Below are 57,671 nucleotides of genomic sequence, written 5' to 3' on the forward strand. Positions count from 1 at the left end.
CCGATTTGACCTAATTTTAGTTCCGTTTTACCCCACATTACCTTTTGTGGTTTTACTTGTTTTTTTATAAATTCTGTTTTAAAGCTGTATGCCCCTCCACTTGATGGAGCACCGTCAGTTTCTACTTTAAAATAGTATGTACCCTTTGGAATATTTATTGATATTCCATCATTTTCAGTAACATTTTTAAATGTATTAACAGATATTTCATTTAAATAATTTAAATTTGTATCTAAAATGGATAAATAAGTTCCCATATACACTGAATTTAAGTTGATTGTTAGAATGCCCTCCTTTGGAACGATTACTTCATAAAAGTCCATATCATGACGATATTCAAACATACCTTCCACTTCTGTATCAAGTAGAATTTCTTGTGCTTCTTCAATAGAAGTATTCTGATCCTTATCAATCTCGGTTGTAGCAAAAGCGTGTCCACCCATCCATAATCCACCAAATATGATGCTTATTCCAAAAATAGTACTTATCAATCCCTTTTTCATACTAATTCCCCCTGTACATTATTTACTTCTTGACTACCACATATTTGCTTATAATATTTTTTAATTTTAACATAAATATCCAACAAAAAATCTATTTAAAAAATAGTTGGTAATTCCAAGTATTATAGGAGGATAGTTGGTAACCCATTCGTACTTGTTTAGTTTTATAAAGATAAACAAACAATTGCAAGTGCTAGTATTATAAAAACTACCTTCATATAGACATATTACCGTTTAAATGAAAACATAGCTGAAATATACTGTCCCCTGCTAGAAAAAAACATACCCTAAGTTTATTATTATATTAAGTTAGCAATAATCCTTTTAATATTACTATTTTAGGGGGTCAACAATCGCACATTATTAACGGAACTAAAACGGCAGGCTTTGAAAAAGCGAAATAGTTATAACTAATGCCGATAAAGATCCTGCGGACAGTAAGGTTAACATTTTTCGCCAATTTATCTCTTTTGAAGGTTTTGCAGCCTCTCGGGAAACCGCAATCCATATCACAAAAGAAACTATGGCTACAATGGCAATAACATCTTTAGACATATTTAATACCCCCTTGTATTATTCAGTTAAAATGACGCGTTTGTTGAACACAACTTAAACAACACTGTTCTACTAACCCATTGCTTAGCTCAATAAGAAAAAGTGCTTTACTCCTTCTTGAAGTAAAGCACACCGTTAGTTTATGTGCAATATTTCACTATCATTCTTTTGTATTAATAATTAAATGATTTTCAACTCTCGCTCTCTATAGACAGGAAGCTGATTATCATTCATACGGCAAAGGTTGAGTTCCATCGACATCAGTAAAGCCATATTTTCTCGCTAGTTCAGCCACCATTATTGTTTCTCCAGAAAACTTAGATACCGTGGTGTCTGATGCCAATGCGACAACCGCACGGCCTACATACGCCGTCGTTTCAGTTGTTCCATCCTCTGGTCCAAAACCCGAATCTATAACTCTTTCTGTTCTCATCCAACCTGGGCAAACAGCAACGGCTGAAACGTTGTAGTCCTTTAATTCCTTTGCCATTCCTAGTGTCATTCGATTGATAGCATTCATAGCTAAATCGTAATATAAATTACTTGAGATTGTGTCTTTGATAAAAAATGTAATATTTACAATTAACCCTTTATGGTGTTGGGCCATCAGAGGTACAGCGTATCGAGTAGTCAGCAAGTAAGCTTGAAGTCCAGCAACCATCATAGCATCCCAATGCTCCAGTGGTCGTTCCCAAAAATGCCGCCCATCAACTGATGGTAGAGAACTTTCGGATCCACCAAATACACTATTAACTAAAATATCAATGCGACCATGTTCCCTTTCAATTTGCTCAAATAAGTTCCTTACATCATTTTCACTTGTATGGTCACACTGTATTGCGATGCCTTTACCTCCTCTAGAAGTAACACCATCGGCAGTTTCTTCAATGGTTTCTGGTCGATTATCGGTTGTAGACCCCTTTACACTCCGTCCTGTCACATACACCGTCGCTCCTGAACTGCCTAGTTGAAAAGCAATGCCCCTACCCGCCCCACGGGATGCACCACTAACAACAGCAATTTTCCCTTGTAATGGTTTCATATTTTCCTAACTCCCTGCCCCTTTAGTTAAAAGTCATGTTAAAGTTTCCTTTTTAATAAATTCAACAAATTTATTAAGTAGTACATGAGTGAAATCATAAATGATAGAAGTATAACAATTATTGTACCGAATATATAGATTGCTGTTTCGGTAGCATCACCGCCATCAAACACATTTCCAAATAGAAAAAAGAAAATTACACTAACCATTAAAGTTAAGAAAAATATACTAATATACTTTGACATATTATCCCCCTCCACAATCCAACTTTACCGTAATAATCTAGACCTTTATTAAACTAAAATACCGTATTTGTTAAAGTGGGAATATGTATTTTGTGAATTTCATTTATCATTATTCAACTTATCTATTTCAAACCAGGTTCTTAACTGTTCATTAAAAAGCTGCTTCAAGCTCACTTCGTATTTTATTTCTTAATCAAACCACCAATAATATTAATCCTCACCCTAACAAAGGCACTATTATTATTGGTAAAGCTAGACTTATTAAGAATGTAATAAGCCAATCTCTTTTTTTGGTCGTCTTAAGTAGTATATTCAATACAGAACAAATACAAATACAAATACAAACTATAAATCCGAACAATATATTGATAAGTTCCATAAAATCCCCATATATTACCTTTTTCCGATTTTACCATAAATCCATTAAATAATTATTATAAAAGTTGTTCTAGTATATTTAATACTTTTTGTTTCAAGTAACTGTATTGTGTTTCATTGGTATCTAAATAAGCTTCTTCTCTGTTTGAGGGAGCGTCCATGTACTCTATTGCTCCCTTAAATTGACTGTCAGTAAAATCATAACGTTTGCCATTAATACTATTATAAAAATGCCAGCCGTCTAATAGCTTAGTTTTCAAAATTTCTCCACCCAATAAATCATGAACTACTAAAGTTGTTACACCACATTGACCTTTTGCTATATTCTCTTTACTCCATTTAGTACTCGATTCAATAGACCAGGAATTAGATAAAGCATATTTAATTTTTTCACACAGTTTTTCATCTAATTTTTTCATCAGTTTCACTCCTGTTCAATTTAAGACTCGTAGACGAATGCGATGGCTTATTGATCCCTCCATCATCCGACGAAAGCGGAAATCTGTCATTGATAACTTTATATAGTTAGATTCGCTCATATGACTTTTTCATTAATATTCAACAGATGATTGAAGCGACAGGCGGCGACTCCAGTGGGATGAGTGAGACAGATAAGACATCACATACGACGCGTAAGCGACGGTGATGGCTTATCGCTCACCCCACGGAAAGCGTCCGACGAAAGCGGAAATCTCTCATCTCTTGTTCTCACTCTTCCAGTAAATTATCTGTCATTGATAACTTTATATAGTTAAATTCGCTCATATGACTTTCTCATTAATACTAAACAGATGATTGAAGCGGAAGGCGGCGACTCCAGTGGGATGAATGAGACAGGTAAGACATCACAAACGACGCGCAAGCGACGGTGATGGCTTATCGCTCATCCCACGGAAAGCGTCCGACTAAAGCGGAAATCTCTCATCTCTCGTTCCTACTTTTTATGTATCTTGAATTAATTAGAATTATACTACACAATAAAAGGCCAGCAACTAGTGCTAGCCTTTTAAAGTATTTCGTTTGGAAAAGGGGTCTATATAAAATGTATCAAAGTATTGTAAATGGCGTGTGAATTTCTTGTAAAACTTAACTTACCATTTATTATTTTGATATTTTTTATAATAATTCACCTGACGGGCCATCAAATAGAACTTACGTTTCAAATTCTTGTCCCCTTTATAAAACAATGGGTTTCCCCACTTACCTTCACCTAATAGCAAACGAATTTCCTGTTGGATAGAAAGATTATCCACGAATTTCTTTAAAACTATTTTAGGAACTACTGTGAACAAGTAATGTTCATTTAGTAGGGTCAGCGGTTTTTCTTTATGGTAAATCACATCATCCACCATATATCGAGCCATGTTATGTCCGAGTGCAGTAACATAGTAGCTAGATCGACCTTGTCTAATATTAACTTCAAATACTTTATATTTGCCATCTCGCTCATCATATTTTAAATCGAAGTTAGCAAAACCGACATATCCAATCGCCTCAAGGAAGTGTTGAAGCTTTTTCATTAACTCTTCATCATAGCGAGTAATAAGTGCAGTATAGTTTCCAATCGCCGTAACCGTGTGCTCTTGTAAAACAACTTGAGCAAGTGTACTTAGCTGTGCATTGCCCTCCGAGCTAACATAAAACACAGAATCCCACATATATGTGTCATCTCCAGGAATATAATCCTGGATGATTAAGTCTTCCTCATAGCCACTTTCATTTACCTTGCGAATCACGTCATCTAATTCCTGCTGAGTTTCAACTCTATATACTTTTTGTTGACCTACAAATTTATGCTTATAATATTCAACCCCATTACTAGGCTTGATGATTAATGGGAAAAGGACATCTTCTGTAAATGGTTGTTTTTTAGCGCAAGAGTAAAAATACGTTTTAGGTGTATCTATACCATGCTCTTCACAGAGCTTATAAAAATTAGACTTTACTAAAAGGTTGTTCATTAAATCCTCGGGCATATAATTAAACACAAACATTTCTTTTAAAACATCTGCATTTTCAATGATCAAACGCACATAAAAATCATTTGTGCCTATTAATAATAATTTCTTATCGGCTGTTTTATATTTCTTTGCAACTTCAGTTAAAACGGACACGAATTCCGACTTGTCCCATAAGTTTGGGTGTATTTCTATATGACCTATAACACTACTCAATTTAGTGAAGGACATTTCTTCCTTCCCAACTAAAATTGGCTTGATACCGTATTCCTCGTGGAAGGAAATAGACATATTGTAAGCATTCATATCTGTCCCAATTATAATAGGGATAAAGGGTTGATTATTCATGATGACCTCCATTAACTATTCATGAGTGGAATGTACACAGTGAATGCTGTACCTTTTCCTACCTCACTTTCAACTTTTATCAAACCATGATGAGCTTCAACTATATGCTTGACGATTGCCAGACCTAATCCTGTACCACCAGAGTTGCGACTCCTAGCTCGATCTACACGATAAAAACGTTCAAAAATACGATCTATTTCTTCAGTTTTTATACCTATTCCTTGATCCTTAATCGTAAAGTAACCATATTTATGATCTTTACCAATAGTAATCGTGATAAAGGTATCCTCAGAAGAATAGGTAATTGCATTTGTTAATAAGTTCATCATGATTTGCATAATTCGATCGGAATCTCCTAGCACCTCTACCTTTTCATCCAAAGAGAGGGTCAATTCCATATTTTTTTCTTCTAATAAATGATTGGTCATTTCAATACTTTGAATGAGCACATCATAAAGTTTCACTTTATTTAACTTAATTTCGTATCCAACTTGCTCGACAGTTGATAAGTCCAGTAAATCATTAATAAGCATTTGTAGACGATTACTTTCCTTATAAATTATCTCTAAAAACGAAAGTAAGGTATCTTCCTTTTTATATGCACCGTATAAAAGTGTTTCAGAGAACCCTTTGATAGATGTTACAGGGGTTTTTAATTCGTGTGAAACATTAGCAACGAAGTCTTTTCTTACCTGTTCTAGCTTCACTAACTCCGTGACATCATGAATCACAACAACTATTCCTAGCCATCTTCCATGCTCCCCTATAACAGGCGCCCCATATGCTACCATATGATTAGTACTTAAATTTCGTTGCAGTGCAATTTGTTCTTTACTGAGCATTTCTGTCAAAAATAGCTTTTCTATAAAAGCTTCAACCTTTTCTGGCAAGCCAATTTTACGAAATTGTTTCCCATTTACCTGTTCAAAGCTAAGCTGGAGTTGATTGAGAAAGGAACGGTTAACAATACTAACTATCCCACTACGGTCGATCATTATTAGACCGCTCCCCATGTTTTCAATCAGTGTTTTCAGTCGTTCTTTTTCTGTTTCACGTATTATCGAAATATCCTGTAGGTTCCTTGCAAGAATATTGATTGATTTCGTTAATTTTGACATACCTGAACTGTTATCCTCGAAAGCTCTAATACGATAATTACCTCTTGCTAGCTCCATAGCTGTTTCAGTTAAATGTTCAACAGGCTGTGCATACCTCTTTAAGATATTAAAGCCGATAAGTAAAGCAATAAGAAATGCAATTATTAAAATTGTTGTCAACACTAACCATAAGGTACCCTGAAAAAAATTGACATTGTCTTCTAGCAATGAAGCATCAAGTATATCGACGACTTCTTGCCTTTGTTCTATAGAAAGCTGCGTACTACTTAGATAGTTTTCAATATCGTTTATTTTTCCATCAATGCTTGTACTCGTAGTACGTTCAATGAAAATAGGAAAGATTTGAGCAAGAGCTAGACCTATTCCAACTAGAATAAGTCCAATTAAAATAGAATAGGTACGAAATATTCTATTGTGAAAGCTCATACTTTTTTAGGCTCCTCAAATTTATATCCAAGACCTCTAATAGTTTTAATGTAAATCGGTTTTCGGCTGTTTTCTTCTATTTTATCTCTCAAATGACTAATGTGGACATCTACGATTCGAGTATCTCCAGCAAAATCATAATTCCAAACAGAGCTTAATAGCTGATCTCGGGTAAGCACTCTATTTTTGTTTTCGATTAAGTAAACAAGTAGTTCGAATTCCTTTGGAGTAAATTCCAACTGCTTATCATTCATGATCACTTCGAAGCGTTCAGGAAATACTTGCAGTCCACCAAATATATATCTTTCATCGGAATTTTTCTTTTGATGCTCTGACGTTAATACACTTCTGCGTATCATAGCCTTAACTCTAGCTGTAACCTCTCTAGGGCTAAAAGGTTTTGTCATATAGTCATCTGCACCTAGCTCTAGACCAAGCACCTTATCAAACTCTTCTCCTTTTGCTGTAAGCATTATAATCGGTGTCTGGATTTTTTTTAATCGTAGCTCCTTACACACTTCCATACCATCTAAACGCGGTAGCATCCAGTCCAACAAAATGACATCAGGCTGTTCTTCTATGGCAAGGTTTAAGCCTTCCTGCCCATCTGAAGCAGTTATAACATGAAAACCTGCTTCTTCCAAATTATATTTTAATAATGTTACGATTGAACTCTCATCATCTACAACTAATACTTTTTTCATTATTTTGGCCTCCATAGTCGATTTGAAACCCCCATTCCAAATCTGCAACTAAATAGGAAGTTATTATAGTTTTTCAGAAACGATAAGCAGGTGGTGTCACATGAAGAATACCATTCATCACTATTGCATTTTCCTCATTTTTTCCTTCTACTTCTATAATAATTTCATTTTTATGTACATTGACTTCTGTTATTACAAACGTAAAAGTTATTAAAGAATAATGATAGGTTGGTACAGGAAAATTTAACTCTTGCTTATTCACATGAGAACCCGGACCAGGAAGATACTTGGAAATGGCAGAAGTCACAATGCCAGTTAACATAATTGTTGGTACAATTGGTTTTTCAAATACTGTTTTAGAAGCAAAATCATGTTGAATATATAGAGGATTATTATCATTCGTCAATCCCAAATATAATAATAAATCCTTATCCTCCATCTTCTCGGTTATAGATAATTTTTCTCCTATAGACAAGTCTTCAATACTCTTTCCAATTTTATACGTTTTACCTAACAATTATTATTCATCCCCCTATATTTAGTCTAACTCTATCTTATCAATAACTCTTAGTTTTGCGCAATACACTGTACTGCCTACTTTAATAATCATAAGTAAAGTATGTAATTGATTTCCCTTAATGGACGTTTTGACGAGTTAAATGTTGCATATCTTATAGCCACAAAAACGAGCGAGAATTTAATCTCGCTCGTTTTTACTATGATTATTCACTTAAAATCTTCATGACAGCTTTTACAGTATCAGCAGATTTGTTTAACAAAGTCGTTTCTTCTTCTGTTAACTCCAACTCAATAATTTTTTCGATACCGCCTGCTCCAAGTACAGTTGGCACTCCAAGATATATTCCTTCCATTCCATACTCGCCCTCTAAATATGCGATAGAAGGAAGAACACGTTTTTGATCTTTTAAGATAGCCTCTGCCATTTCTACTAGGGAAGCAGCTGGTGCATAGTATGCAGAACCGTTTCCTAAAAGGTTAACAATTTCTGCGCCACCTTTACGAGTGCGATCTACAATCGCTTCTAAGCGCTCTGCATCGATTAGATTTTCCAAGGGAATACCTCCAGCATAGGAATATCTTACAAGAGGAACCATGTCATCTCCGTGGCCACCAAGTACAAAGCCGGTCACATCTTTAACAGATAGATTCAACTCCTGAGCAACAAAAGTTCGGAAACGTGCAGTATCAAGCACTCCTGATTGACCAATAACTCTTTCTTTAGGTAATCCTGATTCTTTGAAAACAGTATACGTCATTGCATCTACTGGGTTAGTTAACACTAGAACTGTTGTGTTAGGCGAATATTTAACAATCTCACCTGTAACACCTTTCATTACTTTTTGGTTTGTCTGAACTAAATCGTCACGGCTCATCCCTGGTTTACGTGCAATACCAGCTGTAATAATAACTAGATCTGAGTCTTTTGTATCCTCATAGTTGGAAGTTCCAATAATATTAGCGTCGAACCCTTGGACAGGGCCAGCTTCTGCCATATCCAACGCTTTTCCTTTAGTAGGGTTTTCAGCTTGAGGAATATCGACTAACACGATGTCTCCTAGTTCTTTTTGAGCTAGTAAAAATGCTGTAGTAGCTCCAGTGAATCCGGCACCAATAACTGAGATTTTATTACGTTTCATTGTCATGTCGTAACTCTCCTTTTGTCCAAATTAGAAAAGAGAGGATAGAATCCTCTCTCTTGTTAAACCAATTTTCATTACTACAGATTAAAGATTTTTAATCAATTCGTCAGCAAACTCCGAACATTTAACTTCTTTAGCACCATCCATTAGACGAGCAAAGTCATATGTTACAACTTTAGATTCAATTGTTTTTTCCATTGAGTCCATGATAAGTTTAGCGGCTTCGTTCCAGCCAAGGTGCTCAAGCATTAATACACCTGAAAGGATTACTGAAGATGGGTTAACTTTATCTAAACCTGCATATTTTGGAGCTGTACCATGAGTAGCTTCAAAAATAGCATGTCCAGTTACGTAGTTGATGTTAGCTCCTGGAGCGATACCAATACCACCAACTTGTGCAGCAAGTGCATCTGAGATATAATCCCCATTTAAGTTCATAGTTGCCACTACATCAAACTCTTTTGGACGAGTTAAAATTTGTTGTAAGAAGATATCAGCGATTGAATCTTTAACTAAGATTTTACCAGCTGCAAGTGCTTCAGATTGAGCTTTATCAGCTGCTTCAGTACCTTGTTCTTCTTTAATTTTGTCGTATTGGTTCCAAGTAAATACTTTGTCACCAAACTCTTGTTCAGCTACTTCATAGCCCCAGTTTTTGAAAGCTCCTTCAGTAAACTTCATGATGTTACCTTTGTGTACTAATGTTAAAGAAGTGCGACCTTCTTTAATGATGTAATTTAATGCAGCACGCACTAAACGTTTAGTACCTTCTTCAGAAATTGGTTTGATACCGATACCAGAAGTTTCTGGGAAACGGATGTTCTTAACACCAAACTCTGTTTGTAAGAAGTCGATTAGTTTCTTCGCATTGTCTGTACCTTTTGCATATTCGATACCAGCATAGATATCTTCTGTATTTTCACGGAAAATAACCATATCTGTATCTTCAGGACGTTTAACTGGAGATGGAACACCAGTGAAATAACGAACTGGGCGTAGGCAAGTATATAGATCTAGTTCTTGGCGAAGTGCCACATTTAATGAACGGATTCCTCCACCAATTGGTGTAGTTAAAGGACCTTTAATAGCGATTAGGTACTCATTGATAACATCTAAAGTTTCTTGAGGTAACCATTCACCAGTTTGGTCAAATGCTTTTTGTCCAGCAAGAACTTCTTTCCACTCAATTTTCTTTTCTCCGTTATAAGCTTTTTCTACTGCTGATTCTAATACACGTGAAGCTGCGGCCCAAATATCAGGACCAGTTCCGTCACCTTCAATAAATGGAATGATTGCTGTGTTTGGTACGTTAAGTACACCGTTTTCTACTGTAATTTTACCAGATGTCATGTATATTTCCTCCTACTATCATAATCATAGGGCCAATAACACAGGAGTGTTTAGCCCTAATCTTTTACAAACAATTAATATTATCGTTCTTCAATTGGAATATATTTTTGCATTCCTGGTCCAACATATTCTGCACGAGGACGAATTAATCGGTTGTCCGAATATTGCTCAAGAATATGAGCTACCCATCCAGAAACGCGTGAAACTGCAAAAATAGGTGTGAATAAATCATGGTCAATATTTAATGAATGGTATACAGATGCAGAATAGAAATCTACATTTGGTGGTAAGTTCTTTTGACCAGTAACGATTTCTTCAATACGTACTGACATATCATAAAGTTTAGATTCACCACGAAGTGTTGTAAGTTTTTGAGACATTTCACGTAAGTGTTTTGCACGTGGATCTCCTTTTCTATATACACGGTGACCAAAGCCCATAATTTTAACTTTGTTATCTAATTTATCTTGGATATAGCTATCAACGTTATCTAGAGTATCAATTTCAGTTAGCATTTTCATCACTTGCTCATTAGCTCCACCGTGAAGTGGCCCTTTAAGAGCTCCGATAGCTGAAACAACTCCTGAGTAGATATCAGACAAAGTTGCTACACAAACACGTGCAGTAAATGTAGAAGCATTTAACTCATGATCTGCATGAAGTACTAAAGCTTTGTTGAAAGCTTCAACTTCAATTTCTTCTGGCATTTCACCTGAAAGCATGTACAAGAAGTTAGCAGCATAGCCTAAATCTGTTTTAGGAGCTACCGGCTCTAATCCTTTACGTACACGAGAAAATGCAGTTACTAATGTAGACATTTTAGCTTGTAATTGAATAGCTTTTAGGTAGTTTGCTTCTTCGGACATATCCTCAGCAGCATCATCATATAATGCTAGCATAGATACAGCCGTTCTTAGTGCTGACATTGGGTGAACTTTATCAATTGGATAAGTCTTGAAATGATTCAAAACTTCTTGAGGAACTGCCATGTTATCAGCCAATTGTTGCTTTAATTCTGCTAGTTCAGAAGCATTTGGCAGACGTTTGTGCCAAAGTAGGTATACAACCTCTTCAAAACTTGCATTATTCGTTAAATCATCGATATCATAGCCGACGTATGTAAGTGTGTCATCTATAATAGAGCTAATCGATGACTGAGTCGCTACGATTCCTTCTAAACCACGAGTTGACGTCATTTGTTATCTCCCCTTCTACAGTAAAATTTATCCATCTACTTATCTCGTAATATGGAGATTTACCTGCATTTAATATGTACCTTCAAAATGCTTACTCTCGTATTATAATCAATTTTGGCTATTTTGTGAATGAAAACGCTTAAAATTATTAAAAAATAACTTTTCAATTAAATTATCCTAATAAAAGAATGGATGAAACTCGTTACTTTTCAAATGAACAAGAAAGATATTATATCTTACTGGATACCTATAGGAGTCATTCTGCTAATCCTTTTTATAGCGTACCCATTAACGTTATCTATTTTGTGTGGATACTTGCTTTTTCCAACATCTAATTTCTTTCATAAAAAACTTAAACTTCCAATTTTCATGAGTGTATTGTTAACAGAGATAATTATATTAAGTAGTTTTCTGTTGTTTGTATTCTTTATTTTCCAATCTTTAGTTACACTAATCCCGCTAATTCATGAACATCTTTTATACTTACCATTCGATGATTTACAAAATCATCCAATTTTTCTTATGTTTGAAGATAAGCTTCAAGAGTTGCTAGACACTATTTTAAATAATTTATTGATTAATCTAACGCATCTACCAACTTATATTTTCGAAATACTTCTCTTTAGCATCGGGCTTTTTTTTTCTTTATATGAGTCCACGAAGGACAGACTTTGGTTTCTAATCTATTTTCCAATAAAAACGAGAGATTTTTTTCATAAAACAGTGATTAAGTCTTCGGAAGTCGTTAATAGCTTTTTAGGTGTGGAAGTGAAGCTTTTACTTCTAACTTTTGTGCTACTTGCCACTGGCTTCAGTGTACTTGGCTTACATAACCCTATAAAAAATGCTTTTTTAATATCTTTAGTCGATAGCATACCATTTCTAGGGACAGGTATTATTTTAATACCTATGGCTATTTACTTCTTTTTACTGGATGCTAAACTGTTTGGCAGTATAATTTTATTGCTTTATATTTTTGTTCAGCTGACTAGACATATCGTAGATAATTTCCTTTGGTCGGCCTCCATGCAAATAAAAGCAGTTCATGTTTTTTTCTTAAGTGCAGCGGCAATATTAATTTTCGGCTTTATTGGCATCCTGTTTAGTCCCTTTATTTATTTAATCGCAAACAAATGGGGAGGTTCTATGAAGACTTCATCACGATAATTTGATTTTTTTTCATTTTCTTACGAATCCATCTATAAAAAAGAGGCTTAAATAATTTTCTTGTTGGTGAGAACAGCAGCAAAAAACCAAGGATATCTGATATAAACCCTGGAAGTACAACTAATATTGCTCCTAAAAAAATGCTGATTCCATTTATAGCTGATTCGCCTGGTGCTTGATAGTTTTTAACACTATCAGAAACCTCCCTGAATGCTTTCATACCTTGTCTTTTGGCTACAAAACCACCAATAACTCCAGTGGCAATGATCAATAGTAAGGTGTTAAATGCTCCAATGGACTTCCCAGCTAAAAGTAATATATATAACTCAATTGCAGGAACTACCACAAATAAGCCTATAATCCATTTCATACAGTCACCTTCCTCTCTATACTAATTATAAAACAAGTGCCCCACTTTATGTGAGGCACTTGCTTAGGTTTTAAATAATACTTGCTTGACCGTTATAAATAACTCCACTTTCAGCATCAAGCGTTAGTTCTTGACCATTTTCAATAAGTTTAGTCGCGTCGGCAACACCAACAACTACAGGGATTCCAAAACTTAAGCCAACCACAGCAGCATGGCTAGTTAAGCCGCCCTCTTCTGTGATTAATCCTCTACAATTTTCGATAGCAGGAACCATATCCTTATCAGAACCTATCGTTACGATAATACTTTCGCTCGTATCTTGGCCTTCTAGTTCTTTTGCATTTTGAACAACAATTGCTTTACCAAAGGCAGTTTTCTTACCAATACCTTGACCTTTAGCGACCATATCACCAATAACATGAACTTTCATTAAATTAGTAGTTCCAGCTTGTCCTACTGGAACACCAGCAGTGATAACAACTAGGTCACCATGAGTTACATAATGTTGCAGAATACTTTCTTCCACAGCAATCTCTAACACTTCATCTGTTGAGAAAGCTTTTTTACCAACAATAGGATAAACTCCCCATACTAGTGTAAGCATTCTAGAAGGTTTCACTGTTGAAGTTACAGCTATAATAGGAACCCCTGGTCTAAATTTAGAGATCATTTTAGCAGTATGCCCACTTTCTGTAGGAGCTATAACTGCCTTCACCTTTAAATTGATAGCAGTATGAGCAACTGCTTGGCCTATGGCATCCGTTAGGTTTACATCGCGAGCCTTACTCAACTTAGTAACATTCGCTCTATAATCTACTGCATTTTCTGTATGTCTTGCAATTTTGTCCATTGTTTGAACCGCCTCTAGTGGGTAAAGGCCTGCTGCAGTCTCACCAGAAAGCATGATGGCATCTGTTCCATCTAAAATCGCATTTGCTACGTCACTTGCTTCTGCACGAGTTGGTCTCGGGTTTCTTTGCATAGAGTCCAACATTTGAGTCGCTGTAATAACTGGTTTTCCTGCTTCATTACATTTTTGGATAAGAGATTTTTGAACTAAAGGAACTTCCTCAGCAGGAATTTCTACTCCAAGGTCTCCCCTTGCAACCATTAACCCATCAGATACTTCAATAATCTCATCAATATTATCTACGCCTTCTTGGTTTTCAATTTTAGGGATGATTTGAATGTGAGATCCATTGTTATTCTCTAATAATTCTCTGATTTCCAGTACATCTTTTGCTCTTCTAACAAAAGAAGCGGCGATGAAATCTACATCCTGCTCGATACCAAAAAGAATATCTTTTGCGTCTTTTTCTGTAATACCTGGTAATTGGACAGAGACACCTGGTACATTCACACCTTTATTGTTTTTCAATGTTCCAGCATTTTGAACATACGTATGAATGATTCCATTTTCCGAATCAATTCCCTGAACAACTAGCTCGATTAGCCCATCATCCAATAATATAATAGAGCCTTCCTGTACATCTTCTATTAACTTTTCGTAGGAAATAGAAAAACGCTCTGTGTTACCTAACACTTCCGTCATAGATATATCAATAGACTGACCAGTGACTAATTCGATGGCGTCACCTTCCATCTTATGAGTTCTAATTTCTGGACCTTTTGTATCCAATAATATCCCAACTATTTTGCCTAGCTTTTTAGATACTTTTTTGATGCGTTCGATTCTTCCGGCATGTTCTTCATGACTACCATGAGAAAAGTTTAAACGGGCAACGTTCATTCCTGCCTCAATTAATTTTTCTAAAGTTTCCTCTGATTCACTTGCGGGACCGATAGTACACACTATTTTAGTTTTTCTCATAATCTTATCCTTCCTATTGCTGAAATTATGTAGTCTGTTCAGATAGATAACTCTTTAGATAATTGATACATCTTTTGATCAAATACCTCTGTCTTTTCAAATGCTTCCGTCATATCATAGTCTACCACTTGATGATTTTGGATTCCAATTGCACGTCCTCCATGACCTGCCATTAAAACCTCAACGGCCTTCGCTCCAAATAAACTCGCAAGGACACGGTCTCTTCCCGTAGGAGAACCTCCACGTTGAATATGACCGAGAACAGAAACTCTCGTCTCAATATTAGCATGTTCCTTAAGTTTTAGAGCAAAATCTTGTCCACTCATGACTCCTTCTGCTACTACGATAATACTGTGTTTTTTCCCACGTGCAGTTCCGCTTTCTAAACGTTCCACTACTTCTTCTATTTTCATCTCTACTTCGGGCACAATTATAGTTTCTGCACCGCCCGCAAGCCCTGCCCATAAAGCTAAATCACCAGCATCTCTTCCCATAACTTCAATGATAAAAGTACGATCGTGAGAAGTTGCGGTATCTCGAATTTTATCTATACATTCAATGACTGTGTTAAGGGCAGTATCAAAACCTAATGTATAATCTGTGCCAGGAATATCATTATCAATTGTCCCTGGAATTCCGACACATGGGAAACCGTTCTTAGTCAAGGTCATCGAACCTCTATATGAGCCATCTCCTCCAATAATAACAAGGCCATCGATATTATTTGCCTTTAGCTGTTCAATAGCTTTTTTTTGTCCTTCCTCTGTACGAAATTCTGGACACCTAGCAGAATACAGTTTTGTTCCTCCACGTTGGATAATATCACCTACGGAGCCTAAATCAAGCTTTTCCATCTTCCCCTCGATCAATCCTTGGTATCCATGTAAAATACCAACAACTTCTACCCCTTCATAAATAGCTTTTCTTACTACCGCACGAATAGCAGCATTCATGCCCGGAGCATCTCCACCACTTGTCAATACACCTATACGCTTCACATTAATCCCTCCAACCTAGCTATATTTACTATAAGCTTAACACGAAATGCTTTCAAAAAAAATGCGTCTAGTTAGACGCATTTTCTTTATACTTACCAATTTGTTTAAATTTATTGTACCTTGCATCCACTAATTCAGTTGGAGATAGCTTCGAAAGTTCTCGAAGAGATTGAATAATAGCTTCCTTCATGTACTGAGCTTGTGTCTCTAAATCCTTGTGAGCACCACCATGTATTTCTTTTATGATTGTGTCAATGATGTTCATTTGTTTTAAATCCGGGGCAGTAATTTTCATAGCCTCTGCAGCCTGCTTGGAAAGTGAAGAATCTTTCCAAAGAATTGATGCTGCTCCCTCAGGAGATATAACTGAATACGTAGAGTTTTCAAGCATATGGATATGATTCGCAACGCCTAAAGCCAATGCTCCGCCGCTACCACCTTCACCAATAACGATGCTAATAACCGGCACTTTTAAACCAGCCATTTCTACTAAGTTTCTTGCAATGGCTTCACTTTGACCTCTTTCTTCTGCCGCCTTGCCTGGATAGGCACCTTTTGTATCAATAAGGCAAATGATAGGTCGATTAAATTTTTCCGCTTGCTTCATTAAACGTAAAGCTTTTCGATATCCTTCCGGATGGGGCATTCCAAAATTTCTTTTAATATTTTCTTTCGTATCATGGCCACGTTGGTGTCCAATAACTGTGATGGGATTCCCATTTAATAACGCAATGCCACCAATAATGGCCGCATCATCACCGTATGAGCGATCACCATGCAGCTCGATGAAATCCGTAAATATTTGCTGAATATAATCACTTGTAGTAGGTCGGCTTGGGTGACGAGCAACCTGTACTCTGTCCCAAGGCTCCATGTTCTCATAAATCTCTATTTCCAGCTTTCTAAGACGTTCTTCAAGATTTTCTATCTCAGTAGACATATCTACCTCTGCAGTCGCAGTATAATCTTTAATCTCTTCGATTTTACTTTTTAACTGAACAATTGGCTCCTCAAACGGAAGTACCTTTACCATGTGATAACCTCCTTCTGCACGTGTAGATTAACTAAATTCGCTACTGTATCTCTCATTTGCTTTCGATGGACTACTGCATCAAGCTGACCATGATCCATTAAAAATTCGGCAGTTTGGAAATCTTCCGGAAGCTTTTCTCTAACTGTTTGTTCAATTACTCTTCTTCCAGCAAAGCCTATCAAAGCTTTTGGTTCAGCCAAGTTTATATCTCCTACTGAAGCAAAGCTCGCTGAAACCCCCCCGGTAGTTGGATGAGTTAAGATAGATATATATAATAATCCATGATCACTATGTCTACGCAAAGCGACAGACGTCTTCGCCATTTGCATTAAGGATAGTACACCTTCCTGCATTCTTGCTCCACCACTTGCTGTGTAAATAATGAAAGGAACTTTTAGCTCTGTAGCTTTTTCAACAGCTCTTGTAATCTTTTCTCCTACCACTGACCCCATAGAGCCCATTCTAAAGTGAGAGTCCATCACAGCAACAACTATCGTTTGTCCTTGTAGCTTTCCGACACCGGTTAAGACAGCCTCGTTTAGTCCCGTCTTATTGGAATCTGATTTTACCTTTTCTGTGTAGCCTGGAAAATTTAAAGGGTTAACCGTTTCTAGATGGTCATCCATTGATACAAATGTGTCTTCATCTAGAAAAATTTCAATTCGTTCTTGAGCTGTCATTTTCATATGATGATCACAGGAAGGACAAACTTTTAGATTTTTCATCAAGTCCTTTGTAAACACATTCTTTCTACACTCAGGACATTTAACCATTATTCCTTCTGGAACATCATTTTTTGCCTTCTCCGATGGTATCGTGGCATATTTTCTTTTCTGATTCTTTCTAAATATATCTCGAATGCTCATTTAAACATCTCCCCTGTTTAGTAACAATAGCCAATCCTCAAAAAGAGAAATTCCTTTTTGCTCATCTCCTAGCTTTATACATTCTAGCAGTAGAGTCCATATTCCTTTCTCTTCTAAAGTCATGTAGCTACGATAAGGCTCTCCACCGTATTGTTTCAATAAAAACCATATTTTTAAGCCAAGGCGATTATTCGAAATGATTAAAATTTCTCTAATAATATCTTCCCTAAGCACTTCTTCCTTTAGTAACTTTTCGATAAATGCATCCCAAATTAATAGCTTATGAAGTTTATCCGAATGGCAGACCTGTCTGATAGCATCTTTTTCGAGCGATGCTCTAGTTGTGTGTACATCTTCCTTTGATTTGGATTCTGGCAAGATGAAAGTGGATAACAACTCAACTAATTGATGCTTTCGATAATCTGAAAGAAAGGTCCCTTCGCCTCTTCTCGTTTCTATTAAACCAAGTAGCTCTAGGCTTCTTAATGCTTCTCTTACTGAAGACCTACCAACTTGAAGCCTTTCTGCTAATTCTCGTTCAGATGGCAATTTACCACCTACAGGAATTTTTTCATCGTGGATTAACTGCCTCAACTGTTTTACAATTTCTGAAAACATTTTTCTAGAGTTATTATTTGAATCCATCCACCATCACTCTTCCATTAATTACAAAGTGGTCTGACCACTTATAAATAATAGGATACATAAATTTTTCTTAAACGTAAAGGAAAAATTGCATATGTAACAATGTACTGTCTATTTTTTATAAGAAAGTCATTTCTTCTGGAATTTTCTGAATTAGAAGCTATTCCAACTTTTTTTATAAATTTTGCTTAATTTGTGACGTATAAGTATTCAAGTTTTTAAGTTCATATCCTGCTTTGTAATTTTCCACATAAGTTTAGTAGCGTAACATTAAAAAATAATCATAAATGCTAGCTAATGATTCCCTTAAATAGAAAAGACAAAGATAATCGAGAGATTGTACTCTCATTATCTTTGTCGATAGTTTGTAATAATGCATACAGACTGTTGGTTCGTTTAGTAGAGTGTAATATTTTTAGCGATAACCTGAATTCTATTATTTCTGCTCTCTCTCTTGCCCTCCACTAAAATGATGGCTTGTTCTTTTAATATTGCATTAAACTTAGCGTATTCCTCCGGAAAAAGAGTTACTGAAATGTTTCCAGTGTCATCCTGAATTGTGACAAAGGCCATTGCCTCTCCTTTTTTAGTCCGAATTCTTCTAATTTCTTGTATCATTCCAATAGCATGTACAAAGGAGTCCTTAGAGGATTGCATTATATCCCATATATGCTGCACCTTGTCGTTTGTTTTTTTCTTGGAGACCGTAGGATGCTCTGAGAAATATTGGCCAAGTACTTCCTTCTCAAACTGAAGCTTTAGCATTACTGGTAATGGATCCGTTTTAATATATTTAGATTTGCCAAAAGGTGATGAGTCTCCTTCAAATAAATCTGTTTCCTCAGTAGGACTGACAAGCTCTGCATATTTTACTGCGGCATCAATAGTAGCCAATAATGTGGAACGCTCTACTCCGAAATCATCCAATGCTCCAGCCTTCACAAGTGGCTCTATATTTTTACGTGTAAAAAAAACGGCTGATAAATCAGTAGCTAAGTCAAAAATATCTTCCCACTTAGCAGATCTTCTTTGTCTTTGCTGTAGTAGCTTTTGGGTGAAAGGATAAGATATTCCCTTTACTGCCTGTAAGCCAAAACGAATACCATTTTGCTCCACCGTAAAGGTTGATTGACTTTTAAAAATTGATGGTGGTAATACCGAAATTTGCTTTTGCTTCATTTCTAGAACTAACTGATTGATCTTATCCTGATTGCCTATAGCAGTACTTAATAAAGCACCATAAAATTCTAAAGGGTAGTGGGCCTTTAAATAGGCCATTTGATAAGAGATTACACTATAAGCAACTGCGTGACTTTTAGGAAAGCCATAATCTGCAAAACGGACGATTAAATCATAAACAGAGGTGGCAGCCTGCTCTTGATGTCCAAGCTGTTTTGCCTTATGAACAAAGTGGCTGCGCTCCTTTTCCAATACTTCACGATTTTTTTTACTAACTGCCCTACGAAGCAAATCAGCTTCACCGAATGTAAAACCTGCCATTTGAGAGGCAATCTGCATAATTTGCTCTTGATAAACAATAATACCATATGTTTCTTTCAGTATTGGCTCTAAAACAGGGTGCTCATAAGTGACTGGCACATGCCCAAGCTTACGCTTAGCATACAGAGGAATACTTTCCATTGGGCCTGGACGGTATAAGGCATTCACTGCCACAATATCCTCAAATCTAGTTGGTTTAATTTGCTTTAGTGCACTCCTCATACCACTCGATTCCAATTGGAACACTCCTGTTGTATCTCCTTTTTGCAATAAGCGAAACGTTTGCTCATCATTGAACGGTATTTCCTTCAAAGAAAAGCTCTGTTTTTTATAATGAATGGAATTTAGGATTCGATCCATAATGGTCAAATTTCTTAAACCTAAAAAGTCCATTTTTAACAGACCCTTTTCCTCTACTTCCTTCATTGGCCATTGAGTAAGGTAGATATCCTCATGCCCTTTTTGTATAGGAACAATGTCCACAAGAGGAACTGGTGACAACACAACTCCAGCTGCATGCGTGGAAGCATTTCTAGGTAATCCTTCTAATTTCAATGCAACATCAAACCATTTTTTTCGTATATTTTCTGTTTGGATGAACTCACGTAATTTTGATGATTGATCATAAGCCTCTTTTAAGGTGATTCCTAGCTTTGAAGGGATAAACGAGGAGATTGCCTCTAATGTACTGGATTCAAAGCCAAACACTCTCGCTACTTCACGAGCAGCTGCTTTGGCGGATAACGTACCAAATGTAATAATTTGAGAAACATAGTTTTGACCATACTTTTCTGCTACATAGCGAACAACGTCCATTCTTTTCGAGTCAGCAAAGTCAATGTCAATATCAGGCATAGTAATACGTTCTGGGTTTAAAAAGCGTTCAAATAGAAGTCCATATGGAAGAGGATCTACATCCGTAATATACAATGTGTAAGCTACAAGAGAGCTGGCGGAGGAACCCCTTCCCGGTCCGGTTAGAATATTTGACTGCCTTGCAAATTTCATAAAATCTTGAACTATTAAGAAATAATCCTCATATTGCATTTGACTAATGACGTCTAACTCATAGTGTAGTCTTTCTGTGTAGTCATGGGTGTAATGAGGAATACGAGCTTTCAGTCCCTCCTCACATTGGAGAGTTAAGTAATCCTTAGCTGTAATCTCAGCCGGCAATGGATACTTCGGCATTATATGCTTCTTTTTATCAAAAACAACCATACATCGCTCTAGCATTAATTTTGTGTTCGACAGCCATTCAGGCACGTCTGTAAACCATTCCTGCCACTCCTCATGGGAAAGCAAATGAGAATCAGGCTGAGGTTTTTTCCTTTGAAAATCAGACATTTTTACGGACTGATCCATCGCATTTAAAACTTCAAAGGCAAAGGCATCATCCTTCTCAACATAGCGACATTCATGATAAGCAGTAAGCTTAATATTTTCCTCTCCACAGGTTTTTCTAATCGCTTTCTCTTCCTCTGTTTCAATGCCGCTCGGTCGTTCTACGCCAACAAACAAATAGGTTGGAGTAAATATAGATTTCAGTTCCTCAAGAGAATCCTTGGAAAATAACAAATCTGCTTTATAAACGGCTATGATTCCTTCTTTATAGGCATGAAGCCACTTTTTTGGAAGTAAATCTAGCTCTCTTGTTTCCATACCACTTGAAATTTTCAAGATATTCTCATAACCTTTGTTATTTTCCGCATATAGAACTATTGATACCGGACTGTAGTCTAACTGGACTTTTAAAGTTAGACCGATAACGGGTTGGATTTGATTTTTTATGAGCGTATGCCAAAAAGGCAACACACCATACAACTTGCTGTTTGTAATGGCTGCTACCTTTGTATTATTCTTTTTCAGCTTTTCAACGAGCTGCTCCAATTGAATTGTACTTTTCAGCATATCCGCTGATGTTACAATTTGGGGATATACTGTTTGCATTCAAACCACCTCAATTTACAGCTTTTTTTAAATCTTCTATTACCCGATCTGCTTCTTCCCATGAATAAGCGGTAGCACCCGCGGCTAAAGGATGTCCTCCTCCACCATACTTCTTCGCTACTTCATTGATAATCGGTCCCTTGGAACGTAATCGTACCCGAATTTCCTTCTCGTCCTCGATGAAAAATACCCAGCATTTCATACCTTTCACGTCTGACAAGGCACTTACCAATAAGGAAGCCTCAGATTCTGCTACTTGATATTTATTCAGCAACTCTTTTGTAAGTTTTATATGCCCTACACCATTTTCCATTTCGAAATTGGCATAGATATAACCTTTTAGCTGAAGCATGTTACTCTCTACCTCATACATTTCATTGAACAAAGTAGTTCGGTCAAACCCATAAGACAGAAGCTTACCAGCATAAAACATTGTTTGCTCGGTAGTGCTCTGGAACATAAATCGACCAGTATCGCCTACAATACCTGCGTATAACAATCGAGCAATAGAAGCATCTAACTCCCAACCCTTATATTCCTTCGCTTCTTCATAAAGCTCACAGATCATTTCACTTACAGAGCTAGCCTCTGTGTTTACCCATAATAGGTCTCCATAAGCATCCTCGTTAGGATGATGGTCTATCTTGATTAAAAAACTACCTAGTTTATAACGGCTATCATCGATTCTCTCTGTATTTGCAGTATCGGTCACAATAACTAGTGCATCCTTAAAATCCTCGTCTGAAACAGAATCTGGTTTTGCTAGAAAATCTAAAGTACTTTCATGAGTACCCGTTGCCCAAACTTTTTTGTCTGGATAATTTAATGCGATAAGTTCCTTTAAACCAATTTGAGAGCCATATGCATCCGGATCGGGTCTAACATGACGATGTATAATAATTTTGTCATAGCTTTCGATTGTGTCGATGATTTGTCTTTTCATTATTTTTCCTCCGTAGAGACGTAACTACTATTCGCCTTTTTTTAAATTTACCTATACAATAAAAGTAGCATTACTTTTATTGGAGGTACATTATGTTTATAAACGGTATATTAGTGTTAGGTATAATAGTCTCTTTTGTATGGTATTTTTATTTTAAAACAAAACAGCTTCGCGCAACACTTCCGATTCGCAAAAAATGGTATACTGCGAAAGCTTCCGTTTGTCTTGGAGCTTTTATTTTATTTTTTGGTATTAACTTTTTAGTGATTTATCAATCAGCCATCACTTATGTGGTTTCGATACTATTTATATTAATCGGCGGTTATTTTATGTACCATAATTATAAAGCAGCCAAACACTATGGTCAGTTTGTCCAAGAAGAACTTAATCTAAATCAATGATGCGGCATTATGCCGCATCATTTTTTTGTCCTTTACTAGTAAAAGCTAGTTAACAAATGCTATCTCTCTAGTAATTGATAAGTGACCATTGCCTTCCCAACTAACTGCTTGTCATTGAAAACTTCGATATCCATTTTTGCTACTTTTCTGCTCATTTCTAATAGCCTTGCTTGTATACGAAGTATACTTTCTAATTGTATTGGTTTTGTAAAATAGATTGTCATATTTTCTACAACGGATTCTCCACGTTTTCGGATTTTCAACGTTTGAGCTCCTGTCTCCGTTAAAAGAATAGTAAAGGCTCCATAAGACATCGCTCCATAATGATCGGTCATTTGAGGAGTAACGACAAATTCAAATATAAATTCTTCTGATGAAACTACTTTAATCTGTTGTTTTACTATATCGTCAATCGTTTCACCGTTTTGAGGTTGTCTAGAAGCTGCTTGTAATGCCTTTAAAACATCCTGTCTACTAATGACACCTACTAAGTAATTGCTATCCTTAACTACCGGCAGCAGGTCAATGCCCTCCCATATCATCCGATGACTGGCAGAGGCTACACTTGTTTTCATAGTTATCGAAATAGGATTCTTCGTCATTACCTTTTCAATTATCTCATTGCTATTTTTCCCTATGACATCTCTAGCCGTAACAATTCCGACAAGCTTATTAGCTCTATCTACTACCGGGAATCCGCCATGAGTTGTTATATTATTTAAGTCTCGGTATTGCTTCACCTGGTCGGTTGCATATAAATAATAGGTATCTTCTAAAGGAACATATATATCCTCTATAAGCAGAACATCTTTTTTAATCAACTGGTCGTCAATAGCACGATTTATCATAGTTGCTACTGTAAAGGTATCATAGCTAGTAGAAATCACCGGTAGCTCTAGTTCATCAGCCAACTTTTTTGTGTGGTCTAGAACATCAAAGCCCCCTGTGATTAGTACTGCAGCTCCTGCTTTTAAAGCAGTTTCATGCACCTTCAAACGATTACCAACAATCAATAAATTGCTAGGCTCTACATAACGCATCATATCCTCTAGCTGCATTGCGCCAATTACAAATTTGTTCAACGTTTTATATAATCCTGCTTTTCCACCAAGCACCTGTCCATCGACTATATTCACAACCTCAGCAAAAGTCAGACGTTCAAAATGTTCCTTTTTCTTAAGCTCTATACGAATCGTACCAACTCGTTCAATGGTACTAACTATTCTTCTATTTTCTGCTTCCTTTATCGCTCTATAAGCTGTTCCCTCGCTTACCGATAAATCCTTAGCAATTTGCCTAACCGATATTTTATCACCAACGGGAAGGTTTTCAATGTAAGCTAAAATCTGCTCATGTTTTGTTGTCATGTAGTCACATCCAAACGTTAGTTATACGCTTATTGTAACACATATTAATAATTTTCTAATCCTATGAGAGTGTAACAAATTCTCCAGCTGAAAGTACTTGTACATCTACTTTTTTAACTAAGCCTTTAAAGTACTCTGGATCCTGTTTAATAGGCGGAAACGTATTATAGTGAATTGGAACTACTATTTTTGGTTGGATTAGCTCCGTCGCATAGGCAGCGTCCTCTGGCCCCATTGTAAAATTGCTACCTATTGGTAGAAAGGCAATATCAATATCGTGTCGCTCTCCTATAAGCTTCATATCACCAAATAAACCCGTATCTCCCGCATGATAGAGAGTAGTTCCCTCAGCACTGAAAATAATTCCAGTAGGCATACCTAAGTAAATTATATTTCCATCCTCCGTGGTCGTAGAAGAGCTATGAAAAGCTTGTGTAAATTTCACTTTACCAAACTCAAATTCACGCTCTCCGCCAATACCCATCGGATGTACTTCTACTCCTTTAGATTGTATGTAATTTGCTAGCTCAAAAGGAGCGATGACAATCGCATTGCACTTTTTAGCAATTTCAACAGTATCCCCCACGTGATCATCATGACCGTGTGTTAAAAGAATAGCATCCACCTGTTGTTCTGATGCCTTCAAGTCCGTAATCTCATTACCTGTGATAAAGGGATCGATTAATATAGTGTGAGATTTTGTTTTTATTTTTACTACTGAGTGTCCGTGATAACTAATTTTCATTTTGATATCTCTCCTTCAAATAGTATTAGGTTCACTTATTGTTCATTCAACGTAGATGCGAGAATTCCTTTATTCTGCTATCCTTATCTTATAAACTAAAAAGAGGTGCTACATTTGAAAACTATTGAAAAAATACAATCTTACCTACAAACTAATAATATAGATGCGGCGTTTGTAACTACTCCTGATAACGTCTTCTATTTTACTGGATTTAGAAGCAATCCGCACGAACGTTTACTCGGCGTAATGATTTTTAAAAATGCTGACCCATTCATTATTTGCCCAAAAATGGAGATGCCAGATGCCAAAGCGGCTGGTTGGGCAGGTAAAATTATTGGTCATCAGGATACAGAAAATGCTTGGGACATTTTAGCATCGGCAGTAAAAGACAATGGACAGTCTATTCAAAGTCTTGCTATCGAAAAGTCTCATATGACTGTAGAAAGATTAGAAGCAATAACAAAAAGATTTTCATCCCTACAGATTAATCGTTTAGACGAGAAGATTAACGAGCTTCGTGTAATTAAATCTGAGGAAGAATTAATTAATATGCGTAAAGCAGCAGAGTTAGCCGACTACGCTATTGAAGTGGGTTGTAAAGAAATTGCTGAAGGCAAAACAGAATTAGAAATTCTAAATGCGATAGAGCTAGCTGTAAAAGAAAAAGGCGCAGCTCAAATGTCATTTGATACGATGGTATTAAGTGGTCCGAAAACCGCTTCTCCACATGGAACTCCAGGTGATCGTAAAATCCAAAAAGGTGACTTTATCCTATTTGACCTTGGAGTTGTATATAACGGCTACTGCTCTGATATTACACGAACTGTAGCATTCGGTGAGCCATCTCCTGACAAAAGAGAAATCTATGAAACAGTGCTGAAAGCAGAACTAGCAGCTGTCCATGCAGTGAAGCCTGGTGTAACTGCTATGGAGTTAGACAAAACTGCTCGCGATGTAATCACAGACGCTGGTTACGGGGATTACTTTACACATCGTTTAGGTCATGGCTTAGGAATATCTGTTCATGAATTCCCTTCAATTACAGGTGTAAATGAAATGGTATTAGAAGAAGGCATGGTATTTACAATTGAACCAGGAATCTACCACCCAGATATTACAGGCGTTCGAATTGAAGATGATGTAGTCGTAACTTCGGATGGAGTAGAAGTCTTAACTAAATTCCCTAAAGAATTACAAATTCTTTAAACAAAAAAGAGTTTAATCCTCTATTGGATTAGACTCTTTTTTCATATAACCATCGAATAGAAACCATTTACTTTAAAAGTATAGAGAGAGATTTTTGATTTACGCTCCTAAGCGGACGCTTTCCGCGGGGGGAGCGATAAGCCATCACCGTCGCTAACGCGCCGTACATGACGGCTTATCTGTCTCCCTCCTCCCGCAGGAGTCGCCGCTTATCGCTTCAATCACATATAGAGAGAAGCGGTCAGAAAGTATATGAAACGAATAAAAACAGTTTACTGAAATAGCATGAACGAGAGATGTTTGATTTACGCTCTTAAGCGGACGCTTTCCGCGGGGGAGCGATAAGCCATCACCGTCGCTAACGCGCCGTACATGATGGCTTATCTGTCTCCCTCCTCCCGCAGGAGTCGCCGCTTATCGCTTCAATCAATAATAATTAAATTGTTTCTATCAAAGTTAAAATACTTTACCTAGCATGTATCCTATGAATGCCACTAGTAAGCCACCGACATAGGTGGCCGTAAAATAGAAATAGTATAACCTTCTATATTTCTGTAATTTAATTAACTCCACATTTAAAGTAGAAAATGTTGTTAGTGCTCCTAATAGTCCGATGCCAATCATCAAATAATAAATTCCTTCCACATGCAGTCCACATAGTAAGCCAAGCATAAAAGAACCTATTATATTCACGAAAAGTGTACCCAGTGGAATCTTAGTGTGCTTATTTAATTTTTCCGATGTATAGTATCTTATAATTGCTCCAAGGAAACCCGCTCCCCCTACTGCTATTAAAGAAATAAGAGTCATTCGTCCACCTCTTTTTTCCACGCGAGATTAGTCAAAAGAATGCTGCCTATGATACTACTTGCCAAATAGAGCATAGCAAGAAGGATATGAGCTTGTTCTATCAACTGAATAGTTTCCATACTAAAAGCAGAAAAAGTTGTAAAAGAACCAAGGAATCCCGTCCCTAGAGCTAAACGTAATTTCAAGGAGAATCTCTCTGTACGAGACAGAATAAAGGACAGGACAAAACAACCTATCCAATTCACAAGTAAAGTGGAAAAAGGAAAAGTAGATTGAGGAGCTAAATAAATACCGATTATATACCGGCAAATTGCCCCTAATCCCCCAGCAACACCAATATATAAATAGTTCATTTCCTCCACCTCTCTGTCCTAAAAAGTTAGAAATCACCCAGACTCAAAGGAGCTGGGTGATTTGTCATTCTTATTTTAATAGTGATGTAACGTCTGTATAAGGCAGACCTTGTGCTTCTGCAACTGCTGCAAAAGTAACGTGACCATCTAATGTATTAATCCCTTTTTGAAGCGCTAGATTATCTAAGCACGCTTGCTTGTACCCTTTGTTTGCGATTTGCACCGCATAAGGTACAGTTGCATTCGTTAATGCCATAGTAGATGTTCTTGGAACAGCTCCAGGCATATTTGCAACTGCATAATGCACAACGCCATGCTTCTCATAGGTTGGGTTGTCATGAGTTGTTATTCTATCAGAAGTTTCAAAAATTCCACCTTGGTCGATGGCAATATCAATTACAACCGATCCAGGAGTCATAGATTTAATCATATCCTCTGTTACTAGTTTCGGAGCTTTAGCACCTGGTATTAATACGGCGCCTACTACTAAGTCTGCTTCTTTCACAGCCTCTCCAATATTATATGGGTTAGAGATTAGTGTTTGAACATTGCTTCCAAAAATATCTTCTAATTGACGAAGACGATCTACATTTAAATCAATAATTGTAACTTTCGCTCCCATGCCGATTGCTACTCGTGCAGCATTTGTTCCTGCAATACCTCCACCGATAATTGCAACATTGGCACGTGGAACCCCTGGAACTCCACCAAGTAAAATCCCTTTACCTCCATGAATTTGCTCTAAGAATTGCGCACCAATTTGAGTTGCCATACGTCCTGCAACCTCACTCATAGGAGAAAGAAGTGGTAAGGAATTGTTTGGTAATTGAACTGTTTCGTAAGCAATTGCTGTCACTTTCTTTTCTAACAAAACTTTTGTTAAAGCTTCTTCAGGAGCCAGATGTAAATAAGTGAACAAGATTGACTCTTCTTGAATTAAATCAAATTCGTCATGAGTTGGTTCTTTTACTTTCATCACCATTTCTTGGTTCCATGCTTCCTGAGCAGTTTGAACAATGGTTGCTCCTGCAGCTACATAATCTTCATCGGTAAAGCTAGAACCTAATCCTGCTCCTGTTTCGATGAACACTTGATGGTTATGTAGAGTTAAGCTAACAACTCCCGCTGGTGTCATTGCGACACGATTTTCGTGGTTTTTAATTTCCTTTGGAACTCCTATACGCATACCTATATCCCCTTTAACAAGATTAAATAGATTAGTGAAACAAGTATATTTTAGCATTAATAATTCCAAATTGCTCATCAATTTCTTTTTTTAATCCGTCTTTGTTCACAAATTAGACTAAATAACTATTAAAAAATAGCAGGAATAAGAGGATAAGTATAGAAATATAATAGTATAACAAACCCAGGAGGGATTTATAATGACATTAAAATACAATCAAATCTTAGTAGCTGTAGACGGATCGAAGGAAGCTGAATTTGCATTTAAAAAATCTGTTTCTATTGCTGAAAGAAATAACGCAACATTAAATCTTGTTAATATAATTGATACTAGATCTTTTGCTGCAATTGAAGCTTATGACCGTTCTATCGCTGAAAGAGCACAAAATTTTGCAGAGGATTTACTAGATGGTTATAAAAAAGAGGCACTTGCTGCAGGTGTTGAAAATGTAAATATTATCGTTGAATACGGTTCACCAAAGACAATGATTTCCAAAGATCTTGCAAACAAAGTACAAGCAGATTTAATCATTTGTGGAGCAACTGGTCTAAATGCAATGGAGCGATTCTTAATTGGTAGTGTGTCTGAATATATTGTTCGTTCTTCTACTTGTGATGTTCTTGTTGTTCGTACTGATGAAGTGCAAGCTTAATCTATTAATATAATTAAAAGAGAACTCTGGCTTATGCCTTGGTTCTCTTTTTTTATTTTGAAAAGTTATAAAAATGTGGAGGATGAATAAAGCAGGAATAAATAAGAAAGTAGAAGTTGATTTTCGCTTTCCGTGGGGTGAGCGATAAGCCATCACCTACAGTGGAAATCAACAATAGTTTTTTCTTCAATTATTATGCTTTATTCTCCATTATATCAGCAATGATTGCATGTAAGAAAATAATCATTATTAGCTTAGGTTCTCTCGTACTCTTACATCCCAGAAATCCTCATAACATCTTTAGCGATCATGATCTCTTCATTTGTCGGAATTACGATAACTTTTACAGGAGAATGTGGATAGTTGATAAAACCTTCTTTGCCGTGTAGCTTGTTTAGATCTGGGTCCATGTAGATTCCCATGAATTGAAGCCCTGAGAGTACTTTTTCACGGATGACCTCGCTATTTTCGCCAATGCCCGCTGTAAAGATGATTGCGTCTACACCATTCATTCTAGCAGCGTATGATCCGATGTATTTGTGTATTCTGTTGGCAAAGACATCTAGTGCTAATTGGGCACGATCATTACCTTTGGTCGCCTCTGTAACAATGTCTCTTAAATCACTTGAGAAGCCAGATACGCCGAGCATCCCGGATTTCTTGTTTAAAATGCCTAAAATACCCTCTGCACTCTTTCCGGTCTTCTCCATTAAGTAAGGTATTAATGCCGGGTCTATGTTTCCAGACCTTGTCCCCATTGTAACTCCAGCTAGTGGGGTAAAGCCCATTGAGGTATCGATGGATTTGCCCTTATGAATGGCTGCAATACTTGCCCCATTACCAAGGTGACATGAAATCAGACGAGTAATCTCTAACGGTCTATTTAACAGTTCCGCTGCTCGATGCGCTACATATTTATGAGAGGTTCCATGGAAGCCGTATTTTCGAATACTGTATTTTTCATAGTAATCATAGGGAATAGAATATAAATAAGAGCTTTCTGGCATAGTTTGATGGAATGCAGTGTCAAAAACTGCAACAGCAGGAATGTCCGGTAATACCTTTTGGAATTCTCTTATACCAGTAACATTAGCAGGATTATGTAAAGGTGCAAATTCTGCTAGTCTTTCGATATTCTGAATAACTTCTTCGTCTATTAAAACAGAATCACTGTACGTTTCTCCACCATGAACTACACGGTGACCAATCCCTTGGATATTCTCTAACGAATCTATCACCTTATGATCAATCAGCATTTTAATAAGCAATTTAACCGCCTGTTCATGGTTTTCTACTTGCTCTATCAGGTGTATTCGCTCATCGTCAAAGTTCATCGTAAATACAGGGTTAACTAATCCAATTCTTTCGATTAATCCTTTTGCTATCACTTTTTCTTCTGGCATTTTGTATAATTGAAATTTTAAAGAAGAACTACCTGCATTCACTGCTAAAATATTTGGCATAAGAAAACGCCCCTTCTTTATACTGATACAATAATTGTACCTTGCATAAAAGGGGCGGGCAAATTTTACCTATTATTTTGTTCTTGCCATATGTCAATTTTTTGAAAGAAAAGTTCCATTGCTTCTCGATTCGTCATACTTGGAACCTTAGCAAGCAATACCTCACGTGGAGCCTGTAAATTTTCACCCTTCTTTTGTAAAATGAGCAGGCTCTTTTCTTGGGCTTTGTTCTTAAAAATAGAGCCTGGTAGTTGAATAACTGCCTGAATCCAACCATTTTCTTTAATAAATTTATGCAGCTGTGCGGCTTGTTTTGATTCAAAAATACTTGCCGGAACTAGGAAGTAAAGGTATCCACCTGGTTTTACATGCTTCATTGCTTGTTCCATGAACAGATGATGTGCATAAGGCATCTCATCCTCAGTGTGCAAGAAATAGTCTTTGGAAGTTTCCACATCTGGATAATAACCCACAGGTAAATCGCTTACTACTATATCAACCGGATCGATCATTAATGGACGTATTGCATCCTGTCTAAATAGCTGGATGTCCTGCTCTAATAACTCTCCTACCTGTGCCGCAAGCTGGATAAGCAACTCGTCAATTTCTACTCCGAAAGCATGGGAGGAATTTGGTAGAACATTCATTAATGTATACAGTAGGTTTCCAGTACCTAGCGCAGGGTCTAAAAAGGATAGCTCCTTTTTATCCTTATTCATTTCTTTTACGAAATAGCTTAAAAGTAATCCAATGGCGTCAGGTGTCATTTGGTGATTTACTTGTGTTGATCTATTCATCCCTTTTAAAATTCCTAGTTGTATTGCTTTGCGAATCTCTTCTTTTTTAGGATTTACAAGATCAGGTTTTTTCTTTTCTTCGAGCCATAGCTCAAGCGCATAGACGATTCCTTCAAGATAAGGAGCGGATTCTTGCTCTTCTATAAAAGTGGCTTCTTGATCGATAAATGAAAAGATTTTTTCTACGTTTGTTTGCATGATGATCCCTCAAATGAAAACCCACTCGAGAAAGAGTGGGTTTACTTATTTTTTATAATTTTTAGACTAATAGTTATTGTGCTGCTTTTACAGCCTCAAGAGCTTTTTCGTAGTCCGGATGGTTCGTTCCTTCACTTACAATCTCCTTGTAAGTCACTACACCATTTTTGTCTACTACGAATACAGACCGTGCAAGTAAGCGTAATTCTTCCATTACTACTCCGAATGCTTTACCAAAGGAAAGATCTCGGTGATCAGATAATGTTTGAATTGCATCAGCTGCATTTGCTCCACACCAACGAGATTGTGCAAAAGGTAAATCTACAGAGATTGTTAAAATAACAACATCATCACCTAGACTTGCTGCACTCTCATTAAATTTGTTAGTTTGTGCAGAACAAACTCCAGTATCAAGGGAAGGTACTACACTAATTAATCGAGTTTTGCCAGCTGAATCCTCAAGAGTTACTGGGGATAAGTCATTAGCTAATACTGTAAAATTCGGAGCTTTTTCTCCAACCTCGACCTCTTTACCACCTAAAGTTACAGGATTATTTTTAAAAGTTACTTGTGTCATAATATGTAGCCTCCTTTTCAATACTTTCATCTTACTAGAATTCGTTCGTCTCTTGCAACTCATTTGCAACGGGAACTTGCTTATACGATACTTTTTCCTTTTTATCGTACGTATTCTCGTGAACAACTAGTGTGTCCGCAATATAATCATGAATCGCTTGTTTTTTTGGTGTAAACGCAGCTACTATATACGGAAGGTTAAATGGAATAATTGAGATTAATCGACCTATCCACTCTCTAAAAATAACATTCCCCCATGTTAACTTTCCTTTATTTTTGGGAATCACTCGAATACCAAAAATCATTTTACCAATTGTCTGAGCAAAGAACTTAGTCATAAGAACGAAGTAAAGATAAAAAATGATAGCCGTTACTATCGAAATTGGTGCATACCAGCTCGGATTGTTAATGTCGATTGAAAATAATCGGAAAATCGGTTTGACCAGCAACATACCAATGGATGATAATACGAGCAGATCCACGGTGTAAGCCCAAAAACGAATCCAAAAACCGGCCGCCTTTTGTACATAACTTTCCGTTTGCTGTACAACTATTCGTTGTTGGGTTGACGATGGGCTTTCTTGCACATTCTCCCCATCGTTTTGTACAAACTCACTCATCTAGAACCCTCCTTATTCATTTCCATATAAGTACATCATTTTTGGTGCTGAATTGTCCGCAATTAGTTTAGCGATTAGTTTAGATTCAATATCTACTCCTAAAAATGATTGTGCTTTCATCGCAAATAACGAAGAGAAGCTAGGTGAATATCCGTACTCGAATACTTCTGCACCCTCTAAATCATAGTCTGCCTGAACTGCGGCAACTGCATCTTCTAAGAAACCAAGCTCATCTGCTAGACCAGCTTCGACTGCCTGTCTTCCATTTAAGATTCTTCCATCTGCTACTTTTTTCACTTCTGCCTCGGTCATGTTACGACCTTGTTCTATAATATCTACAAAATCTTCATAGGAATCATTCAGCATTTCTTGAAGCATATTACGCTCTTCCTCTGTCATGTCTCTTGTAGGACTCATAATATCTTTATAAGGACCAGATTTAATCGTAACAAATTCTACTCCGTATTTTTCAGCTAGGCCACCATAGTTAATACTCTGCATAATAACCCCAATGGATCCTGTCATTGTTTCTTTATTAACAAATATTTTTTCGGCTGGTGCAGATATGTAATATCCTCCTGAGGCTGCCATACTTCCCATTGAAACGTAAAAAGGTTTTCCTGTTTCCTCTTGGATTTCTCTAATTTCCTTGTAGATTTGAGCAGATTCCACAACTCCTCCACCAGGTGAGTTAACTTGAAGAACAACTGCTTTTACTGAGTCATCATATCTCACCTGATCTAATTGCTCTAGGAAAAATTGATGATTATAACCTTCTGTACCAAACAAGCTTGTAGTACCACCAGTGTCTTGAATAGTTCCATCTACTGTTAAAATGGCAACTCGTTCATCTATGCTGCCTGGTTCTAGAACTGTTTCAAAGAATTCTGTATTTGCGGTGGAAGTAACCTCTTCCATCAATGTTGACCAATTTGTTGAAAAGATTGATGAAGCTGTATTGACAACCAAAGATATGGCTAACAAAATAGAAGCTCCGACTATAGCCAACCAACGTTTCGTATTCATATTTCTATTTTCCTCCTTTTTCTATCCCTTTTACATACGTTATAAATGTCTAAATGTTTCACTAAATGATAAAATAAAAGTACATAGACTAAAAGTACAATTTTAAATAATAGATTTCGTACATTAAAGTATTAGCATAAAAAAGGAGCATGCATATGACTTCCAGAAATAATATCTACTTATACACTAAAAATGACACAGACTCACTACGACGAAAAGAATTGTTGCAAAAAGTTATTCATCAGCATGGATTTAAAGCTGTTGATAATTTTGAAGAAGCTTCTATTATTGTTAGCATCGGTTCTGACGCTACTTTTTTACAGGCAGTTAGAAAAACCGGGTTTCGTCAGGACACTCTTTACGCAGGAATCTCTATAACTGATTCTTTAAACATGTATTGCGATTTTTTCGCAGATGACATAGAAAAGATGGCAGATGCTGTACAAAAAGATAAAATTGAAGTTCGCAAATATCCTATTTTAGAGGTCTCTGTAAATAAGAACCCAAAGTTCTTTTGTCTAAATGAATTTACTATTCGTTCCAATGTCATCAAATCTTTTGTATTAGATATTTTTATTGATCAAAAGCATTTTGAAACCTTTCGAGGAGACGGGATGGTCATTTCTACCCCAACCGGTAGTTCCGCATACAACAAATCATTAAACGGCGCTGTAGTGGATCCGCTCCTTCAATGCATTCAGGTTGCTGAAATTGCATCTATGAATAGCAATGAATATCGAACACTAGGTTCACCTTTTGTATTAAGTGGCGAAAGAACTCTAGAGCTTCGCTTGCAGCAGGATTGGAACGACTATCCATCCATGAGCACAGACAATGAGGCACTAAGCATTCAGCATGTGGACACTGTTACCCTTTCCTTGAGCGATAGAGTAGTGAAAACTGTTAAGCTAAAAGACAATAGCTATTGGGATAAGGTAAAACGTTCTTTTCTATAAATCACACTTATACTATTAGCATTTTCTTTCTTCTTAATTCTAGAATTTTTGAAAAAGTAAATAATAAAAGCGCAACCCAAATGAAAGAAAAAGAGATGAACTCTATTTTACTAAATTTTTCACCATATACAAAAATACCTATAAGTAACATCAGAGTTGGCGCAATGTACTGAATAAATCCTGACATATAAAGAGGCATTGTTTTTGTACCTTTTGCAAATAGGACAAGTGGAACTGCAGTAGCTACACCCGTAAATACTAGAAGTATGGTTGTCGTAAAATCGCTCGAGAAAAATACCGCTTGATCTGCTACAACCATGTAACTAAAGTAAGCTAATGCAACTGGAAGCACAAATAATGTCTCAATAGTCAGCCCTCTTAACGGATCAATGGTGATTCTTTTCTTAATCAGCCCGTAAAATGCAAATGTACTTGCTAATAACATGGCGATCCATGGTATTTCACCATAGGAAATAGTAAGTAAAAGCACACCTGTCGCTGCTATTAGGACGGATAACTTTTGTGCCCAAGAAAGCTTTTCCTTCAAAAAGACAATGCCAAGCAATACGGATAGTAATGGATTGATGTAATATCCGAGACTCGCTTGCACTATATAGCCCTCGTTTACTGCAAATATGTACAAAAACCAATTTCCTGTGACTAAATATGAGGCTAAAACAAGACTCCAAAAAGACTTTTTGTCCTTCCATAAATTTTTTAGGTCTTCTATTAAAACAGAAAACCTTCGACCAAGTAGGACTACTATCAATGTGAAGACGAATGACCATATAACTCGTCCAGATAATATTTCACCACTAGCAACATGGTCCAACAGCTTCCAATAGATTGGCATAAATCCCCACCAAGCATATGCCAGCACAACTACAATAATTCCTTGCTTTTCTTCTGCACTCAAAACAAACACCTTCTTTACATACTTTGGCACACGAAATAATAGCATTATTATAGTTCTTTATCTAACTAAAGTAAATACGCAGAGTAGTTGATAAGCGAAATAAACAAGGGTTACCTTGAAGGCAATCATATAATGTGAAATTACCTAGGAGAATGTTTATGTTTACTGAAAAACAATTAAAATATTTAATTGCAGGTAAAGTAATAGGCAATAGCTTTCCATATAATACAAATGATCATCTTGAAATCGAAGCCCATATTCGACGACTATTTTATCAAATAAATCGTATTCCCAACTTAACTTGTGTGGCAGAGTGGGATCATTTTGGTAGCGGATTTGCCTCATTTGTGGAATTATTTTGTTTTCGAAAGGAAGATATTATAGTTATAAAAGAAAATAAAGAGCATAAAACAGAAAGGATAGAAGGAGTTGTTATCAATATATGTCGCTTAGCCCCTGTGGCAATATTAGGAGAAGATGAAAGAGATAAGACAATCCATATCATAACAAACGAAGTCGTTGGGGGCAGTTATAGCATGTTAGAGCATCCTAATCAATTAAAAACTAGTGAAAAATTTAGTCCAATGGTAAGGAAATTGAAAGCCGTATTAAGTAAGTACGATTATACACTTTTGGAAGCAGAAAATATAAATAAACCTTTGCCTTTTCAGGCCAAAATTCCAACGATTTATCGTAAACCTAGGGACTATTTGATAATGGATGCAATTTTTTATTGGGAGGATTAACATGTGATTAGTTATGTGGAGTTATTTAGCCTTTAGCTGATAGCAATTATATAGACCTATATAGCCTTGATCCATACTAGGGGAACTGTAAACAAGCATAGAATATCCATGCTGTTTACAGTCCTAGCAGTAACTAAGTTTATAATTTTTACTTAGTCTTTAATAATTCCTTTTGTCTAAGCTCGATTCTTCTGATCTTCCCTGAAGTCGTCTTAGGTAATTCAGATATAAATTCTATTTCTCTAGGATACTTGTATGGTGCAGTAAGAGATTTTACGTGGTCTTGAAGCTCCTTCACTAGCTCCTCAGTTGGCACCACGGAAGAATCTCTTAACACGACATATGCCTTAACAATCGTACCGCGTACTTCATCTGGGCTTCCAACAACTGCGCATTCTTGTACTAATGTGTGTTTAGTTAATGCATCCTCTACTTCAAAAGGTCCGATAGTATACCCAGAGCTAATGATGATGTCATCTCCTCTTCCCTCAAACCAGAAATAGCCGTCTTCATCCTTTCTAGCTCTGTCTCCTGTTATATAGTATTCTCCTCTAAATTGCATTGAGGTTCTTTCTGGATCCTTTAAATATTCCTTAAAAAGAGCTGGAGTTTCTATATGAACAGCAATGTCGCCTACTTCTTCTGCAGCACAAGGTTCACCCTGGTCGTTTATAACCTCTACAGTATTCCCTGGAGTAGGTTTGCCCATAGAACCAGGCTTAGCATCCATCCCCTTCATAGTACCAACTAGCAAAGTATTTTCAGTTTGCCCATATCCGTCTCTTACTTCGAGGTTAAATAATTTCCCAAAGGTTTCAATAACCTCTCTATTCAATGGCTCTCCTGCAGATACTGCACTGTGAAGGCTAGAAAGATTATAATCTGCAAGCCCTTCTACCTTTGCCATAATTCTATATTCTGTAGGTGTACAGCAAAGAACGTTGACTTTATGTTGCTGAATGTTCTTCAAATATACTTTCGGTTCGAATTTACCGTTATATACATATCCTGTTGCACCACTACCAAGAGTAGCTAAGAAAGGACTCCAAATCCATTTTTGCCATCCTGGACTAGCAGTTGCCCATACAATGTCCCCATCCTCAATACCTAGCCAATTAGGAGCTGAAGTACGCAAATGTGCAAAAGCCCAGCCATGTGTATGAACAACACCTTTAGGATTACCTGTAGTTCCACTCGTATAAGATAAGAAAGCTATATCTTCTTTTAATGTATCTATTGTAGGAAAACTATCTTCTTCCTTCTCCATCTCATCTGTTAAAGAAATCCATTGCTCTTGACCTTGGCCTATAACAAATAATAGCCTACTCTCTAAATCCCTTACCTCTTCATATTGAGACAGGAAGGGTTCGTAAGATATAATCGCTTTTGCTTCACTATGTGATAAACGATATTCAATATCTTTTGCTCTTAACATTTCGGAGCTTGGTATTACGACTAAACCTGCTTTTAAAGCGGCAATATAAACTTCATATGCTTCAATTAGTCGAGGTACCATAATAAGCACTACATCGCCTTTTTTAAGGCCCTTGTTAGTAAATACATTTGCAATTTTGTTTGCTCGAAGGATTAAATTTTTATAGGTGATTTGTTTCTTTTCACCTTTATCTGATTCCCAAATAAGAGCTAACCTATTTTCATCTGAACCATACTTCTCAAACTCGCTGACTAAATTATAGTGTGATGGTGCGATTAAATCTTCTTTGTTCATGAATCATTTCCCCCTTCTTGTTCTACTATAAAGTATAGGGGATTCTTCTCAATTTTCAAATAATAATTTTATTTTTCAAAAAAAATAATGGCATGAGTTTATTCGTTGAGGGGGCTTTATCTTGGCTTACTTAAAATAGAAAAAGGAAGCCAACAGTTTTCACTGCCGACTTCCTTTTTATATTATTAGCTATTAAAACCGTTCATTTGTTGTTGAGCTTTTTGCACTAAACGCTTAGTAATTTCTCCGCCTACGGATCCGTTGGCACGCGCAGTTGCATCTGCTCCAAGATTCACACCAAATTCTTGAGCGATTTCATATTTCATTTGATCAAGAGCTTGTTTCACACCAGGAACTAAAAGTTGGTTGCTGTTGTTTGAAGACATTGTAATCACCTCCTTGTGAAATTAGAATGGTCGATTTCATTCTTTTTATGTACACAAGAAATGAGGTATATTTTGTTATTTTTACAAGAGTTCTTCAAAAACATTTTCTTTTTTCTTTGGAAACGAAATAACTTCTCTATTTTCAACCGCTTCTTTTATTAGTTCATCAAAATCCTTAAAGCTTTCGTAGAATTCCACTTTTTCTAGCTTCGGCTTTGTTTTAGGGCATGATGGAGTAAAAATAGTACAACAGTCCTCGTACGGAAGAATAGATGTGTCATAAGTCCCTATTTCCCGGGCAATATCAATAATGTCTAATTTGTCCATTGATATTAAAGGTCTAAAAATAGGTGTAGAAGTTACTGCATTGATTGCAGTTAGACTTTCAAGCGTTTGACTAGCCACTTGTCCTAAGCTTTCTCCAGTTACAATACCCAATGCACCAATTTCAAGACGAACTTGATCTGCAATTTTCATCATAATTCTGCGCGTCGTTGTCATTGAAACATTATCAGGAATTTGAGCTTGAATACTTTGCTGTATTTCTGTAAAAGGTATGACATGAAGGCGTACAGTTGCCCCGAAATGACTCAACTGATTGGCAAGATCCATAACCTTTTCTTTTGAGCGCTCACTTGTAAAAGGGGGACTATGAAAATGGATAGCGTCTAATCTTACCCCACGCTTCATTAGCATGTATCCTGCTACAGGGCTGTCAATTCCACCTGAAAGCATCAATAATGAACGACCATTAGATCCTAATGGCATTCCTCCTGCTCCTGGAATTACTTGTGCCATCATATAAACAGCATCTGCTAGAACTTCAATTCGCAAATCAATTTCTGGCTTTTTCATTTGAACTTTTAGAGAAGGATAATTTCTTAGTACATTACTTGCAACAGTTGTTTGCAATTCATACGTATCCATAGAGAATCGTTTATCGGTCCGCTTGACCGTAACTCTGAAGGTTTTATCCTCTGTATCTAAACTTTCCATAATCTCTAATGCAGTTTTTTGAATATCTTCTATGTCTTGTGTACAAGAAGCAACCGGACTAAAGGATTGAATACCAAAAATTTTAGGCAGACGTTTAATAAGCTCTTGAATTTCCTCATCATCAGAAGAAGTTAAGAACATACGGTCTCTTTCTGCATGAACCTTTATATTAGGCAAATCCACAAATGAAAATTTTATATTATTACGTAAATGATTGATAAACTGCTTTCTATTTTTTCCTTTTGTTGATAACTCTCCGTACCTAACTAATATTTTTTCCCACTTCATAACATTTAATCTCCTTTAATAACATTTATCACTTCGGTGAATATTTTTTTAAACGCATCTATTTCCTGTTCTGTTGTTAAGGTACTAATACTTAACCGAATAACTCCCTTAATATAATCATCTGAAATATGCATTGCCTGCAACACATGGCTTGTCTTCGTTTGTCTAGACGAGCAAGCACTGCTTGTCGACACAATCACATTTCTTTTTTGCAACGCATTGATTATAACCTCTCCCTTAACTTTACGCACAGAAAAAGTAACGATATGGGGAGCACGAGTATCTGGAGAAATAATCTTAATATTTTCGAAACCACGAAGAAAAGGAACAAGCTCCTCTGTTAACCTCTTCATTTCCGTTGTATTTTTTTCTAAGCTGGCACTAGCAATTCTAATTGCTTTAGCAGTGCATACTGCTAAAGGAACAGGTGTAGTGCCACTACGTATTCCAGCTTCCTGTCCGCCACCGAGGATCATTGGCTCCACTTCACGTGTTTTAGAAAGTGCAAGTAAACCTGAACCTTTTAGGCCATGAATTTTATGAGATGAAATAGTAATCGCATCTATATCATAACGCATGAAATCTATCGGTAATTTGCCAAAGCTCTGAACGGCATCGATGTGAATAACAGCCTTACTATTGCTTCTAACCATTTTACTAATAGCTTCTATTGGTTGAATAGTACCTATTTCATTATTCACATGCATGACACTAACTAGAGATGTTTCTTTCCTTAGTAGCTTTTGTAGTTCAACTAAATCAATGATTCCTGTAGAATCAACGGGAATGAATTCTACTTCAAAACCCAATGTATTTAGCTGTTTAGCTGCCTCTAAAACAGATGGATGTTCTATTTGTGAGACAAGTATATGCTTCCCTCGGAATTTGTACTTGTTAGCCAGCCCAAAAATAGCTAAATTGTTTGATTCAGTACCTCCTGATGTAAAATATATCTTCGAGCTTGACGTATGCAATATTTCTGCAACCTGCTCGCGCGCTGTTTGTAACAGCTCATTTGTGTTATGACCAAATTCATGTATGGAGGATGGATTTGCCCAATATTTTTCATTCACTGCAATAAAGGTATCCATTATTTCAGGCAGAACCTTGGTTGTTGCACTATTGTCCAAATAAATCAAAGTATTCTCTCTCCTTTTTAGGAAAAAGACCACCTTCACAAGTAGTGAGGTGGTCTACATTTCTATCTGATTTTATAAAGTAATTAATAGCTAATGCCAGATATTTGTTATGTACGCCAAGCTGCTTCTTTAATCATCATTTCGATTTTCTTTAAAGCTCCCGGTTCCACCTCTTCCACAGCAGTTGCCGCATCCTCTAACGCCTTAGCATAGCGCAACTGTCTGAATGCTTCCTCTGCTTCGAGTAAACGTGCATGGACATTTGGATGTGTCGCACGATAACGGTTACCATATTGAATAATTTTTTCGGTTAACTCTACATTCTCTAGCATTTCTTTAGCTTTTTGGTGTACTTCTTCCATGCAAGCTTCAGCCTTTTCAAGATAGCCATCTACTAACGTCATATTCAATGGAACTTCCTGTAGGCTTTGCATAGCAACATAAATATGCTCTTCTGCTTCTTCTAGACGGACGTCCATTTCTTCTGGAATTCCTGGAATATTAGCCTTTTGAATCATTCGGTCTGTATCATGTAGTAATACTTTTAAATCATCTAGCTTTTCACGAGCTTTATTTTCATCAATACGAAGATTTTTTAAGCGATTTGCAAAACGATCCTGTTCTTCATATAAACGATCGATTTCTTCAGCAATATCATTTAACTCCTCTTGAAGGCTAGAATAAGCAGATTTTTCTTCTTCAACTCTTTGAGCTAGAAGGCTAAACTTCTTATTAAGTTCCTCCAGCTCTTTTAGACAGCTTTGAGGGATTTCAGCTTCTTTTTCAGGTAAACGATAGCTTTGTTGAACGTATGTCGCTTCTTCGTTTATCGCTTTAGTAGCACTCGTTACTTCTTTTAATCGTATAGCGGTTTGATCCTTATAATTATCCACATACTTTTTAGCCAATACTTCTTTTTCCAATAAATCATAGAAAGTTTCTATTTCTTCTTTAATCTCTTCTACACGAGTCAATGGCTTACTAACCTCGAGTTCCACAATAGAGGCTTTCAATTCTTCAAGCTCCGCTTCTAATCCATCTAACTTCTTTGTCATTTCTAAATGTTGCAAGTAGTAAGAGCTTGCTTCCATTTCTTTTTGACCATTTCGTAATTCATGAATAGTAGCTGGAATCTTATGTTGAATTTCGCTCAGTAATGTTGGAATCTCATGTATTTTATGAAAGAATTTTTGTCCTTCGTCTTGAATATTAATCACTATTTCTCTAGCACTCAAATAGTTACCAGTATCAGTTAGATGATCGAATTCCTCGAAAAGTGGAAGAAAGGATTCTAACTTTGCTTCTAGAGCAGGAGCCGCTTCTCCGAAGGAATATTGATGAGCAAGTAATGTTTTTCTTGCCGCTCGGTGCTGCTCTTTCAGTTGTTCTATTTCAATTCTATTCTTTTCTTCACTACCGATCAGTTCTTCGAGTTCCTTAATGATGCCTGACATTTTTTCATCACAAGAGGATATTAAAATTTGAAGTTCTTTTTCGATTTTGGTGGCTTTCATAAATAGGAACTTATCTACATATTCTTCTGCATCAAAAAGAAGAACGTCTATCTTAGGCATATGTACATCCATAACCTCTGTCCAGGTATTGCGCCATCTTTCGAACATTTCCTCTGTCTGCCCATTCATATTCAGTTGTTTAACTTTCGTCATTTCTTCTAAAATAGGCTTGTTTTGAATTTGGTGCTTTTCATGCTCCAATCGAGCAATTTCTGTATGATGTTTTTTTCGTATGATAAATGCAATGATTGCTATTACTAAAAGTACAATGACTGCTGGGATGATATACCTCATCGTAAGCCCCCTGTTCCAAAATCAAAAAGTTCTAATCTTATCTTACTCTATATATTACCATGCTTTTTATGTTATTGTTTCATAAAAGAAGAATAAACCTAGGAAATGTTAAAAATATTTTACTTTTGTCAAAAGGAGCTAGTAATAATGATAAAAGATGGACATATACATACACCATACTGCCCACATGGATCTCTAGATAGCTTTCATCAATATATTGAGAAGGCTATACAAGCTGGAACTAGCGAAATCTCCTTTACCGAGCATGCTCCGTTGCCTTCTAATTTTAAAGACCCTACTCCAGACAAAGATAGTGGCATGGACTTAAAACTACTTGAGGCATATCTGTTTGATCTAGATCAGTTGAAAAAAGAATACAAACAAGATATTGTTATATCTACAGGTTTGGAAATTGACTATATTACAGGCTTCGAACTTGAAACTACTAGTTTTCTAAACATTTATGGCAAATATTTAGATGATTCGATTTTATCCGTACATTTCTTACTCGATCATGATGACTATGTATGTATCGATTATTCTAAAGAAGTTTTTCTAAAATTTGTTCAAAAACTAGGTAATCCTATGTCTGTCTATAAATTGTATTACAAAACGGTGATGGATTCAATAACGAGCGACTTAGGAATATTTAAGCCAAAACGAATTGGGCATATTACGCTTGCTCATAAGTTTCAGCACGCCCTTCCCAAAACGCTTGACGATCATGAGGACATTTTAGCTATACTAGTAGAAATAAAGAATAGAAATATGGAGTTAGATGTAAATAGTGCTGGCTTTGCTAAGCCCTTTTGTAAAGAGAGTTATCCGCCACTTCCATACGTGTCACTAGCAAAAAAATTAGGAATACCTTTAGTGTTCGGATCAGATGCACATCAAGCAAAAGATTTACATCAGCATTATAATCTTATAAGTAATATATTGTAGAATGGAGAATCAATATGTTTCAAACAACCAACTATTCAACTGACTTATCAGCTAATTATTCATTATTATCTAAGCAGCTAGATGCTCTATTAGAAGGCGAAAAAAATGTGATCGCTAACTTAAGTAATGCTGCAGCACTTTTAAACCAATTTTTTGACCAAATCAATTGGGTTGGATTTTATTTAGTAGAAGACGGCGGTCTTCTACTAGGACCATTCCAAGGATTACCTGCTTGTGTAAGAATACAGCTGGGTAAAGGCGTTTGTGGTACTGCGGCAGAAACACAGGAAACGATTATCGTTCCAGATGTTCACGCATTCCCTGGTCATATTGCTTGTGACGCTGCCTCTCAATCGGAGATAGTTGTACCTATAGTAAAAGATAGTAAACTAGTTGGAGTTTTAGATATTGATAGCCCTATAAAAGAACGTTTTTCTTCCGAGGATGCAGAGGGTTTAGAAAAATTTATAGAGGTGCTTATTAAGCATATATAAGATAGTACTTTGTTTTTTAATATTAGGAGAGGATGCCCCTGACTTATGTCACGGCCATCCTCTCTTTTTTATAGCTTCAAATTATCAAAGGCTTGCTTTAAATCCTCTATTATATCTTCGGAGTTTTCTAGACCGACAGACAGTCGGAGTAATCCATCAGTGATCCCCATTGCAACTCTTTCTTTTTCCGGTACAACAGAATGTGTCATTGTTGCCGGATGCTGTATTAGCGTTTCTGCATCACCAAGACTAACAGCAATCTTTATAAGGGAAAGAGCATTCATCAGCTGTTGGGCTTTTTCTTTGCCTCCTTTAACTGCAAAAGAAATAAGTCCCCCCCCACTTTTCATCTGTTTCTTTGCTACCTCATACTGAGGATTTTTCTCATCGAAAGGATAATAAATGGATTCTACTGAAGGGTGCGATGCTAAAAATGAGAACACCTCTTCTGCATTTTTTGAATGTCTATCCATTCTTACATGCAAAGTTTTTAACCCTCTAATTAATAGCCAAGCATCAAACGGAGAAATGATTCCACCAAAATCCTTTTGAACTGTTGAGCGGATTTTATCCATCTCTTCTTTATTCTTTCCAACCAGAAGTCCAGCTATTACGTCACCATGTCCATTAATGTATTTCGTTGCACTATGCAGTACAAAGTCCGCTCCTATGTCCAAAGGATTTTGTATATATGGAGAGCAGAAGGTGTTATCTACTACTACTGGAATATTATGCTTCCTAGCAATGTTCGTGATTAAAGCAATGTCTACAATTTCCATTGTTGGATTAATCGGTGTTTCGATATAAATACAACTTGTATTCGGTTTAATAGAAGCTTCAATCTCTTCTTCTGTCGTTAATTTTTCTAAACTATGTGTAATATTGTATTTTTCTTTCATAATGTTGAGTAAGCCGAATGTACAACCATAAATACCTCTAGTACATAGAATATGGTCACCTGCCTTTGTTAAATGTACTAGGATTGTGCTCACTGCGGCCATCCCCGACCCAAAGGCAAGCGCTCCCTCTCCATTTTCAATTGCAGCCATTCTTTGTTCCAGTACATTAACAGTTGGATTCCCTAAGCGAGAGTATATTCCGCCTGCTTCCTCACCTGCAAATCGTCTTGCACCCTGCTCAGCATTCTCAAATGCAAAAGTAGAAGTTTGATACAACGGAACAGCTAAACTATCGTGATGATTTTCTGTCGTATACCCTTGATGAATTAATAATGTTTCTTTTTCCATTGATGATTTTCCCAAAATAGTGCACCCCTTTTGTAAACGCTTACAACAATAGTGTACACATTTATTAAAAAAAAGAAAAGGCAGCTACTCTTAGAAGTGGTCTGCCTTATAAACACAGAGCTGGTTTTTACCATTATTTTTTGCCTCATATAACGCGGTATCAGCATGATGAAACAAATTGTGGAAGTTCATTTCGCCGTCCTCACACCATAACGAAACACCGATAGACACAGTTACACTTGGATTTGTATATATAGGAATTATTTCTAAAAGAGATTTACATATTTTTTTCCCTTCTTCAAGAGTCATTTCGGAAAAATATAGAGCAAGCTCCTCCCCACCCCAACGTGCACCAATCCCTAATTTTTCAACTTGCTTCTCAATAACGGTAGCAATTTGCCTAAGAATGCTGTCCCCTATTTGATGACCATGTGTGTCATTTATTTGTTTGAAGTTATCAATATCCATTAATACAAATGTCCCGCTTGTATCCTTCTCCATAGATTCCTCTACATACCTATCTAAATAGCTTCTAGCGTAGAGATTCGTCAAATGATCTCGATCAACCATTTCTTGAAGCTTATGACGAAGCGCTGAGTTACTAAGTGCTAAAGAGGAATGCTGTATTAATGATTGCATTAATTTGAAACTATCAAAGGAAAAATAGTAAGGCTCACTATGCAATACAATGCTAAATCCAGTAATAGTATCTTGTTCTCTCAAAGGAATTGCCACTAGAGATCGATATGCAACATTTGCATTGCTAATCCGATTGAAGTCAGCTATAAACAGAGAATCCTTCATTTTTTTAAATTGGTTGCCCACGTGCTGGATATACATTTGACCTTCTATTGTATAAAAATAATCCGAACTTGCTGCATTTATAGAATATTCTTCATCCTCTATAAATACAAAGCACACATGCTCTGGTTGAAAGGATTTCATCAGTTGATTTCTTAAAAAAATAACCATTTCACCCTGCGATAAATTCATATTTAACTTATGCGTAGTTTCATTTATTAATTGTAAGTCACCTACTAGACGGTGAGATTGGATAAATAACTTCGCATTTTCCAATGCATTTCCCGCCGTGGCAGCAAGCATCGTGATAAACTCCTTCTGTCTATAAGAAAACAAATAATCTAGAGGGGTGGAAACTTGTAAAATCCCATAGTTCCCCTGCTTTCCTTTAATCGGTACGTTTAGCTGTCTCATTTCTAGGTCTTCTACTAAATCGGAAGTTATCTCCCCTGACACATATGCTTCTACTGTAGCAGGTCTTTCCGCTGTATAATCAAACAACTTATAAGGAACAGAAGTTTTACGATCTAGATCATTCGATAGTATTAGAGTCGTGCCAAAGTCAGGAAACGCATCATGAATGGCAAATAATGTCCCTTGTAAAATTTGGTCAATTTCTAGAGTCGAGTGGAACATCTTTGTAACATTAAATAGATTTCGATATTGGTGCTCTTGTTGAGTGAGATAAACTGACTTTCGAATAACCTTGATTAGTTTACTTACAATGGCAATAAATTCATTTACATCTGGTGTTTGAGAAAATCTCTCCCATTTTTCAGTTAGGTCCATCATAAGCATTCCGAGTATAACGTTTTCTTCATCTCTTAAGAGAATAGAAACCTCTCTGTTCAGTTTTTCCTCTTTTCTTATAAAAGGAATTTCTGCAAAATCTTTTTCGTAGAAAAAACCCTCTATCTCATGCCATCTAATGGCTTCTCTTTTCTTGGAGAGTGAATGATTCCATTTCAATTGAATAAATGTATGTGCATCTTGTATATAATAGCCGGCATACTTCACATCAAAAAATTCGGCTAATAAAATTTTAAAATCCTCGAACCATTTAGCACTAGACTCATGGCTAAACGCAAATTCTGTCCATATGTCAAACACTTTACCTTTAAACTTCGTTAAGTCTATTTGATTGTCCATTTATACACCTCTCAGCTTTCTAAGAGAAAACATGATACTTTTAGCCCAAAACACTTATAATTCAATTTGACTATAAAACTACCTGATTGTCAATATATTCTATCTCCAAAAACAATTTAAATATGATGAGTTCAAACGAATATGATTGACTTTCTGTTTCCTGCAAGATACAATAATCTTTGTGTAAAATAAATGCAGCAGTTGTATGGATTAGATTGTTCATTTTGTTCCTCTATGTATATAGATGGTGTATCCCGTAACCCTCGGCTGCTAGGGCGATGATACATGAAAACGAAATGGCTGCTTTTCTGAATGCATCTGGTTCTTATTTTACAACAAAATAAAACCAATACAAAGGAGGAGTCTTTCATGGCTCGCTATACAGGTCCAGCATGGAAATTATCACGTCGTCTTGGTATCTCACTAAGTGGCACTGGTAAAGAATTAGAAAAACGCCCATACGCACCAGGACAACACGGTCCTAACCAACGTAAAAAATTAACTGAGTACGGTCTTCAATTACAAGAAAAACAAAAACTTCGTCACACTTACGGTGTAAACGAACGTCAATTCCGTACTTTGTTTGATAAAGCTGGTAAAATGCAAGGTAAACATGGTGAAAACTTCATGATTCTTCTTGAAACTCGCCTTGATAACATTGTATACCGTTTAGGTCTTGCTCGCACTCGTCGTGGAGCTCGTCAATTAGTTAACCACGGTCATGTTATGGTTGATGGTAAACGTGTTGATATTCCTTCTTACCGCTTAAAACCAGGTCAAGAAATTTCACTTCGTGAAAAATCTCAAAACTTGGACGTTGTAAACGAATCAATCGAAGTAAACAACTTCGTACCAGAATACCTTACATTTGACGCAGACAACAAAGTTGGTACTTTCGTTCGCCTTCCAGAACGCAGCGAATTATCAGCTGAAATCAACGAAGCTCTTATCGTTGAGTTCTACTCTCGTTAATCTTATTGCTCTGCAAAGAGTGATGTTAAAAGCCTTCGAAACCCTTATTTATCAAGGGTTTGGGGCTTTTTTCTTTTTCTCAACAATGCAGGATAAAGCATATAAAAGCAGGTTATTGGGGCTAGTTGGGGCTATAAATGGGGCTAATAAAAATGAAAAATGGCGGCGTATGTACAGGAATGTGTAAGTGAATTAGGGCAAAACATAAAGCATCTCTAATCGAGGTGCTTTTTTAATAAGGCTTTGTAAAAGGCTAGGGTTGATTTTTCATGAGGTAGTTCTGTTTGTGAAATGTTACACTTAAACTAACGCGGCAGTTTAGTTGAATAAGGAAGAATGAACTTCTGTTGATTTCCAGTCGAAATCTTTATTGAAATTGGAACTTCTATTTATTTCAACTGTATTAAAGTAGAGAGTTAGCGGTATTAAATAGTAGGGGGTAATATGATGACGCTAATAATTCCAAAATGTATGAAGTGTAATAAAGAAATCAAGGGCGATGAAGAAGTATTTGTCCAAATGCGATATCCAAAGCGAAAAGGATTTACTGAAATCAAAGCTTATTTGAATCTAGAAGGCAAGTTTATCTGTAAAGAGTGTTCAACGAAAATTAATATTTAATATATTGTACTTTATTGACACAATAGACTAAAGAGTTTCTTCCACTAACGGGTGCTTTATCAGAATCAGAAGCTCCCTTTAGGGGAGCTTTTTCTTTGAAACTTGCGTTCAACTATTGGGACAGATTGCTTAACTCGAGGGGGAATTAAAGGTGTTTACTACTAAGAAATTTTTAATCGGATTTTTGGCTTTTACGATACTTGTAATGTCGTACTTCTTCTTTTTCTCAAGTTCCAATTCCGAAATAAACAAAAGCATTAGTATGGCTCTTTTTAAAGTTGAAACCAAACACGATTATACAAAAGCAGGAGAATATACGGAAATGTGGATTATCGGGTACAACGCCGCTGAAGACGAAGGTAATAGGGAACGTTATAAGATATTTATTGAGGATGCAATGGTATACAACCTTATTAAAGAAGGTGAAGAGTATATGATAAGCGCTAGCTCTTTTAGAATAGATAAAGGTTATGGTTATGCTTATGAATTAAATCAAATTAGCAACCAAGTGGAATATCAGCTTGTAGGAAAAGGAAGGATTAAATAAAACGAGCGCGATTGGTTAATAAGCTTCACTTTTCTTCTTCAACTAACGGGTGCTTTACTGCAAGAAGGAGAAAATCCACATTTCTTATTGAACTAAAGAAGCAGTTTAGTTGAACAAAAAATTAGGGAAAATTAAAACATATATTAGAACGGGTGTGGGATAATTATGTCTGAATACATTATCGATTTAGATAACGATTTTGATAAAGAAGAAGCTTTTGAAATAACAGGAGACAACATTGGATTAGTAACCGTTATGGATAGTAGCGGAAATGATATAACAACGAATTGTAGAGTACAAATTACTCTAAGTAAGAATGCATTACTCGGATTAGGTACTGAGTTGATTCGTTTAGCACACGATTATGGTGATGGAAAGCACTTCCATATAGAACCGATAAATAAAGAATATGTAGTCCAGTCTAAAGGGATTATGCTTCACCCAGAGAGTTGTGAACTTATATTGGGTTGTGGAGATTTCGATTCATTTACTGAATATACAAAAGAAGAGCATTTAACAGAGGCTGTTATTGAAAAGTATCGAATGTTTATTAATTAGTGATAAGAAAGAGTCTGTTTTTTTTAGGAGGGAAACGTCAGAACCGTCCCAACGCTTCCCCCTTATCAATAGAAGTAAACCTTACTATTTTTAAGTATTTATCACATAATTTTATCCCTATTAAATATAATTATCACAGCTGTTAGAATAAAGAGGATTCGATATCCTAAAACTATATATTTACTATCCTTCTTAAATTCTTTTGAATTAAAGAAAAGTTCTAAGGACATAAATAAGAAGTATAAAGTAGCTAAAATTAAAAAACTTAGTTTATCCAAAATTAATAATACTAGTAAAATAAGACTGTACAGTAGCATTCGTAGAAATTGATTCTTCATATTTAATCCTCCTTGTATTAATATAAATGTTAAAATCCATTGAAATATCCATTTTTAGGATATTTATCTCTTGCATCTAACCACTTAAAAATAGGTGTTCCAGGATCAGTATAAAAACTTGCGAGGCCTGCTACCGAGGTTAAAGCAGTAACAATATAACCAGCAATTTTCGCAGATACACCCTTTTGAATTAATGATTTTCTTATTTTAACTGCAAAAGTAGTTCGTTTAGCCTCACTTAATTGCTTCTTCGAATAGCTTAATAAAACTTTAGCTACTCCTCCTCCAATTTGGGCAGAAACAAGAAATATTACAGCATTTATTGTTTTAGATAAAAAAGATTTAGCATTCCACCACGCGTTTTTCCAATATCTTCCATCATGATCAACATTCATCACTGGATTATTATTAGCATAGCTAAAACCATTTAGAGTTAATGGATTCATTACATCCCCACGCTCAGGATCTAACGATAAAAACACACCTGTATCTGGGTTATAGTAACGTGCCATTAAATAGTAAAGGTTTGTATCTTCATCATAACGATAGCCAGCATATCTATATGGATTAATAGTTGCCATTGTACCACTTTGGCTCTTTATGTTGCCCCATGCATCATATGTGTATTCCGCCACAATAGCTCCATTAGCATCTGTTAATGCTAGCACATCCCCACGATAGTTCGTTAAATAGTAATACGTTGAACCTTGATATGTCATTGTTAATAGATGTCCATTATCACCATACGTGTATGCTTTTGTAAGATTACCACTTGCATCCTCTTCAAACAACACTTCGTTTGTTAGACCATTATATCGATAATACGTTTCACCTTTACTATCTTTACTATATACACGACGTCCATTTTCATCATAACTGTAGGTTGCAACAGTCGTTCCCGTTAGATTCTTCACCTCTGTCAATTGATCAAAGGCATTCCAAACATACTGGAAAACACCATCATTTATCATATTTCCATTGGCACTTACAGTATAAGTTTTCTCACCAGCAGCCTTCATTTGATTCGCATCATTATAACTATAGTTGGTTGTAGTTGTACTACCGTTTTGCACATTCGTTTTAGAAGTACGATTTCCAACTGAATCGTATGTGTATGAAATGGATAAACCATTACTGTATTGTTCTTTGACTAGCTGGTTTAAAGCATCGTACGTGTACGTAACTGAACCATCTTCATTCGTTACTTTTGAAATTTGCTTATTTTTATCAAACTCATACTCATTTGTACGCCAAGTTGTTACACTATTTGTTTTCAAAGTTTCTGTTTGTAATTGATCAGCATTATACTTATTTAAAATAACTGCACTATTTCTAAAAGTCGTGCTCTCCAACATGCTATTTTTATTCCATGTGAAGCTCGCTGATGGCTGTCCATTGAGTGTGACTGCGGTTGTTTGACCATTTCCATCTGTTGTATACTCTATAGTATTTGTATCATATTGAATGCTTGCTAAATCTTCCTCATTTTTATAAGTATACATTATCGCACGATTCACAGGTGCACTAATGTCTATTCTTTGTAATAGATCGTTTTCTGCTTGTGTATACGTAACCTTTTGATTATTCAATGTATGATTAGTCACGGTCGTTGTTAAGCTGTCAATTTGTGTCGTATACTGATTTTGATCATTAATTTTCACCAATTCTGAATTAATATCTTTAGACATTGTATAACCAATTCTATCACCAGATGCTTTTATGATCTCATTTAATTCACCATCTGCATTATAATTATAAGTTGTTGTTTTTCCTAATGCATTTGTTTCTTTTGATATGTCATTTTGCGCATTATAGCCGAAAGACGTTTGTTTCCCACCAGCATTTGTTACAGATGTTAAGTTACTGTTGGCATCATACGTATAAGTCGTTTTTTTATTTTCAGCATCCTCTACTTCAACTAATTCATTTTTTAAATTGTAGCTATACCATGTTTTTTCATTTTTCCCGTCTTCATATGAAAGGATATTACCATTATAATCTGTTGTCGTTTTAGTAGTTATATCTAGTTGATCATCTCGATAAGTAGTTGTTTTTTGTTTATTCTCATAGTTAGTATTATACTTTTCTATTTTTCCATCTGGATACTTTACTTGTGTTATATCCCCATAGTCATTATACTCATAAGTCGTTGTTTCACCATTTGGTGTTGTTGATGTCTTTAGGTTACCTTTCACATAAGTCTTTGTAGATGTTTGATTACTCGTATCTGTTTGCGTTAAAAGATTACTATATGCATCGTACGTGAAGGATTCCGTTACACCCTTGGAATCAGAAATTTTTAACACATTTCCTTTTGAATCATAGTCATAATTTTTTGTGTAAGTAGACCCATCTGTATAGGATACCTTTTGAGAAAGAACATTATAGTTATCATCTAGTGTATAGGTTGTTGTATCCCCTGAAGGATCGAACATTTTCGTCACACTAAAATTGTTATTTAAACCATAGCGTGTAACGGTATCTTCTGGGCTTGTAATTGTAACAATATTGTTTGTTCGGTCTAAAGAGTAATTGGTGATAGAAGCTACTTGTCCATCTAATGATGGTTCTGTTACAGTAACTAAATCTAAATCACTATTATACTCATAAAGCATTATTTTTTGATTACTATCAATGATTTTCGTTAATTGCCCATTAGTCGTATAGTAAAATGTAGTAGGCGTTTTAGTTGTGGCATCTTTATCTACTAGAACTCGTGTTAAGTAACCATCTGTATAGGAGTATGTTATCTCTTTGTCATCATAATTTACATTCGTAATAAGTCCATCCGTATACGTAAACAGCAATTTAGCACCTAAATTAGTTGTAATAGCAGTAAGCTGATTTAATGTATTATACGTATAAGTTATTATATTGCTATTTAAATCTTTTTGCTCTGTAATATATGCTACTTGAACATCTGTATCACTAGTGCTTTCTTTAACTTTAAATGTTGTTGTATGGCCAGTATTGCTAGTCAATATATATGTTGTTGTATCAAGTTTTTCTAAACGATCATAAATTCCTGCTGGTGCAACATATTTGTTCCCATCCCATGTGAATACATGGACAGTTCCATCTGCATCCTTATAATCAATATCGGTACCATTTGCCCCAATATAAAGCTTTTCAGAACCCGTAAAGCTCCAGCCATAGCCAAAAGCAGACTTTTCGAAATCCTTACTATTATAGGTTCTTATAAAATCCAATCCGAAACCTGCATAATTGAATAGGCTGAAATCGGTATATTGGATGACATTATTATTTGTGCCTAAATTGACATAATTGGTTCCATTTGAAATATCATGTGAGGCATAGTCCCAATACTCCTCAAATCCAAGGTTTTTATCAAAATCAGTGGATTGAGGAAGTAAATTTATTATTGTTGCATTTGAAAAAACAGATTCCCCATGTTGGTTGTATGCACTAATTCGGAACCAATAATTATTATTCGTTGCATATTTCGTCCCCATTTTTGCATATAAAGGGGAAGGATCGATTGGCAGCTCTACACCAGAACCATCTTTTATAAGTTTTAAGGTACTTGAAGTTCCTGCTTGTATTTGTTCTGGTTTAGGCCACATCCCTTTATTTTGCGTCGTCCAACTAGTTGCATTTTTTACATCAAATGCCTCATAGCTTAATCCATTGAAGATCCAAACTTTATAACCAGTAGCCCCTTTTATCGCATCCCACTCCAAATTTACATAACCTGAGTTTGTTCCTATTTGATTACTATAGGCAACACCCTTTGGTGCAGGAGGCATGTTTAAATCTGGTATATTCGGCACAATCGGGTTTGCTTTTGGGCTTTCCCCATTGGCAAACACAGCACTTACAGATATTGCATAATTTGTTCGGTCGATATATGAAGTCCCACCAGAATCCTTATAAACCTGTTGGGGGTTAACTGGAAGGTTGGGTCCTACTTTAGGCCAAACAGATTTATCTTTTGTAGACCATTCTGTTTTGTTACCTACATTAATAGGCTTATATTCTTTCCCGTCAAAAATCCAAACATTGTAGCTAGATGCTCCCGCTACTGCGTTCCATTTTAGATCCATATAACCTGTCCCGCTACCTAAGCTATATGACTCTGCTGATAGACCAATAGGAGATGGATAAGAATAAGCTATATTCAAATGCGGTCTATAATCTGCCACACTATGTTCGCTAGAATAAAACTTTTTCCAGAATGTTTGTCCATTACCATTAGTATGGAGTTTAAACCCATTATTAGGGGTTGTTCCTTTTATCCAATCATTTACTGCATTTTTCACATTAAAAGTAGCCCAGTTTCCTTTATACACGCTCGTAGATGTGAATAAAGATGAAGAAGGCTTGTTATTCCACGTAATTGTTGATTCATCCCAAGCTCCATTCACTCTATCAAGCCAAATCCCAGTATTGGTCCCTGGGTAATAGGAATGAATGTTATAGATGTTAAATATCGCTGTTTCAATCGTTGCATATGGCAAAGAAGGTGTAGGTGTTTTTACATAAGCAAAGTTCTCACCTGTGTCTGCGCTATAATTTCCTGCTTTTAAGACATTTGCCCCTAAACCACTGTCCCAGTCTGTCCCGTAATTTGCATTTGGGTAAGCAGAAGATACAGAAGCATCCTGATTTACCTGGACCTTAGTCGTAGGATCAATATAGACAGGATAAATTCGTTCTGGGTCCTTCAACCATTCTTCATTCGCTACAACAGTGAATGAATATCCATTATTTTCTCTCTTCAATTCAAAGTGAACATCTTCCGACCGCTGAGGTTCGGCAGATTCAGGGTTAATATTCGAATCTGTCATATACGGCTTTGGTAGCGTATAAATAATTTCATTCTTTTGATCTCTCAAAGAAATAGACCCATTATCTTCTATATTTGCCATTAGATCTGTCTCAATAAAGAAATGGTATGTATTTGTGCCGTTATACTTACTTAAAATTATGTCTTCCTTTACAGATTCATCGAATACGATATTCCTTAAAGTTAATCCTGGAATAATATCTTTATAATATATTCTATTGTCCTCGTAAGTCGCATCTGTATTTTGCACTTCTTGCACACCATTTTCACCAGACGCTTCTAGGAACGTATAAGTGAGCGTATGACCTTTGTAAGAAAGAGCTGCGTATTTGTTTTTAGACAATTCGGGCGAAAAACGAATATCTAGCAAGGTATTTTTTGTGGCTAGTTCGCTTGTTGACTCCGTAGTATATAACCTACTAGCTTTTTGTTTTTTTAGATCCGGCTGTATTTCTTTCCATTTACCATCACTTTTTCTAGAAATAGGGTCTTGGAACATCTGCATTGTAAATGTCCCATCACCGTTGTCGACTACCTTAGATGACTCAGTGCGAAGTTCCACTACTTCTTTGGGGTCTGTATTCTGGAAAGGTGGAGCTTCACCCGATGTAATAGTAGATAGATTTCCTTGATTAGTCGGAGATGTTACTTCTTCCATCTCAATCTCCGTATTTTCTGCCGCATCCACTACTAAATCAGTGAATGGGATAGATGTAAAAATTAAAATTATTGCTATAATACCTGATAACCATTTAACGAACATTTTATTCTGCAATTCTTTCTTACCTCCACCATTTTTTGTTTAGGACCTTTTTCTCGCCCTAAAGTATATTAAGTTGTATCAAGAAAATTGTAAACCGAAAAAATATTATATATTATTAATAATTGTTCAAAAATTAAATTTTGCTAGAACTTTTTGGGGATTTATAAAGCAATAATTTATTCTAACATTCCATAAAAAAACATAATTTCCGAGACTTTTGAATCTATTATGTATTTATTTTCCCCAAAAACCTTTTTCGATATAATAAATCTTAATCAAAAAAAGTATGTAAACGTTGATTTAACAACATTACATACATTTTATATGCTGGCATTCTATAACCTTCAAGGAGAGTCTCGAATTTGCACTGCTTACTTAGAAAGGTGAAGCTCTATCAGACGATTTTCTTAATTATCTAGTAAACTATAACTACCTGCCCTATTTGTAAAAATCATAGCCTTTCCACAATTATGTGGATGGCTTTTTATTTTAACTTTTTCTAACTTCTTATAAACGGACATGCATTATTTGGTTTCATTTTTAAAATCAATTATCTCTCGTATATCCTCCAGTTCAAAAACATCCGCAATTTTACATAATACACCCTTCGGAATTCTTTCCATTTTGTTATTAACCAACATAGAAATAGTTCGTAGTGATATACCTGTTTTGTTCGAAAGTTCTTGGTAAGTCATTTTATGTTCAAATAATAGTTTTTGTAATTTAATTTCGATTTCATGTTTCATGATCTGTGCTCCTTTTCGCTAAAGTAAAAAATTTTGTATCGGACAAGATATATTTTTGCGTTTAACGAATAATATAAAACTACCAGATGTTCTACCAAATCAAATGCTACCCTAGTACTTCTACTTGGGATCATGAAAACCCTTTAACATCAATAGTTAAACATAGAAATCAAATATACTAGTATAGTGCAACTCTTACTACGTAAGAGAACCTTTGTGGCACAGAGGACTAAGGAGGGATGCATTGAATGATTTTTGAAATTTTAACCACTTCATTAATGGGAGGAATTGCGTTAAAAGCGTATGTAAAAAAGAGAGGTCTTGCAACAAATGATAGCGGAAAAATTCAACGAATTATTTCACTCAGCGGCTTGAATGTGAAAGACGGAAAAGATACTCTTACAACTCAACTCATACAAAAAAAACAATATAATTGGGGCTGGGAATACAAATACAGGATTCCACTGGGGAGAAGTTTCGAGGAATATGTTAGCAAGAAAAGCATTTTGGAAGATGGTTTAAACAACAGAAG

The 57,671-nt window shown here is 36.1% G+C and carries 55 protein-coding genes (2 of these 55 cut by a window edge); 13 read left to right on the forward strand and 42 right to left on the reverse strand.

Going from position 1 to position 57,671, the window contains the following annotated elements:
* The 12 genes from MKY94_RS13405 to citZ form a co-directional block, all read right to left on the reverse strand.
* Window positions 1-503, reverse strand: partial view of a hypothetical protein gene (locus tag MKY94_RS13405; protein WP_144535430.1) — the 5' portion only. It extends 223 nt beyond the left edge of the window; only the first 503 of its 726 coding nucleotides appear in the window; its start codon is at window positions 501-503; its stop codon lies beyond the left edge, outside the window.
* A gap of 372 nt (window positions 504-875) precedes the next feature.
* Complete coding sequence (locus MKY94_RS13410) at window positions 876-1,058, reverse strand: hypothetical protein (RefSeq protein WP_144535429.1); 183 nt, start codon at window positions 1,056-1,058, stop codon at window positions 876-878.
* 226 nt (window positions 1,059-1,284) lie between these two features.
* Window positions 1,285-2,100: an SDR family NAD(P)-dependent oxidoreductase gene (locus MKY94_RS13415; RefSeq protein ID WP_342577202.1), complete on the reverse strand. Its 816-nt coding sequence runs from the start codon at window positions 2,098-2,100 to the stop codon at window positions 1,285-1,287.
* A gap of 38 nt (window positions 2,101-2,138) precedes the next feature.
* Window positions 2,139-2,345: a hypothetical protein gene (locus MKY94_RS13420; protein ID WP_144535425.1), complete on the reverse strand. Its 207-nt coding sequence runs from the start codon at window positions 2,343-2,345 to the stop codon at window positions 2,139-2,141.
* A gap of 434 nt (window positions 2,346-2,779) precedes the next feature.
* Window positions 2,780-3,142, reverse strand: a complete 363-nt coding sequence (locus tag MKY94_RS13425) for a hypothetical protein (RefSeq protein ID WP_191696772.1) — start codon at window positions 3,140-3,142, stop codon at window positions 2,780-2,782.
* A gap of 672 nt (window positions 3,143-3,814) precedes the next feature.
* The gene (locus tag MKY94_RS13430; protein ID WP_342577203.1) at window positions 3,815-5,029 is read right to left on the reverse strand and encodes a carboxylate--amine ligase; all 1,215 of its coding nucleotides are present in this window, start codon (window positions 5,027-5,029) and stop codon (window positions 3,815-3,817) included.
* An 11-nt stretch (window positions 5,030-5,040) separates the two neighbouring features.
* Window positions 5,041-6,573, reverse strand: coding sequence for an ATP-binding protein (locus MKY94_RS13435; protein ID WP_342577204.1), 1,533 nt, complete (start codon window positions 6,571-6,573; stop codon window positions 5,041-5,043).
* The gene (locus MKY94_RS13440; protein ID WP_144537110.1) at window positions 6,570-7,280 is read right to left on the reverse strand and encodes a response regulator transcription factor; all 711 of its coding nucleotides are present in this window, start codon (window positions 7,278-7,280) and stop codon (window positions 6,570-6,572) included. Before MKY94_RS13440 ends, MKY94_RS13435 begins: the two co-directional genes overlap by 4 nt.
* Window positions 7,281-7,350: 70 nt before the next feature.
* A complete protein-coding gene (locus MKY94_RS13445) occupies window positions 7,351-7,794 on the reverse strand; it encodes a MaoC/PaaZ C-terminal domain-containing protein (RefSeq protein ID WP_225215933.1) in 444 nt (147 codons plus the stop codon).
* Window positions 7,795-7,999: 205 nt separating this feature from the next.
* Entirely contained in the window at window positions 8,000-8,941 is a 942-nt protein-coding gene (gene mdh / locus MKY94_RS13450) for a malate dehydrogenase (RefSeq protein ID WP_144535415.1), read from the reverse strand.
* Window positions 8,942-9,022: 81 nt separating this feature from the next.
* Window positions 9,023-10,288 (reverse strand): NADP-dependent isocitrate dehydrogenase, encoded by a 1,266-nt coding sequence (gene icd, locus MKY94_RS13455; protein WP_144535413.1) that lies wholly within the window; start codon window positions 10,286-10,288, stop codon window positions 9,023-9,025.
* An 80-nt stretch (window positions 10,289-10,368) separates the two neighbouring features.
* On the reverse strand, window positions 10,369-11,484 hold the full coding sequence (gene citZ, locus MKY94_RS13460) for a citrate synthase (protein WP_144535411.1): 1,116 nt from the start codon (window positions 11,482-11,484) through the stop codon (window positions 10,369-10,371).
* Between the two features lie 213 nt (window positions 11,485-11,697).
* Between citZ and MKY94_RS13465 the strand changes: the two genes are divergently transcribed.
* Window positions 11,698-12,651: an AI-2E family transporter gene (locus MKY94_RS13465; RefSeq protein WP_225215965.1), complete on the forward strand. Its 954-nt coding sequence runs from the start codon at window positions 11,698-11,700 to the stop codon at window positions 12,649-12,651.
* Here the strand turns inward: MKY94_RS13465 and MKY94_RS13470 are convergent.
* The 8 genes from MKY94_RS13470 to MKY94_RS13505 all read right to left on the reverse strand — a co-directional run bounded on the left by MKY94_RS13470 (window position 12,629) and on the right by MKY94_RS13505 (window position 22,787).
* Window positions 12,629-13,021, reverse strand: a complete 393-nt coding sequence (locus MKY94_RS13470; protein ID WP_144535407.1) for an FxsA family protein — start codon at window positions 13,019-13,021, stop codon at window positions 12,629-12,631. The two genes, MKY94_RS13465 and MKY94_RS13470, sit on opposite strands and share 23 nt — an antisense overlap.
* A gap of 70 nt (window positions 13,022-13,091) precedes the next feature.
* Entirely contained in the window at window positions 13,092-14,852 is a 1,761-nt protein-coding gene (pyk, locus tag MKY94_RS13475) for a pyruvate kinase (protein ID WP_151113551.1), read from the reverse strand.
* 38 nt (window positions 14,853-14,890) lie between these two features.
* Window positions 14,891-15,850 (reverse strand): 6-phosphofructokinase, encoded by a 960-nt coding sequence (gene pfkA, locus MKY94_RS13480; protein WP_144535403.1) that lies wholly within the window; start codon window positions 15,848-15,850, stop codon window positions 14,891-14,893.
* A gap of 67 nt (window positions 15,851-15,917) precedes the next feature.
* Window positions 15,918-16,883, reverse strand: a complete 966-nt coding sequence (gene accA, locus MKY94_RS13485) for an acetyl-CoA carboxylase carboxyl transferase subunit alpha (RefSeq protein WP_144535402.1) — start codon at window positions 16,881-16,883, stop codon at window positions 15,918-15,920.
* Window positions 16,877-17,749, reverse strand: a complete 873-nt coding sequence (gene accD / locus MKY94_RS13490) for an acetyl-CoA carboxylase, carboxyltransferase subunit beta (RefSeq protein ID WP_144535400.1) — start codon at window positions 17,747-17,749, stop codon at window positions 16,877-16,879. The genes accA and accD overlap by 7 nt, the downstream gene beginning before the upstream one ends.
* Window positions 17,750-18,394: a GntR family transcriptional regulator gene (locus MKY94_RS13495; RefSeq protein WP_154310399.1), complete on the reverse strand. Its 645-nt coding sequence runs from the start codon at window positions 18,392-18,394 to the stop codon at window positions 17,750-17,752. It lies immediately after the preceding gene.
* Between the two features lie 396 nt (window positions 18,395-18,790).
* Entirely contained in the window at window positions 18,791-21,844 is a 3,054-nt protein-coding gene (gene dnaE, locus MKY94_RS13500; protein ID WP_342577206.1) for a DNA polymerase III subunit alpha, read from the reverse strand.
* Window positions 21,845-21,854: 10 nt separating this feature from the next.
* The gene (locus MKY94_RS13505; RefSeq protein WP_342577207.1) at window positions 21,855-22,787 is read right to left on the reverse strand and encodes a bifunctional oligoribonuclease/PAP phosphatase NrnA; all 933 of its coding nucleotides are present in this window, start codon (window positions 22,785-22,787) and stop codon (window positions 21,855-21,857) included.
* 92 nt (window positions 22,788-22,879) lie between these two features.
* Here MKY94_RS13505 and MKY94_RS13510 point away from each other — a divergent pair, with 92 nt between their 5' ends.
* Window positions 22,880-23,188, forward strand: a complete 309-nt coding sequence (locus tag MKY94_RS13510) for a YtpI family protein (RefSeq protein ID WP_144535392.1) — start codon at window positions 22,880-22,882, stop codon at window positions 23,186-23,188.
* Window positions 23,189-23,247: 59 nt separating this feature from the next.
* Here the strand turns inward: MKY94_RS13510 and MKY94_RS13515 are convergent, their stop codons facing one another.
* On the reverse strand, window positions 23,248-24,555 hold the full coding sequence (locus tag MKY94_RS13515) for a DRTGG domain-containing protein (RefSeq protein WP_144535390.1): 1,308 nt from the start codon (window positions 24,553-24,555) through the stop codon (window positions 23,248-23,250).
* A gap of 61 nt (window positions 24,556-24,616) precedes the next feature.
* Window positions 24,617-25,300 carry a metal-dependent hydrolase gene (locus MKY94_RS13520; RefSeq protein ID WP_191696769.1) on the reverse strand — a complete coding sequence of 228 codons (684 nt, stop codon included), beginning with the start codon at window positions 25,298-25,300 and terminating at the stop codon, window positions 24,617-24,619.
* A gap of 114 nt (window positions 25,301-25,414) precedes the next feature.
* On the opposite strand from MKY94_RS13520, the gene MKY94_RS13525 reads away from it, so the two are divergent.
* Entirely contained in the window at window positions 25,415-26,506 is a 1,092-nt protein-coding gene (locus MKY94_RS13525) for a Xaa-Pro peptidase family protein (protein WP_154310391.1), read from the forward strand.
* A gap of 456 nt (window positions 26,507-26,962) precedes the next feature.
* On the opposite strand, the gene MKY94_RS13530 is transcribed toward MKY94_RS13525, so the two are convergent.
* From MKY94_RS13530 to ald, 3 genes are all read right to left on the reverse strand, one after another.
* A complete protein-coding gene (locus tag MKY94_RS13530) occupies window positions 26,963-27,316 on the reverse strand; it encodes a CrcB family protein (RefSeq protein ID WP_191696768.1) in 354 nt (117 codons plus the stop codon).
* On the reverse strand, window positions 27,313-27,669 hold the full coding sequence (gene crcB / locus MKY94_RS13535; RefSeq protein WP_144535382.1) for a fluoride efflux transporter CrcB: 357 nt from the start codon (window positions 27,667-27,669) through the stop codon (window positions 27,313-27,315). Before crcB ends, MKY94_RS13530 begins: the two co-directional genes overlap by 4 nt.
* 70 nt (window positions 27,670-27,739) lie before the next feature.
* A complete protein-coding gene (gene ald / locus MKY94_RS13540) occupies window positions 27,740-28,855 on the reverse strand; it encodes an alanine dehydrogenase (protein ID WP_144535380.1) in 1,116 nt (371 codons plus the stop codon).
* A gap of 199 nt (window positions 28,856-29,054) precedes the next feature.
* Between ald and MKY94_RS13545 the strand changes: the two genes are divergently transcribed.
* Complete coding sequence (locus MKY94_RS13545; RefSeq protein ID WP_144535378.1) at window positions 29,055-29,507, forward strand: universal stress protein; 453 nt, start codon at window positions 29,055-29,057, stop codon at window positions 29,505-29,507.
* Window positions 29,508-29,779: 272 nt separating this feature from the next.
* Here MKY94_RS13545 and MKY94_RS13550 read toward each other — a convergent pair whose 3' ends face one another.
* The 5 genes from MKY94_RS13550 to sppA form a co-directional block, all read right to left on the reverse strand.
* Window positions 29,780-30,970 carry an acetate kinase gene (locus MKY94_RS13550; RefSeq protein ID WP_151113549.1) on the reverse strand — a complete coding sequence of 397 codons (1,191 nt, stop codon included), beginning with the start codon at window positions 30,968-30,970 and terminating at the stop codon, window positions 29,780-29,782.
* A 65-nt stretch (window positions 30,971-31,035) separates the two neighbouring features.
* Window positions 31,036-31,965 (reverse strand): class I SAM-dependent methyltransferase, encoded by a 930-nt coding sequence (locus MKY94_RS13555; RefSeq protein ID WP_151113547.1) that lies wholly within the window; start codon window positions 31,963-31,965, stop codon window positions 31,036-31,038.
* A gap of 73 nt (window positions 31,966-32,038) precedes the next feature.
* Window positions 32,039-32,542, reverse strand: coding sequence for a thiol peroxidase (gene tpx / locus MKY94_RS13560; protein WP_144535373.1), 504 nt, complete (start codon window positions 32,540-32,542; stop codon window positions 32,039-32,041).
* A 34-nt stretch (window positions 32,543-32,576) separates the two neighbouring features.
* Window positions 32,577-33,161: an RDD family protein gene (locus MKY94_RS13565; protein WP_151113545.1), complete on the reverse strand. Its 585-nt coding sequence runs from the start codon at window positions 33,159-33,161 to the stop codon at window positions 32,577-32,579.
* A 12-nt stretch (window positions 33,162-33,173) separates the two neighbouring features.
* Window positions 33,174-34,187 (reverse strand): signal peptide peptidase SppA, encoded by a 1,014-nt coding sequence (gene sppA / locus MKY94_RS13570; RefSeq protein WP_144535369.1) that lies wholly within the window; start codon window positions 34,185-34,187, stop codon window positions 33,174-33,176.
* 155 nt (window positions 34,188-34,342) lie between these two features.
* Here sppA and MKY94_RS13575 point away from each other — a divergent pair, with 155 nt between their 5' ends.
* Window positions 34,343-35,143, forward strand: coding sequence for an NAD kinase (locus MKY94_RS13575; protein ID WP_342577209.1), 801 nt, complete (start codon window positions 34,343-34,345; stop codon window positions 35,141-35,143).
* A 7-nt stretch (window positions 35,144-35,150) separates the two neighbouring features.
* Here MKY94_RS13575 and rarD read toward each other — a convergent pair whose 3' ends face one another.
* Entirely contained in the window at window positions 35,151-36,089 is a 939-nt protein-coding gene (gene rarD / locus MKY94_RS13580) for an EamA family transporter RarD (RefSeq protein WP_342577210.1), read from the reverse strand.
* 128 nt (window positions 36,090-36,217) lie between these two features.
* Between rarD and MKY94_RS13585 the strand changes: the two genes are divergently transcribed.
* Window positions 36,218-36,805, forward strand: coding sequence for a hypothetical protein (locus tag MKY94_RS13585; protein ID WP_191696763.1), 588 nt, complete (start codon window positions 36,218-36,220; stop codon window positions 36,803-36,805).
* A 148-nt stretch (window positions 36,806-36,953) separates the two neighbouring features.
* On the opposite strand, the gene MKY94_RS13590 is transcribed toward MKY94_RS13585, so the two are convergent.
* The 5 genes from MKY94_RS13590 to ezrA all read right to left on the reverse strand — a co-directional run bounded on the left by MKY94_RS13590 (window position 36,954) and on the right by ezrA (window position 43,151).
* Window positions 36,954-38,534: an acyl--CoA ligase gene (locus tag MKY94_RS13590; protein ID WP_151113541.1), complete on the reverse strand. Its 1,581-nt coding sequence runs from the start codon at window positions 38,532-38,534 to the stop codon at window positions 36,954-36,956.
* A 185-nt stretch (window positions 38,535-38,719) separates the two neighbouring features.
* Window positions 38,720-38,920: an alpha/beta-type small acid-soluble spore protein gene (locus MKY94_RS13595; protein WP_144535358.1), complete on the reverse strand. Its 201-nt coding sequence runs from the start codon at window positions 38,918-38,920 to the stop codon at window positions 38,720-38,722.
* Window positions 38,921-39,001: 81 nt separating this feature from the next.
* Entirely contained in the window at window positions 39,002-40,204 is a 1,203-nt protein-coding gene (gene thiI / locus MKY94_RS13600; protein WP_151113539.1) for a tRNA uracil 4-sulfurtransferase ThiI, read from the reverse strand.
* A 5-nt stretch (window positions 40,205-40,209) separates the two neighbouring features.
* Window positions 40,210-41,343 (reverse strand): cysteine desulfurase family protein, encoded by a 1,134-nt coding sequence (locus MKY94_RS13605; protein WP_151113537.1) that lies wholly within the window; start codon window positions 41,341-41,343, stop codon window positions 40,210-40,212.
* A 107-nt stretch (window positions 41,344-41,450) separates the two neighbouring features.
* Complete coding sequence (ezrA, locus tag MKY94_RS13610; protein ID WP_151113535.1) at window positions 41,451-43,151, reverse strand: septation ring formation regulator EzrA; 1,701 nt, start codon at window positions 43,149-43,151, stop codon at window positions 41,451-41,453.
* Window positions 43,152-43,298: 147 nt separating this feature from the next.
* On the opposite strand from ezrA, the gene hisJ reads away from it, so the two are divergent.
* Both hisJ and MKY94_RS13620 read left to right on the forward strand, forming a co-directional pair.
* Complete coding sequence (hisJ, locus tag MKY94_RS13615; RefSeq protein WP_151113533.1) at window positions 43,299-44,096, forward strand: histidinol-phosphatase HisJ; 798 nt, start codon at window positions 43,299-43,301, stop codon at window positions 44,094-44,096.
* Window positions 44,097-44,110: 14 nt separating this feature from the next.
* A complete protein-coding gene (locus MKY94_RS13620; protein ID WP_342577211.1) occupies window positions 44,111-44,590 on the forward strand; it encodes a GAF domain-containing protein in 480 nt (159 codons plus the stop codon).
* A gap of 68 nt (window positions 44,591-44,658) precedes the next feature.
* Here MKY94_RS13620 and megL read toward each other — a convergent pair whose 3' ends face one another.
* The 3 genes from megL to MKY94_RS13635 all read right to left on the reverse strand — a co-directional run bounded on the left by megL (window position 44,659) and on the right by MKY94_RS13635 (window position 48,010).
* Window positions 44,659-45,837 (reverse strand): methionine gamma-lyase, encoded by a 1,179-nt coding sequence (megL, locus tag MKY94_RS13625; RefSeq protein ID WP_342578686.1) that lies wholly within the window; start codon window positions 45,835-45,837, stop codon window positions 44,659-44,661.
* A gap of 90 nt (window positions 45,838-45,927) precedes the next feature.
* Complete coding sequence (locus MKY94_RS13630; RefSeq protein ID WP_342577212.1) at window positions 45,928-47,787, reverse strand: sensor domain-containing diguanylate cyclase; 1,860 nt, start codon at window positions 47,785-47,787, stop codon at window positions 45,928-45,930.
* 70 nt (window positions 47,788-47,857) lie between these two features.
* Entirely contained in the window at window positions 47,858-48,010 is a 153-nt protein-coding gene (locus MKY94_RS13635) for a hypothetical protein (RefSeq protein WP_154310360.1), read from the reverse strand.
* Between the two features lie 146 nt (window positions 48,011-48,156).
* Between MKY94_RS13635 and rpsD the strand changes: the two genes are divergently transcribed.
* The 4 genes from rpsD (at window position 48,157) to MKY94_RS13655 (ending at window position 50,485) form a co-directional block, all read left to right on the forward strand.
* Window positions 48,157-48,759 (forward strand): 30S ribosomal protein S4, encoded by a 603-nt coding sequence (gene rpsD, locus MKY94_RS13640; protein ID WP_144535344.1) that lies wholly within the window; start codon window positions 48,157-48,159, stop codon window positions 48,757-48,759.
* Between the two features lie 447 nt (window positions 48,760-49,206).
* On the forward strand, window positions 49,207-49,380 hold the full coding sequence (locus tag MKY94_RS13645) for a Fe3+ hydroxamate ABC transporter substrate-binding protein (RefSeq protein ID WP_342578687.1): 174 nt from the start codon (window positions 49,207-49,209) through the stop codon (window positions 49,378-49,380).
* Between the two features lie 151 nt (window positions 49,381-49,531).
* Window positions 49,532-49,927, forward strand: a complete 396-nt coding sequence (locus MKY94_RS13650; RefSeq protein WP_342577213.1) for a hypothetical protein — start codon at window positions 49,532-49,534, stop codon at window positions 49,925-49,927.
* A 165-nt stretch (window positions 49,928-50,092) separates the two neighbouring features.
* A complete protein-coding gene (locus tag MKY94_RS13655; RefSeq protein ID WP_342577214.1) occupies window positions 50,093-50,485 on the forward strand; it encodes a hypothetical protein in 393 nt (130 codons plus the stop codon).
* Window positions 50,486-50,586: 101 nt separating this feature from the next.
* Here the strand turns inward: MKY94_RS13655 and MKY94_RS13660 are convergent, their stop codons facing one another.
* From MKY94_RS13660 to MKY94_RS13670, 3 genes are all read right to left on the reverse strand, one after another.
* Window positions 50,587-50,823 (reverse strand): hypothetical protein, encoded by a 237-nt coding sequence (locus tag MKY94_RS13660; protein WP_342577215.1) that lies wholly within the window; start codon window positions 50,821-50,823, stop codon window positions 50,587-50,589.
* 29 nt (window positions 50,824-50,852) lie between these two features.
* On the reverse strand, window positions 50,853-56,405 hold the full coding sequence (locus tag MKY94_RS13665) for a DNRLRE domain-containing protein (RefSeq protein WP_342577216.1): 5,553 nt from the start codon (window positions 56,403-56,405) through the stop codon (window positions 50,853-50,855).
* A gap of 512 nt (window positions 56,406-56,917) precedes the next feature.
* Window positions 56,918-57,139 (reverse strand): helix-turn-helix transcriptional regulator, encoded by a 222-nt coding sequence (locus MKY94_RS13670; protein WP_342577217.1) that lies wholly within the window; start codon window positions 57,137-57,139, stop codon window positions 56,918-56,920.
* A gap of 248 nt (window positions 57,140-57,387) precedes the next feature.
* Between MKY94_RS13670 and MKY94_RS13675 the strand changes: the two genes are divergently transcribed.
* Window positions 57,388-57,671, forward strand: partial view of an FtsK/SpoIIIE domain-containing protein gene (locus MKY94_RS13675; RefSeq protein WP_342577218.1) — the 5' portion only. 1,024 nt of this gene lie beyond the right edge of the window; the window shows 284 of its 1,308 coding nt (coding positions 1-284); the start codon lies at window positions 57,388-57,390; its stop codon lies off the right edge, out of view.

Origin of the sequence: Psychrobacillus sp. FSL K6-2843, assembly GCF_038626375.1 — a bacterium.
Taxonomy (GTDB): domain Bacteria; phylum Bacillota; class Bacilli; order Bacillales_A; family Planococcaceae; genus Psychrobacillus; species Psychrobacillus faecigallinarum.

Bases quoted from the DNA above. Each gene is read 5' to 3' on its own strand.
- MKY94_RS13520 (WP_191696769.1), bottom strand. From the start codon at position 25,300: ATGAAAATTAGTTATCACGGACACTCAGTAGTAAAAATAAAAACAAAA.
- megL (WP_342578686.1), bottom strand. From the start codon at position 45,837: ATGGAAAAAGAAACATTATTAATTCATCAAGGGTATACGACAGAAAAT.
- MKY94_RS13435 (WP_342577204.1), bottom strand. From the start codon at position 6,573: ATGAGCTTTCACAATAGAATATTTCGTACCTATTCTATTTTAATTGGA.
- tpx (WP_144535373.1), bottom strand. From the start codon at position 32,542: ATGACACAAGTAACTTTTAAAAATAATCCTGTAACTTTAGGTGGTAAA.
- MKY94_RS13670 (WP_342577217.1), bottom strand. From the start codon at position 57,139: ATGAAACATGAAATCGAAATTAAATTACAAAAACTATTATTTGAACAT.
- pyk (WP_151113551.1), bottom strand. From the start codon at position 14,852: ATGAGAAAAACTAAAATAGTGTGTACTATCGGTCCCGCAAGTGAATCA.
- accA (WP_144535402.1), bottom strand. From the start codon at position 16,883: ATGGTAAAGGTACTTCCGTTTGAGGAGCCAATTGTTCAGTTAAAAAGT.
- MKY94_RS13430 (WP_342577203.1), bottom strand. From the start codon at position 5,029: ATGAATAATCAACCCTTTATCCCTATTATAATTGGGACAGATATGAAT.
- hisJ (WP_151113533.1), top strand. From the start codon at position 43,299: ATGATAAAAGATGGACATATACATACACCATACTGCCCACATGGATCT.
- MKY94_RS13645 (WP_342578687.1), top strand. From the start codon at position 49,207: ATGACGCTAATAATTCCAAAATGTATGAAGTGTAATAAAGAAATCAAG.
- rpsD (WP_144535344.1), top strand. From the start codon at position 48,157: ATGGCTCGCTATACAGGTCCAGCATGGAAATTATCACGTCGTCTTGGT.
- MKY94_RS13565 (WP_151113545.1), bottom strand. From the start codon at position 33,161: ATGAGTGAGTTTGTACAAAACGATGGGGAGAATGTGCAAGAAAGCCCA.
- thiI (WP_151113539.1), bottom strand. From the start codon at position 40,204: ATGAAGTGGGAAAAAATATTAGTTAGGTACGGAGAGTTATCAACAAAA.
- sppA (WP_144535369.1), bottom strand. From the start codon at position 34,187: ATGAATACGAAACGTTGGTTGGCTATAGTCGGAGCTTCTATTTTGTTA.
- MKY94_RS13415 (WP_342577202.1), bottom strand. From the start codon at position 2,100: ATGAAACCATTACAAGGGAAAATTGCTGTTGTTAGTGGTGCATCCCGT.
- MKY94_RS13555 (WP_151113547.1), bottom strand. From the start codon at position 31,965: ATGCAAACAAACGTAGAAAAAATCTTTTCATTTATCGATCAAGAAGCC.
- MKY94_RS13620 (WP_342577211.1), top strand. From the start codon at position 44,111: ATGTTTCAAACAACCAACTATTCAACTGACTTATCAGCTAATTATTCA.
- MKY94_RS13470 (WP_144535407.1), bottom strand. From the start codon at position 13,021: ATGAAATGGATTATAGGCTTATTTGTGGTAGTTCCTGCAATTGAGTTA.
- mdh (WP_144535415.1), bottom strand. From the start codon at position 8,941: ATGACAATGAAACGTAATAAAATCTCAGTTATTGGTGCCGGATTCACT.
- ald (WP_144535380.1), bottom strand. From the start codon at position 28,855: ATGCGTATAGGAGTTCCAAAGGAAATTAAAAACCACGAAAATCGTGTC.
- MKY94_RS13425 (WP_191696772.1), bottom strand. From the start codon at position 3,142: ATGAAAAAATTAGATGAAAAACTGTGTGAAAAAATTAAATATGCTTTA.
- MKY94_RS13590 (WP_151113541.1), bottom strand. From the start codon at position 38,534: ATGAACAAAGAAGATTTAATCGCACCATCACACTATAATTTAGTCAGC.
- MKY94_RS13505 (WP_342577207.1), bottom strand. From the start codon at position 22,787: ATGAAAAGACAAATCATCGACACAATCGAAAGCTATGACAAAATTATT.
- MKY94_RS13530 (WP_191696768.1), bottom strand. From the start codon at position 27,316: ATGACTCTTATTTCTTTAATAGCAGTAGGGGGAGCGGGTTTCCTTGGA.
- MKY94_RS13510 (WP_144535392.1), top strand. From the start codon at position 22,880: ATGTTTATAAACGGTATATTAGTGTTAGGTATAATAGTCTCTTTTGTA.
- MKY94_RS13545 (WP_144535378.1), top strand. From the start codon at position 29,055: ATGACATTAAAATACAATCAAATCTTAGTAGCTGTAGACGGATCGAAG.
- MKY94_RS13420 (WP_144535425.1), bottom strand. From the start codon at position 2,345: ATGTCAAAGTATATTAGTATATTTTTCTTAACTTTAATGGTTAGTGTA.
- MKY94_RS13585 (WP_191696763.1), top strand. From the start codon at position 36,218: ATGTTTACTGAAAAACAATTAAAATATTTAATTGCAGGTAAAGTAATA.
- MKY94_RS13465 (WP_225215965.1), top strand. From the start codon at position 11,698: ATGAACAAGAAAGATATTATATCTTACTGGATACCTATAGGAGTCATT.
- MKY94_RS13630 (WP_342577212.1), bottom strand. From the start codon at position 47,787: ATGGACAATCAAATAGACTTAACGAAGTTTAAAGGTAAAGTGTTTGAC.
- citZ (WP_144535411.1), bottom strand. From the start codon at position 11,484: ATGACGTCAACTCGTGGTTTAGAAGGAATCGTAGCGACTCAGTCATCG.
- MKY94_RS13660 (WP_342577215.1), bottom strand. From the start codon at position 50,823: ATGAAGAATCAATTTCTACGAATGCTACTGTACAGTCTTATTTTACTA.
- accD (WP_144535400.1), bottom strand. From the start codon at position 17,749: ATGAGCATTCGAGATATATTTAGAAAGAATCAGAAAAGAAAATATGCC.
- MKY94_RS13655 (WP_342577214.1), top strand. From the start codon at position 50,093: ATGTCTGAATACATTATCGATTTAGATAACGATTTTGATAAAGAAGAA.
- ezrA (WP_151113535.1), bottom strand. From the start codon at position 43,151: ATGAGGTATATCATCCCAGCAGTCATTGTACTTTTAGTAATAGCAATC.
- icd (WP_144535413.1), bottom strand. From the start codon at position 10,288: ATGACATCTGGTAAAATTACAGTAGAAAACGGTGTACTTAACGTACCA.
- MKY94_RS13495 (WP_154310399.1), bottom strand. From the start codon at position 18,394: ATGGATTCAAATAATAACTCTAGAAAAATGTTTTCAGAAATTGTAAAA.
- MKY94_RS13515 (WP_144535390.1), bottom strand. From the start codon at position 24,555: ATGACAACAAAACATGAGCAGATTTTAGCTTACATTGAAAACCTTCCC.
- MKY94_RS13575 (WP_342577209.1), top strand. From the start codon at position 34,343: ATGACTTCCAGAAATAATATCTACTTATACACTAAAAATGACACAGAC.
- MKY94_RS13595 (WP_144535358.1), bottom strand. From the start codon at position 38,920: ATGTCTTCAAACAACAGCAACCAACTTTTAGTTCCTGGTGTGAAACAA.
- MKY94_RS13635 (WP_154310360.1), bottom strand. From the start codon at position 48,010: ATGAACAATCTAATCCATACAACTGCTGCATTTATTTTACACAAAGAT.
- dnaE (WP_342577206.1), bottom strand. From the start codon at position 21,844: ATGCAAACAGTATATCCCCAAATTGTAACATCAGCGGATATGCTGAAA.
- crcB (WP_144535382.1), bottom strand. From the start codon at position 27,669: ATGAACTATTTATATATTGGTGTTGCTGGGGGATTAGGGGCAATTTGC.
- MKY94_RS13410 (WP_144535429.1), bottom strand. From the start codon at position 1,058: ATGTCTAAAGATGTTATTGCCATTGTAGCCATAGTTTCTTTTGTGATA.
- MKY94_RS13550 (WP_151113549.1), bottom strand. From the start codon at position 30,970: ATGCCAAATATTTTAGCAGTGAATGCAGGTAGTTCTTCTTTAAAATTT.